This window comes from Pandoraea iniqua, assembly GCF_902459685.1.
GTDB lineage: Bacteria > Pseudomonadota > Gammaproteobacteria > Burkholderiales > Burkholderiaceae > Pandoraea > Pandoraea iniqua.
Genome location: NZ_CABPSF010000002.1, coordinates 1 through 57,671, shown reverse-complemented (window position 1 = coordinate 57,671; position 57,671 = coordinate 1). Strand labels below are relative to the sequence as shown.

At 62.5% G+C, this 57,671-nt stretch carries 43 protein-coding genes, 2 tRNA genes, 3 rRNA genes and 1 pseudogene (1 of these 49 running past the window's edge); 15 read left to right on the top strand and 34 right to left on the bottom strand.

The window, feature by feature from the left end; all coding sequences use genetic code 11:
- Nucleotides 1–94, bottom strand: the beginning of a protein-coding gene (gene pcaG / locus PIN31009_RS06025; protein ID WP_150789677.1) for a protocatechuate 3,4-dioxygenase subunit alpha. 506 nt of this gene lie to the left of the window's left edge; the window shows 94 of its 600 coding nt (coding positions 1–94); it begins with the start codon at nucleotides 92–94; its stop codon lies beyond the left edge, outside the window.
- Between the two features lie 3 nt (nucleotides 95–97).
- A complete protein-coding gene (gene pcaH, locus PIN31009_RS06020) occupies nucleotides 98–808 on the bottom strand; it encodes a protocatechuate 3,4-dioxygenase subunit beta (RefSeq protein WP_058375615.1) in 711 nt (236 codons plus the stop codon).
- A gap of 140 nt (nucleotides 809–948) precedes the next feature.
- On the opposite strand from pcaH, the gene pcaQ reads away from it, so the two are divergent.
- Nucleotides 949–1,896 carry a pca operon transcription factor PcaQ gene (gene pcaQ / locus PIN31009_RS06015; RefSeq protein ID WP_150683494.1) on the top strand — a complete coding sequence of 316 codons (948 nt, stop codon included), beginning with the start codon at nucleotides 949–951 and terminating at the stop codon, nucleotides 1,894–1,896.
- A 10-nt stretch (nucleotides 1,897–1,906) separates the two neighbouring features.
- On the opposite strand, the gene PIN31009_RS06010 is transcribed toward pcaQ, so the two are convergent.
- The 14 genes from PIN31009_RS06010 to PIN31009_RS05945 form a co-directional block, all read right to left on the bottom strand.
- Nucleotides 1,907–2,812 carry an amidohydrolase family protein gene (locus PIN31009_RS06010; protein ID WP_150789676.1) on the bottom strand — a complete coding sequence of 302 codons (906 nt, stop codon included), beginning with the start codon at nucleotides 2,810–2,812 and terminating at the stop codon, nucleotides 1,907–1,909.
- Nucleotides 2,809–4,530, bottom strand: a complete 1,722-nt coding sequence (locus tag PIN31009_RS06005) for an acyl-CoA dehydrogenase family protein (RefSeq protein ID WP_150789675.1) — start codon at nucleotides 4,528–4,530, stop codon at nucleotides 2,809–2,811. The genes PIN31009_RS06010 and PIN31009_RS06005 overlap by 4 nt, the downstream gene beginning before the upstream one ends.
- 1 nt (nucleotide 4,531) lies before the next feature.
- Nucleotides 4,532–6,403 carry a feruloyl-CoA synthase gene (locus PIN31009_RS06000; protein ID WP_425495468.1) on the bottom strand — a complete coding sequence of 624 codons (1,872 nt, stop codon included), beginning with the start codon at nucleotides 6,401–6,403 and terminating at the stop codon, nucleotides 4,532–4,534.
- 134 nt (nucleotides 6,404–6,537) lie between these two features.
- Nucleotides 6,538–7,989 carry an aldehyde dehydrogenase gene (locus PIN31009_RS05995; protein WP_150789673.1) on the bottom strand — a complete coding sequence of 484 codons (1,452 nt, stop codon included), beginning with the start codon at nucleotides 7,987–7,989 and terminating at the stop codon, nucleotides 6,538–6,540.
- 82 nt (nucleotides 7,990–8,071) lie between these two features.
- A complete protein-coding gene (locus PIN31009_RS05990; protein WP_150789672.1) occupies nucleotides 8,072–8,902 on the bottom strand; it encodes a p-hydroxycinnamoyl CoA hydratase/lyase in 831 nt (276 codons plus the stop codon).
- A 161-nt stretch (nucleotides 8,903–9,063) separates the two neighbouring features.
- Entirely contained in the window at nucleotides 9,064–10,200 is a 1,137-nt protein-coding gene (locus PIN31009_RS05985; protein ID WP_150789671.1) for a porin, read from the bottom strand.
- A gap of 35 nt (nucleotides 10,201–10,235) precedes the next feature.
- Nucleotides 10,236–11,495 carry a 3-(3-hydroxy-phenyl)propionate transporter MhpT gene (gene mhpT / locus PIN31009_RS05980; RefSeq protein WP_150789670.1) on the bottom strand — a complete coding sequence of 420 codons (1,260 nt, stop codon included), beginning with the start codon at nucleotides 11,493–11,495 and terminating at the stop codon, nucleotides 10,236–10,238.
- Between the two features lie 347 nt (nucleotides 11,496–11,842).
- Complete coding sequence (locus tag PIN31009_RS05975; protein WP_246185532.1) at nucleotides 11,843–12,430, bottom strand: MarR family winged helix-turn-helix transcriptional regulator; 588 nt, start codon at nucleotides 12,428–12,430, stop codon at nucleotides 11,843–11,845.
- Between the two features lie 190 nt (nucleotides 12,431–12,620).
- Complete coding sequence (locus PIN31009_RS05970) at nucleotides 12,621–12,986, bottom strand: response regulator (RefSeq protein WP_058375623.1); 366 nt, start codon at nucleotides 12,984–12,986, stop codon at nucleotides 12,621–12,623.
- Between the two features lie 57 nt (nucleotides 12,987–13,043).
- Nucleotides 13,044–13,685 (bottom strand): chemotaxis protein CheX, encoded by a 642-nt coding sequence (locus PIN31009_RS05965; RefSeq protein ID WP_087722132.1) that lies wholly within the window; start codon nucleotides 13,683–13,685, stop codon nucleotides 13,044–13,046.
- 34 nt (nucleotides 13,686–13,719) lie between these two features.
- Nucleotides 13,720–14,286 carry a hypothetical protein gene (locus PIN31009_RS05960; protein WP_150683488.1) on the bottom strand — a complete coding sequence of 189 codons (567 nt, stop codon included), beginning with the start codon at nucleotides 14,284–14,286 and terminating at the stop codon, nucleotides 13,720–13,722.
- A gap of 12 nt (nucleotides 14,287–14,298) precedes the next feature.
- Nucleotides 14,299–15,027, bottom strand: coding sequence for a methyl-accepting chemotaxis protein (locus PIN31009_RS05955; RefSeq protein WP_150789669.1), 729 nt, complete (start codon nucleotides 15,025–15,027; stop codon nucleotides 14,299–14,301).
- 75 nt (nucleotides 15,028–15,102) lie between these two features.
- Nucleotides 15,103–17,559, bottom strand: a complete 2,457-nt coding sequence (locus PIN31009_RS05950; protein ID WP_246185531.1) for an MCP four helix bundle domain-containing protein — start codon at nucleotides 17,557–17,559, stop codon at nucleotides 15,103–15,105.
- Nucleotides 17,560–17,843: 284 nt separating this feature from the next.
- On the bottom strand, nucleotides 17,844–18,776 hold the full coding sequence (locus PIN31009_RS05945) for a LysR family transcriptional regulator (RefSeq protein WP_150683486.1): 933 nt from the start codon (nucleotides 18,774–18,776) through the stop codon (nucleotides 17,844–17,846).
- A gap of 122 nt (nucleotides 18,777–18,898) precedes the next feature.
- Here PIN31009_RS05945 and PIN31009_RS05940 point away from each other — a divergent pair, with 122 nt between their 5' ends.
- Together PIN31009_RS05940 and PIN31009_RS05935 are read left to right on the top strand one after the other, a co-directional pair.
- A complete protein-coding gene (locus tag PIN31009_RS05940; RefSeq protein ID WP_150789668.1) occupies nucleotides 18,899–20,164 on the top strand; it encodes a flavin-dependent oxidoreductase in 1,266 nt (421 codons plus the stop codon).
- Nucleotides 20,165–20,298: 134 nt separating this feature from the next.
- On the top strand, nucleotides 20,299–21,666 hold the full coding sequence (locus PIN31009_RS05935; protein ID WP_150789667.1) for an MFS transporter: 1,368 nt from the start codon (nucleotides 20,299–20,301) through the stop codon (nucleotides 21,664–21,666).
- Here the strand turns inward: PIN31009_RS05935 and PIN31009_RS05930 are convergent, their stop codons facing one another.
- The 6 genes from PIN31009_RS05930 to PIN31009_RS05905 all read right to left on the bottom strand — a co-directional run bounded on the left by PIN31009_RS05930 (nucleotide 21,667) and on the right by PIN31009_RS05905 (nucleotide 29,002).
- Nucleotides 21,667–23,304 carry a gamma-glutamyltransferase family protein gene (locus PIN31009_RS05930; protein ID WP_150789666.1) on the bottom strand — a complete coding sequence of 546 codons (1,638 nt, stop codon included), beginning with the start codon at nucleotides 23,302–23,304 and terminating at the stop codon, nucleotides 21,667–21,669.
- A 102-nt stretch (nucleotides 23,305–23,406) separates the two neighbouring features.
- The gene (locus PIN31009_RS05925; protein WP_150789665.1) at nucleotides 23,407–24,336 is read right to left on the bottom strand and encodes an ABC transporter permease; all 930 of its coding nucleotides are present in this window, start codon (nucleotides 24,334–24,336) and stop codon (nucleotides 23,407–23,409) included.
- A 22-nt stretch (nucleotides 24,337–24,358) separates the two neighbouring features.
- Complete coding sequence (locus PIN31009_RS05920; RefSeq protein ID WP_058375632.1) at nucleotides 24,359–25,303, bottom strand: ABC transporter permease; 945 nt, start codon at nucleotides 25,301–25,303, stop codon at nucleotides 24,359–24,361.
- A 16-nt stretch (nucleotides 25,304–25,319) separates the two neighbouring features.
- A complete protein-coding gene (locus tag PIN31009_RS05915; protein ID WP_087722136.1) occupies nucleotides 25,320–26,822 on the bottom strand; it encodes an ABC transporter substrate-binding protein in 1,503 nt (500 codons plus the stop codon).
- A 42-nt stretch (nucleotides 26,823–26,864) separates the two neighbouring features.
- Nucleotides 26,865–27,944 carry an ABC transporter ATP-binding protein gene (locus PIN31009_RS05910; RefSeq protein ID WP_150683481.1) on the bottom strand — a complete coding sequence of 360 codons (1,080 nt, stop codon included), beginning with the start codon at nucleotides 27,942–27,944 and terminating at the stop codon, nucleotides 26,865–26,867.
- Nucleotides 27,941–29,002 carry an ABC transporter ATP-binding protein gene (locus tag PIN31009_RS05905; RefSeq protein WP_425495467.1) on the bottom strand — a complete coding sequence of 354 codons (1,062 nt, stop codon included), beginning with the start codon at nucleotides 29,000–29,002 and terminating at the stop codon, nucleotides 27,941–27,943. The genes PIN31009_RS05910 and PIN31009_RS05905 overlap by 4 nt, the downstream gene beginning before the upstream one ends.
- A gap of 91 nt (nucleotides 29,003–29,093) precedes the next feature.
- Here PIN31009_RS05905 and PIN31009_RS05900 point away from each other — a divergent pair, with 91 nt between their 5' ends.
- Nucleotides 29,094–29,975, top strand: a complete 882-nt coding sequence (locus PIN31009_RS05900; RefSeq protein ID WP_150789664.1) for a LysR substrate-binding domain-containing protein — start codon at nucleotides 29,094–29,096, stop codon at nucleotides 29,973–29,975.
- A gap of 72 nt (nucleotides 29,976–30,047) precedes the next feature.
- On the opposite strand, the gene PIN31009_RS05895 is transcribed toward PIN31009_RS05900, so the two are convergent.
- Entirely contained in the window at nucleotides 30,048–31,382 is a 1,335-nt protein-coding gene (locus tag PIN31009_RS05895) for an MFS transporter (RefSeq protein WP_058375637.1), read from the bottom strand.
- Between the two features lie 159 nt (nucleotides 31,383–31,541).
- Between PIN31009_RS05895 and cyoA the strand changes: the two genes are divergently transcribed.
- Genes cyoA through PIN31009_RS05870 form a run of 5 tightly spaced genes read left to right on the top strand, consistent with a single transcriptional unit; the run spans nucleotide 31,542 to nucleotide 36,604 of the window.
- Nucleotides 31,542–32,654 (top strand): ubiquinol oxidase subunit II, encoded by a 1,113-nt coding sequence (gene cyoA / locus PIN31009_RS05890; RefSeq protein WP_150789663.1) that lies wholly within the window; start codon nucleotides 31,542–31,544, stop codon nucleotides 32,652–32,654.
- 53 nt (nucleotides 32,655–32,707) lie between these two features.
- Nucleotides 32,708–34,711 carry a cytochrome o ubiquinol oxidase subunit I gene (gene cyoB / locus PIN31009_RS05885; RefSeq protein ID WP_150789662.1) on the top strand — a complete coding sequence of 668 codons (2,004 nt, stop codon included), beginning with the start codon at nucleotides 32,708–32,710 and terminating at the stop codon, nucleotides 34,709–34,711.
- Nucleotides 34,704–35,372, top strand: coding sequence for a cytochrome o ubiquinol oxidase subunit III (gene cyoC, locus PIN31009_RS05880; RefSeq protein WP_150683477.1), 669 nt, complete (start codon nucleotides 34,704–34,706; stop codon nucleotides 35,370–35,372). The genes cyoB and cyoC overlap by 8 nt, the downstream gene beginning before the upstream one ends.
- Nucleotides 35,369–35,776 carry a cytochrome o ubiquinol oxidase subunit IV gene (gene cyoD, locus PIN31009_RS05875; RefSeq protein WP_058375640.1) on the top strand — a complete coding sequence of 136 codons (408 nt, stop codon included), beginning with the start codon at nucleotides 35,369–35,371 and terminating at the stop codon, nucleotides 35,774–35,776. The genes cyoC and cyoD overlap by 4 nt, the downstream gene beginning before the upstream one ends.
- 12 nt (nucleotides 35,777–35,788) lie before the next feature.
- The gene (locus tag PIN31009_RS05870; RefSeq protein WP_246185530.1) at nucleotides 35,789–36,604 is read left to right on the top strand and encodes an SURF1 family protein; all 816 of its coding nucleotides are present in this window, start codon (nucleotides 35,789–35,791) and stop codon (nucleotides 36,602–36,604) included.
- On the opposite strand, the gene pdxR is transcribed toward PIN31009_RS05870, so the two are convergent.
- The gene (gene pdxR / locus PIN31009_RS05865) at nucleotides 36,573–38,042 is read right to left on the bottom strand and encodes a MocR-like pyridoxine biosynthesis transcription factor PdxR (RefSeq protein ID WP_150789661.1); all 1,470 of its coding nucleotides are present in this window, start codon (nucleotides 38,040–38,042) and stop codon (nucleotides 36,573–36,575) included. The two genes, PIN31009_RS05870 and pdxR, sit on opposite strands and share 32 nt — an antisense overlap.
- 165 nt (nucleotides 38,043–38,207) lie before the next feature.
- On the opposite strand from pdxR, the gene PIN31009_RS05860 reads away from it, so the two are divergent.
- Nucleotides 38,208–38,867: a M24 family metallopeptidase gene (locus PIN31009_RS05860; protein ID WP_150789660.1), complete on the top strand. Its 660-nt coding sequence runs from the start codon at nucleotides 38,208–38,210 to the stop codon at nucleotides 38,865–38,867.
- Nucleotides 38,868–39,428: 561 nt separating this feature from the next.
- A complete protein-coding gene (ggt, locus tag PIN31009_RS05855) occupies nucleotides 39,429–41,051 on the top strand; it encodes a gamma-glutamyltransferase (protein WP_425495474.1) in 1,623 nt (540 codons plus the stop codon).
- Between the two features lie 111 nt (nucleotides 41,052–41,162).
- Here ggt and PIN31009_RS05850 read toward each other — a convergent pair whose 3' ends face one another.
- From PIN31009_RS05850 to PIN31009_RS05840, 3 genes and pseudogenes are all read right to left on the bottom strand, one after another.
- Nucleotides 41,163–41,807 (bottom strand): methionine ABC transporter permease, encoded by a 645-nt coding sequence (locus PIN31009_RS05850; RefSeq protein ID WP_058379821.1) that lies wholly within the window; start codon nucleotides 41,805–41,807, stop codon nucleotides 41,163–41,165.
- Between the two features lie 73 nt (nucleotides 41,808–41,880).
- A pseudogene (locus PIN31009_RS05845) lies at nucleotides 41,881–42,681 on the bottom strand (methionine ABC transporter ATP-binding protein); the annotation flags it as partial.
- A gap of 18 nt (nucleotides 42,682–42,699) precedes the next feature.
- On the bottom strand, nucleotides 42,700–43,530 hold the full coding sequence (locus PIN31009_RS05840; protein WP_150683472.1) for a MetQ/NlpA family ABC transporter substrate-binding protein: 831 nt from the start codon (nucleotides 43,528–43,530) through the stop codon (nucleotides 42,700–42,702).
- Nucleotides 43,531–43,905: 375 nt separating this feature from the next.
- Between PIN31009_RS05840 and PIN31009_RS05835 the strand changes: the two genes are divergently transcribed.
- On the top strand, nucleotides 43,906–45,129 hold the full coding sequence (locus PIN31009_RS05835; RefSeq protein WP_246185529.1) for a serine hydrolase: 1,224 nt from the start codon (nucleotides 43,906–43,908) through the stop codon (nucleotides 45,127–45,129).
- Between the two features lie 26 nt (nucleotides 45,130–45,155).
- Here the strand turns inward: PIN31009_RS05835 and PIN31009_RS05830 are convergent, their stop codons facing one another.
- Nucleotides 45,156–45,938, bottom strand: a complete 783-nt coding sequence (locus PIN31009_RS05830) for an IclR family transcriptional regulator (protein WP_150683471.1) — start codon at nucleotides 45,936–45,938, stop codon at nucleotides 45,156–45,158.
- 225 nt (nucleotides 45,939–46,163) lie between these two features.
- On the opposite strand from PIN31009_RS05830, the gene PIN31009_RS05825 reads away from it, so the two are divergent.
- Both PIN31009_RS05825 and PIN31009_RS05820 read left to right on the top strand, forming a co-directional pair.
- A complete protein-coding gene (locus PIN31009_RS05825; protein ID WP_150789658.1) occupies nucleotides 46,164–47,615 on the top strand; it encodes an MFS transporter in 1,452 nt (483 codons plus the stop codon).
- Nucleotides 47,616–47,649: 34 nt separating this feature from the next.
- On the top strand, nucleotides 47,650–48,096 hold the full coding sequence (locus PIN31009_RS05820) for a type II 3-dehydroquinate dehydratase (protein ID WP_150789657.1): 447 nt from the start codon (nucleotides 47,650–47,652) through the stop codon (nucleotides 48,094–48,096).
- 74 nt (nucleotides 48,097–48,170) lie between these two features.
- Here PIN31009_RS05820 and PIN31009_RS05815 read toward each other — a convergent pair whose 3' ends face one another.
- Nucleotides 48,171–49,685, bottom strand: a complete 1,515-nt coding sequence (locus PIN31009_RS05815) for an MFS transporter (protein WP_150789656.1) — start codon at nucleotides 49,683–49,685, stop codon at nucleotides 48,171–48,173.
- Between the two features lie 328 nt (nucleotides 49,686–50,013).
- Between PIN31009_RS05815 and PIN31009_RS05810 the strand changes: the two genes are divergently transcribed.
- On the top strand, nucleotides 50,014–52,095 hold the full coding sequence (locus PIN31009_RS05810; protein ID WP_150789655.1) for an OPT family oligopeptide transporter: 2,082 nt from the start codon (nucleotides 50,014–50,016) through the stop codon (nucleotides 52,093–52,095).
- Nucleotides 52,096–52,725: 630 nt separating this feature from the next.
- Here PIN31009_RS05810 and rrf read toward each other — a convergent pair.
- The 5 genes from rrf to PIN31009_RS05785 all read right to left on the bottom strand — a co-directional run.
- Nucleotides 52,726–52,838 (bottom strand): 5S ribosomal RNA (rrf, locus tag PIN31009_RS05805).
- A 140-nt stretch (nucleotides 52,839–52,978) separates the two neighbouring features.
- A 23S ribosomal RNA gene (locus PIN31009_RS05800) occupies nucleotides 52,979–55,857 on the bottom strand.
- Nucleotides 55,858–56,131: 274 nt separating this feature from the next.
- Nucleotides 56,132–56,207, bottom strand: a tRNA-Ala gene (locus PIN31009_RS05795).
- 44 nt (nucleotides 56,208–56,251) lie between these two features.
- Nucleotides 56,252–56,328: transfer RNA gene (locus PIN31009_RS05790), tRNA-Ile, on the bottom strand.
- 64 nt (nucleotides 56,329–56,392) lie between these two features.
- Nucleotides 56,393–57,671, bottom strand: a 16S ribosomal RNA gene (locus tag PIN31009_RS05785); the annotation flags it as partial.

Here is a 57,671-nt window from a genome sequence, read left to right as displayed (position 1 = left end):
CGCTCTTGAAGTCGTACAGGTACTGCTCGGGCGAGAGGCCATAAGCGAAGTACGGGCCGACGGTCTGCGACGGCGTTTGCTTGTAGTCGGACATGGCTCAGGACTCCATCGGCGTTTGGTCGGCACCGCGCAGCACGATGTCGAATTCGTAACCCAGCGCGTAGTCGGGCTCGGTGATGTCCATCGAAAAGCGCGCGATCAGGCGGTTGCGGGCATGCGCCGGCGTGGCCTCGAAAATCGGGTCGTAGGCGAGCAGCGGGTCGCCCGGGAAGTACATTTGCGTCACGAGCCGGGTCGCGAAGTACTGGCCGAACACCGAGAAGTGCAAATGCTGCGGACGCCACGCGTTGTGGTGGTTCTTCCACGGGTACGCACCCGGCTTGATCGTCAGAAACTTGTAACGCCCTTCGGCATCGGTCATCGCGCGGCCGGCACCGAGAAAGTTCGGATCGAGCGGGGCGTCGTGCTGATCGACCTTGTGCACATAACGGCCGCAGGCGTTCGCCTGCCACAGTTCAACGAGGGTATTGGGTACCGGACGGCCGCCTTCGTCGAGCACGCGGCCGGTGACGATGATGCGCTCGCCAAGCGGTTCGCCGTTGCGCACGGCATTGCGCGTCAGGTCGCTGTCCAGCGCCCCGATGATGCCGTTGCCGTAGACCGGCGAGCGCAGGTCTGCGAGATTCTGTTTAACCGGAACCAGCAGTTCCTTGGGGCCTCGCAGCGCGGTGGACTTGTACCCGCTGTCGATGAGTTTGGGATGGGAGTCCCAATCGCGCGGGCGCAGGACGGTTGTCGACTTCGACATGGTCTCACTCCATTTTGTGTTGACGGGCCTGGCTAGGATGAACAAATCCTTCCAGTGTGTTGAGTTCGTTTGCAACACTATATCCATAATCAACGGATATATTTATTGACATTTTCTTAGGCTTTTCATAACTTTTCGGCATGGAAAGACACTTACTCGACGGGCGTATCAAGCTGCGCCATTTGCAATGCCTGCTGGCGGTCGCGCAGCACGGCAGCCTGCAACGGGCGGCCGAAGCGCTGTCCATCACCCAGCCGGCCGTGAGCAAGACCATTGCCGAGCTTGAAGCGCTGCTCGGCGTGCGCCTGTTCGACCGTGGCCGTAATGGCGCACGCCCGACCGCGCAGGCCGAACTCTTCCTGCGCCATGCGGGCGCCAGCGTCAGCGCGCTGCGGCAGGGCATCGATGTCCTGTCGCGCGCCGTCGGTCAGACCGGCGGCGTGATCGAGATCGCCGTACTGCCCACGCTGGCGGCGGCGATGATGCCCGCCGTGCTCGAAACCTTCCGCCGGGAATGGCCGGGCATCGTCGTGCAAGTCCACACCGGTGCTAACCAGCAGTTGCTCACGCAGTTGAAATCGGGACAGGTGGCGCTCGCGTTGGGGCGTCTGTCCGGGCCGGAAGGCATGACCGGCCTCACCTTCGAACACCTCTACGCCACCCCGCTCTGCATCGTGGTGCGCCCCGACCATCCGCTGGTGAAACAGCGCACCGTGTCGATTGCCGATATCGCCCGCTACCACGTCGTGCTGCCGCCGCACGGCACCATCCTGCGTCATACCGCCGACAGTTTCCTGCGCGCCCATGGCGTCGGCGCGCTGGACGACTATTCGGAACTGCTCTCCATGTCGCTCGCCCGCGCCATGACGCTGCGCGACGACGTGGTCTGGATCGCCTCGGAAATCACCGTGCAGGACGATCTGGCCGACGGCGTGCTGTGCGCCCTGCCCTTTGCCACCAAAGGCACCGAGGAGTCCATCGGCATTCTCTGGCGCAACGACACCATGCCCACACCGCCCGAACAGACGCTCATCAGCGCCATGCGCGAAGCCGCGCGCGTGCGCTACGGCGTGCCCGGGCTTCGTTGAGCGCTGGGCTTCACACCACTGCGGGCGATGTGTCCGCACTGGCACCCAGACCCAGCATGCGCACGGCGTTCTCCTTGAGCACCAGCGGTTTGACCTCGTCGCGAAAGCCCGCCGTCTCGAAGTCGCGTAGCCAGCGGTCCGGGGCAATCAACGGAAAGTCCGAGCCGAACAGCATCTTTTCGCGCAGCAGTGAGTTCGCGTACTGCACCAGCTCCGGCGAGAAGTACTTCGGCGACCAGCCCGACAAGTCGATATACACGTTCGGCTTGTGCAGCGCGATCGAGAGCGCCTGCGATTGCCACGGCCATGAGGGGTGCGCGATCACGATGTTCATTTCGGGAAAATCGGTCGCCACGTCGTCGAGATGAATCGGCTCCGAGTACTTGAGCCGCAGCCCGCCGCCGCCCGGCATGCCAGAACCGATGCCCGAATGGCCGCTGTGGAACACGGCGGTCAGTTGGTACTCCGCGATCAGTTCGTACATCGGATACGCCATCCGGTCGTTGGCGAAGAAGCCCTGCATCGTCGGGTGGAACTTGAACCCGCGTACGCCAAACTCCTCCACCAGACGGCGCGCTTCGCGCACGCCCATGCGTCCCTTGTGCGGATCGATGCTCGCGAACGCGATCATGATGTCGGCGTTCTCTTGCGCATAGCCCGCGATTTCCTCGTTCGGAATACGCCGCCGGCCGATGTTGGCCTCGCAATCGACCGTGAACATCACGAAGCCGATGTTGCGCTCGCGGTAATGGGCGATGGTCTCGGGAATCGTCGGCCGGCGGTTCTGCTTGAGCACGGTGCCGAAGTATTTGTCCGCCGCGTCGTCGAATGCTTTGCCAAACAGATCCGGAGGCTGACAGCACGACACTTCGGCGTGAACGTGCGTGTCGATAGCGACGAGTGTGTCGAGATTCATGCTGCGGTCTCCGGTTCGGCGACTTGCGCCGCGATGATGCTCATCGCCCGCCGTGTGTTGGGGAGTTCGAATTTGAGCCAGTAGCGCGCTGCGCTGCGTTTTCCATAGGCATCGTCGCCATCGGCGAGCGCCGCCAGCGCCCAGAGGCCTGCCATCGACAGGCCGTGCACGGCGCGCATCACCTCGCCCGCCACACATAACGCTGCACGGGGCGATGCCTGTGCAAGCGCAATGGCATCCGGCATCAGTGCCCGCCATTCGTCGAAGCAGGCCAGCGCTGCATCGAAGCCACCCAGCGTGCCGTCGGCCGACGCCTCGCACACCCGGGCGCGTGCCCAGTCGAACCATTGCTGCAAGGTCGCGCCGTTGTCACGAACGATCTTGCGCATGAACAGATCGATGGCCTGAATCTCGTTCGTGCCTTCGTAGATCATCGGGATACGTGCGTCGCGCATGATTTGCGAGATGCCCGTTTCTTCCACATAGCCGTAACCGCCGAACACTTGCAACGCCGCGCTAGCACCTTCGAACGCCTGTTCCGTGAGCATCGCCTTGACGATCGGCGTCAGCAGCGCGGCAAGCGCATTGGCATGCTGCCGGGCGTCAGGCGTCCCGGCGTGATGTGCCTCGTCAATCGCGAGTGCTGCGCGATACAACAACAAGCGTGCGCCTTCGACCGCGACGCGTTGCCCTTCAAGCAAACGCCACACTGCCGGATGCGCCGCGATAGGGGCTCCCGCAGCCGCCCCCGGCACACGCGACTGCACGCGCTCGGTGGCGTGTCGCGCAGACATCTCGAACGCGTTCTGTGCCAGACCGAGACCGGAAGCGCCCACATGCAGCCGTGCCGAATTCATCATCGCGAACATCGCTTCGAGTCCCCCGTGAGGAGATCCGACGAGATAGCCCGTCGCGCCCTCGAAAGCCATCGAGCAAGTGGCACTGCCGCGAATGCCCATCTTGTGTTCGATGCCGGTGCAGTGCACGGCATTGCGTTCGCCGTCGGGCAGCCACTTCGGTACGAGAAAGAGCGATAACCCGGCGCTACCTGCCGGGGCGTCAACCGTGCGCGCCAGCACCAGATGCACAATGTTCGGCGTGAAGTCCTGATCGCCGCCGGAGATGAATATCTTCTCGCCGGTCACGCGTACCGTCTGATCGTCAAGCCACTCAGCACGCGTGCGAATCTGCCCCAGATCGCTACCGGCGCCCGGCTCGGTCAGGCACATCGTCGCCAGCCATTCACCGCTCACCAGCGGCGCAAGCCAAGCGTTCTGCAACGCCTCGCTGCCGAAGCGATGCACGCACTCGTACGCACCGTGCAGAATTCCCGGGTACATCGTCCATGCGAGGTTCGCCCCGGCGGTCAGCTCCTGCAACGCCACCTGCGCAACGATCGGCAGACCCTGCCCGCCCACGTCGGGATCACAAGGCAGCGACGGCCAGCCCGCCTCCCGGTACTGGCGATACGCCTCGGCAAACCCTGCCGGGGTGCACACCTCGCCGTCCTGCCACTGGCAACCGTCACGATCGCCAACCGCGTTGAGCGGCGCCAGCACGTCGCGTGCAAAGCGCCCCGCTTCGTTGACCACCTGCATCAGCGTTGCCGTGTCGAACTCGCGAAACGGCGCCAGTTGGGCGAGCGCATCGCTCACGCCGAGCTGCGTCATTACGAACGCAATATCGTCCGTCGCACTACGCACTTCCCGATAGGCCATTTCAGCGTCTCTCGGGGGCCAGAATCGCGCGCACGTCGCCCGCTTGCGCGGCATGCAACGCGTCGACGGTTGCCGCACGATGGTCCTGCACCGCTCGCTGATTGATCGAGCCCTTGTCGGTCACTTCGCCGCGATCGAGCGATGGCGGCGTATCGAGCAGCCAGAGTCGCGCCACGTAGGTCGCACTGCCGCCTGCCTGTAAATTCAGTTGCTGCATCAGACCGGCGAAGAACTCGCGGACCGGGGCGGATGCCACCACCTCGGCCATCGGCGCACTCGCCGGCAGCCCACTCAGCCGTCGGCAGTCGTCGACGCGCGGGAAGACGAGCAGGCCGATGTCGTCGCGATTGATGCCGGTCACCACTGCGTCCTGCACGTACGGTGCGCCTTCGGAAATCACACGCGCCCGCAGCGGCCCGACACTCACGAACGTGCCCGAACTCAGTTTGAAGTCTTCGGTAATACGGCCGTCGAATTGCAGCCCGATCTCCGGATGTGCGATATCCACGAAGGTTGCCGCGTCGCCGGTGCAGTAGTAGCCCTCTTCGTCAAAGACCGGATCCGACGCCTCGTGTCGCCAGTAGCCGCCCATGACATTCGGGCCGCGAAAGCGCACTTCGAGCTTGCCGCCGACAGGTGCGAGTTTCACCTCGCAGCCGGGGGCCGGCAGTCCGATGTACCCGGCGCGCATGATCGGCCCGGTCGTGAACATGCAACTCGGCGAGGTTTCCGTCATCCCCAGACCGGACATGATGCGAATGCGCTCGCCGCAGTGCGTTTCCGTCACACGCTCCAGCCGATCCCATGCCGCCTGTGACAGCCCGGCACCGCCAAAGAAATACAGATTCACTTTCGCGAAGAAGCGCTCGCGCAATTCCGCGTCTTTCTCCAACGCGATGGCGAGATCTTCCCAGCCTTTGGGCACGTTGAAATAGACCGTCGGCGAAATCTCGCGAAGATTGCGCAGCGTTTCTTCGAACTTACCCGCCACGGGTTTGCCGTCGTCGATATACAGCGTGCCGCCGTTGTACAGCGCAATGCCAACGTTGTGACTGCCGCCGTACGTGTGATTCCACGGCAACCAGTCGATCAGCACGGGCGGTGCCTCGCCGAACGTCGGGAACGTTTGCAGCAGCATTTGCTGGTTGCTGCACAGCATGCGCTGTGTCGTCGGCACGGCCTTCGGCTGACGCGTCGAGCCGGAGGTGAAGAGAATCTTGGCGATGGTCTGTCCATCGACCTTCGCATGGGCCGCATCGATATCGCGCGGCACGGTGTCGAGCAACGTACCGAAGGCCAACGTGCCATTCGCGCCATCGCCCGTCACGCGAATCACATCGTCACCGAGGACGGCATCCATCGCACGGTGGTAGGCGCTCGCGTCCGTGGCATAGACAAGCCCCGGTTGCAGCAGACCCAGCGTATGGCGCAATTTTCCGAAATCGGTCGACACGATGGAATACGCGGGCGAAATCGGCGCAAACGGCACGCCTGCGAACATCGCACCGAGCGCCAGTTGAAAGTGTTCGAGATCGTTGCCGGAAAGAATCGCAATCGGACGCGTCTGCGACAGCCCACGATCGAGCAGCGCCTGACCGATGGCCCGCGCCCGCGACAGCATCTCGGCGTACGTGATGCCGACCCACTCGCCGTCAGCGCCACGGCGCGCAATGAGCCACCGCTCGGGGTGCTTTGCCGCACCGCTCACGAGACGGTCGGTCAGCCGCTCGGGAAACTCACCGAGCGCTTCGCGCGAACGCAGATACCAGAACTCGCCGTCGCGCAGCAGCTCCACGCCGGGGTTGCCAATGGCGACGTGACGATAGCGATGCGCAGCAGTATCGGCTGCGGCCGGGATGTTGCCTTGGTTCAAAACACTGTCTCCTGCTTCCGGCCTGCCGCGCGGCGCTCTCGGGCGCATGTCGCGACGGGCACTTCCTAAGTGGCTTTGCAGGCAGAGGCGCGATCCCTGTGAATCGAGCGCCCTGCCGCGAATGCCGTCTGCGATCAGATCGGGTAATGCCGGGGCGTGGTCTGCACGGTGATCCAGCGCAGCTCGGTGAACTCGCCAATCGACGCCTTGCTACCGAACCGGCCGTAGCCGCTCGACTTCACACCACCGAACGGCATTTGCGCTTCGTCGTGCACCGTCGGGCCATTGATGTGGCATATCCCCGATTCGATCCGCTTGGCCAGTTGCAACGCCCGCGACACATCGCGGCTGAAGATCGCCGCCGACAAACCGAACTCGCTGTCGTTGGCTACGCGAATGGCTTCGTCATCACCGTCGACACGTTGAATCGTGACAACGGGGCCGAACGATTCTTCGCGATAGAGGCGCATCGCAGGCGTCACGCCGTCGACGATCGTCGCCTGCATGATGGCGCCGTCGACACGGCATCCCGGCGGCAACCGCGCGCCGTGTTCGCGTGCATCTTCTACCAACGCTGCCACCCGCGAGGCCGCCTGCGCACTGACCATCGCACCCAGCACGCTGTCGGGCGATGTCGGCGAACCCGCGTGAAGCGTCGCGGCCTTGGCCGTCAGTTTTTCAACGAAGGCATCGGCAATGCTGGCGTCGACGATCACGCGTTCCGTCGACATGCAGATTTGCCCTTGATTGAAGAACGCACCGAAGGCAATGCCGTCCACGGCGGCATCGAGGTCGGCGTCGTCGAGCACCAGCACCGGCGCTTTGCCGCCCAACTCCAGCAACGCAGGCTTGAGATGCTCGGCGGCCACGCGCGCGATGATGCGTCCCACATGGGTGGAACCCGTGAAGTTCACCCGGCGCACGGCCGGATGCGCAATCAGCCGCGCGACGATCTCGCCAGCATCGGCCGGCGCATTGGTCACGATGTTGACCACACCGTCACCGAGGCCAGCGTCGTGCAGACACGCCCCAATCAGCGCGTGAACGCCCGGACATTGCTCCGACGCCTTCAGCACCACCGTGTTGCCGCAGGCGAGCGGCATAGCCAGCGCACGTGTCGCGAGAATCACAGGCGCATTCCACGGCGCGATGCCCAGCACCACGCCGACCGGCGAGCGCACCGCGAGCGCGAGACTGCCGGGCACGTCGCTCGGAATCACGCTGCCATCGATCTGCGTGGTCATCGCAGCGGCTTCGCGCAACATGTTCGCGGCGAGCATCACGTTGAAGCCGTACCAGTTCGCCATCGCGCCGGTCTCGGCCGCACCGACGGCAATGAATTCGGCGGCGCGGGCATCCATGCGTTCGGCGGCGGCCAGCAGACGCGCACGGCGCGCCCCCGGCGACAGCGCCGCCCATGCGGGAAACGCGGCCTGCGCGGCATCCACCGCTGCGTCGGCGTCGGCCAACGTCGCGGCCGGGGCGCGCGAGGCGACTTCGCCGGTAACGGGGTCGATGCGCTCGAACGTGGCGCCGTTCTGTGCGTCTCGCCACTGCCCGCCGATCAGCATCCGGACTTCATGCATTGCTTTGTCTCCTCTCGCTTCCACTCATCATCGTGTGCCCATTGCACATCGCACCGCGCACCGCCCAACCGTCCAACTGCCTTCAACGCTTGTAGGCTTGCAGACCCGGCTTGATCGACTTGTCGTCGAGGAACTGCTTCAGGCCCTGCTCGCGGCCATGCTCCGGGTCGCGCAGTTGTGCCTGATCGAGCTTGGCGTACAGGTAGTCTTCGCACTGCTCCCATGTCAGTTCGCGCGAGCGCTTGAAGCCATGCTTGGCCGCGCGCAGCACCACGGGGTTCTTCTCCAGCAGCTTGCCTGCCAGCGCGATGGTTGCCTCGCGCAGTTGGGCGAGCGGCACGCTCTCGTTCACCAGCCCCATATCGGCGGCTTGCGCACCGTTGAAGGTGTCGCCGGTCATGATGTAGTGCAGCGCGCGGCGATGACCCACCGTATCGGCCATGGCCTTGCTCACCAGATTGCCCGGCGGAATGCCCCAGTTGATTTCCGACAGACCGAACACGGCGTCGTCGGCCGCAATGGCCAGATCGCACGCCACGAGCGGCGAGAAGCCACCGCCGAAACACCAGCCGTTGACCATCGCGATGGTCGGCTTGGCGTACATGCGCAGACGGCGCCATTGCCAGTCGGAGGCGTCGCGGCGAATGCGCTCCTGCACGATTTCCGGGCCGCCGTCGATCTCGCGGAAGTACTCCTTCAGGTCCATGCCGGCCGTCCACGCAGCGCCTGCACCGGTGAGCACGACCACGCGCGCATCGCCGTCGAGTTCGAGCGCATCGAGCACCTGAATCATTTCGCTGTTGAGCGTCGGGCTCATCGCGTTGCGCTTCTCCGGACGATTGAAGGTGACCCAGCCAATGCCGCCTTCCACCTTCACGTCGATCGTTTTCCAGCGTCCTTCGTATGCATTCATTTTGCGTAAATTCCAAGTGTCCGGCGTTCTCTCGCCGCGCGCCGGGAGTGGTGCGCGGTGCTGCCTATGGACACATTTAATATCAGGTAGCCTTACATTGCAAGCTCGATGATTTCAGGGGAAACCCTGAGCTTGCAATGCGGGGGTTCAGTGCATATGGCTCAGAACGTATGACGCATGCCGAGCATCACACCGGTTTGACCGACGCCTGCGGGCGGCGTCGTACCGCCACCGCCGCCGCTGACCGAATAGGCCGCCTTGGCGCTGTTGAACAGGTAGGCGGCTTGCGCGTAGACCGCCGTGCGCACCGAGAGCGAATACGTCGCGCGCAGCGTGGTCATGGTGCCGCGCGTGTCGTGGTCGCTGTTGACGATGCGATAGACCTCGCCATCGACCAGCCACGCGGGGGTGAAGTTGTACGCCGCGCCGAGATAGAACAGGTTCGAGTGCGTGTTGACCGACGCGGTCGAAACCGTGCGGCCGAGCCACCCGCCACCGACCTTGAGTGCGCCGTATTTGTAGTACGCGCCCAAGGTGGTGCGCGTGTCTTTGTCGCTGCTGCTGGTGAGCGCGGTCGGCGCGAGCCCATCGAAGAAGTTGGCAGCGGCGTTGGTCCCGCCGCGTTGCTCTTCATATGACGCCGCGACACCGAAGTTGCTCGCGTCGTATTTCAGCATCACCGACCAGTCGCGGCACTGCATCGACTGCCCCGGCACTTGGCCCGCGCAGGTGCCCTGCCCCGGCGAGTTGCCGGTGCCGCCGCTGTCGCGCCCGAATGAATAAGCCACACCGAACGACAGCCCCTGCCAGCCGACCTGATAGGCGATCGAGTTGTCGGTACGGGCGTTCGGAATATAAGCGTCGAACGAGCCCATACCGTAGATGTCCGGGCCCAGCACGTCGGAGCCGAGCAGCGCGTAGTACGTCATCGAGTACTGACGCCCGAGGGACAGCGTGCCGTACGGGCTCTTCACCCCCACGAATGCCTGACGGCCGAACAGGCGGCCGCCCTGCCCCAGATCGCCGCCACGCAGGTTAAAGCCGCTCTCCAACTGGAAGATTGCCGACAGACCGCCGCCAAGATCTTCCGAGCCGCGCAGGCCCCAGCGCGAGGGCAACTCGCCCGTCACCCCCGGCATGCGCCATACGGCGCCGTTGGCGCTCGCGTGCGAGACGTATTCGATACCGGTGTCGACGATGCCGTACATCGTGACATTCGATTGTGCGGCGGCCAAGCCGGGTGCCACGAGCGCGGCAGCGGCAGACAAAATGCCCAGCGAGCGTGCGGAAAGTGCCATGCGAGTCTCCATTGTTATCGATATTTTTTGGGTGATCAGTCGGCTGCGCGGGGACGACGGATAAGCGTGAGTGCGGCGAGCGCTGCGACGATGACGACCGGCACACTGGCGCCGATCACCACGGCCGCACTGCTGCCCACAGCGAGCAACATGCCTGCGGCGAGCGGTCCGACCACCGAGCCGATACGCCCGATCGCTACCGCCGCACCGACACCGGTGCCGCGCATGGCGGTCGGGTAATAAGCCGCTGCGAGTGCATAGAGCACCGACTGGCCGCCGATGATGAACATGCCGGCGAAGAAGGCCGCCGTCGCCAGCACGGCGAAGCCTTGCGCCGCCGCCAACCCGATCAGCGAGGCAATCATGCCGAGATACATGCCACCGATGACGACCGACATGCGCACGCGGTCCATCAGCAGGCCAAGGCACAGCACACCGACGGCGCTGCCGACATTGAAGAGAATCTGCACCCAGCCGATTTCACCGCGGGCGAGACCGCGCGAGCCCATGAGCGACGGCAGCCAGTTGAGCAGGAAATACAGCACGATGAGCGTGCAGAAGTAGCTCAGCCACAACTGCACCGTCGACACGCCACGCCCCTCGGAGAACAGCACCGACATGAACGGCGCAGGCGTAGTGCGCTGACCTTGCGACGTGGCCGCTGCGAATGCCTTCGACTCGGGCAGGAACATGGCGAGCAACGGCAACAGCAGCAACGGCCCGACACCGCCCACGTAGAAGATGTGGCGCCAGTCGGCATCGCTCACGGCGAGCATGCCGATGGTCGCGGCAATACCGCCGCCCAGCGGAATACCGCAGTACATGATGCTCACCGCTGTGCCGCGCAGACGCGGTGCGACGGCCTCCGAGGAAAGCGCGATCAGGTTCGGCATGGCACCGCCGAGGCCGATGCCCGTGAGCACGCGCACGATCACCAGCATCCAGAAGTCGGACACGAACGCGGTGGCAATCGACAACACCCCGAACAGCGCCGCCGAGAGCATCAGCACGCGCTTGCGGCCGATGCTGTCGGCCAGCCGGCCGCCGACCATGGCACCGGGCAACAGCCCGAACGTGCCGGCCGAGAAGGCAATGCCCATCTGCGCGACACTCAGCCCGAACTCCTTGGCCATGCCCCGTGCGGCCACCCCGACCGATTGGAGGTCAAGCCCTTCGAGCAGTGCGACCGCAAAGCACAAGCCCAGCGTGAGCACCACCGTGTTGGCGGTGCTGCCCGCGTGCTCATTCGCAGCAGGCAATATCGCCTGCGCCCCCCTCTCCCGAGTCGATTCCATAATGTCTCCTGTGATCTTCGTGGACTCCGGCTACCGCCCGCCAACCCGCGACACGCGGCGCCCGATGTAGTTACCTGCGAGACTTGCCGTCGCCACATCGGTCACACCGGTCACATAATCAGGAAACCTGATATTAAAGACGCAAGTGCAAAGGGCGTGACGGTGCCGCAGCGGACTCCATTTAATATCAAGCTACCTGACAATACAAGCGCTCAGCGGGTCGGGACAAACCCGAAGCGCACGCCTACGGCGGCGTGCTGGGGTAGGCGCAAAAACGACTGGTGGTCGGGGGAAAACTCGGGGGAAGCTCAGGAGAACAAACAGAAGACGTCGCGGATGACGGCGGCTTAGTCGCGCAGGTTGCGCACGAACATTTCCAGATGACGTTGTACGGCGGCGGCGTCTTCGCGGCTGACGTCCGTGCGCATGCGGGCGTCGATCTCCTTGGCCACTGCTTCACACTGGGCGAGCACCCGGCGGCCTTCGTCGGTCAGTTGCAGGAGCACGATGCGGCCGTGATTCGGGTCGGGTTCGCGCGTGATCCACTGGCGCGACGCCATGACACCCACGACCTCATTGGCCGATTGCGGCGTGATGAACGAGCGTTGCGCGAGTTGCGCGTTGGAGAGTTTGCCGCGCGCGTCGAGCACCGACAGCGCGGTGAACTGCGCGAGCGTGAGACCGAGCGGTGCGAGCGCCTCGGACATGTGGCGGCGCAGCAGGCGATCGAGGCTGGCGATGACGTACGTCAGGCGCAGCTTCGAGCGGCGCGGACGGCCATCGGCAGCATTAGCAGTATTGGCCGTATTGGCCGTCTCGGGCGTCACGTCGGCACCGGCGCCACCGGAGGCCGGCGCGGCCGTCTCGGCCAGATCAGCCAAACCGGACGCAGCGGCCGCAGCGGCCGGCTTTTTTTTCGGGGAAACGACGCTCATGGTGAGTAGCGAGAATACATAGCTTCTCGCGCGATACGGGAAAGACAGCAGTGTAACGCCGACACCACGCGGTGGCGACGGTCTTCCGCCCGAATCATCGCACCGATGAGCGCCGCGAAATCACGGCGCGACTCTGCCTTCGTTTCCGGCGGAGCCGCTTCGCTCAGGGCCTGTTCCCGGCCTGTTCCCCTCAGCTCGCCAGCTTGCGGAACGTCTCCAGCACGGCATCGCCCTTGAACGGTTTGACGATCCAGCCGCGCACGCCGGCCGCCTTGCCGCGCTCTTTCATCGCCGGGCTGCTCTCGGTGGTGAGCATCACCACGTTGACCGAGCTGTTGGCGAGTTCGCCGCGAATCTTCTCGACCATCGTCAGACCGTCCATGTTCGGCATGTTCACGTCGCTGATGACGAGCTTCACGCCCGGGCTGGCCTTGATCTTCGCGAGGCCGTCCTTGCCGTCGACGGCCGTGTCGACATCCAGACCGTTCTTGCGCAGGAAACCCGCGACTTCGTCGCGCACAGTGCTCGAATCGTCGACCACGAGAATCTTCGACATGGTGTTGTCCTTGAAAATTGGTAAGTGAATATGTGTGTGAATGGGTGAGCCCGTGGCTCAGAACATTTCCAGTGCGCCGGTCTCGACCGGCTCGGCCACGGTCTGCGCGGCTTCGCGGAAGGCTTCGGGCGACCAGTTCAGGCTGAAGACAAAGTGCTGATGCAGCGTGACGATCTGCCCGCTCACCGGGTCCGTCAGCTGATAGACGAAGCACAGTTGCGGGTTATCGGTGCCGAACGAGATGTACTTCTGCTTGTGGTTGATCAGCAGCGGCACCTGCACCTGCGTGTGGTCCACGGCCGCCGGGTCGCCCATGAAGCGGCTCTTGAACGCGCCCCAGATGAGGTTCGTCATCTCGCCCAGCATGCCGTTGAGTTCGCGAAACCCGGCCTGCCCTTCGCAGCGGCCCGTGTGTTCGAGCAACTGCATGAACGGCACCTGCTCGGCCTGCATCATCATGTAGCCGCGGCACCACGCGCTTTCCAGCGGAATCAGGCTGAAGACTTCGCCGAAGATGATGCGGTCGCGCACCACGCTCGGCGACTCGCACGTCACAGTGACATCGCCGAACAGGCCGCGAATGGCGCCATCGGTGATATCGATCATCCCGCGCACCAGCGCTTCGGGATATTCGTGTTCGACGTTGTCGTCGAGGATCAGGAAGTGGTTGACCGACTCGCGGGGGGTGGTTCGGTTCATCGTATTGGGTTCCTTGCCAAGACGTGGGGCGAATTCAAAACAGTTCCAGCTCGCCGCCGCTGTCCTGCGTCTCGCTCACTTCGGCGACGAAGTCGAGCGGCGCATGCGCGCAAACGCACAGCGTGGCAGCCAGGCGGACCGAGCCGTCGAGAGTGATCTCCCACGACGCCAGGTGATTCGGCTTGAGTTGAGTCAGATGCGGCACGCAGCGCGCGCTAAGCACATAGGGCGTCGACATGCCCAGATCGGGAAAGTAGTTCAGCAGTTCCTGATTGATCGCGCCGCAGCACAGATTGCTGATTTCGAGAAACGCCTCGCGAAACGGCTTGTCCTGCGCTTCCCCGAGGAAGTAGGCCGCCGTCGCGTCGTCCTCGTCGAAATGCAGAATCAGCAGCATGCGAAAGCCGATCGACGAAATGGTGAGCACCACCACGTTCGCATGCCGTTTGGCGAGATCGACACCGGCATCGTTCGCGGGCTCGGACTGACGCGTTTGCAACGGCACGATTTCGCAAGGCGCGTCGACCGAGCGGGCCAGCCGCGTACGTGCCGCCTTGTGCAGAATGCGCTCGAAACTGTCGCGTGCGTGAGTGCTGATCAAAACGCCACCTGCCTAGTGAAGACGGGAATGCAACTGATGCGCCAGCGACTCGACGCTCGAGAGCGATGCGGCAATCATCTTGCCGCCCGCCTGAATGTCCTGAAACGTCGCCGTGGTCGTCACGTCGTTGCGATGCAGGCTGTCGCGATAGCTCTTCGACAGTTCTTCCGAGCGGGTGGCGAGCGAACGCACTTCGCTCGCAACGATGCCGAACCCTCGCCCGGCCGTGCCTGCGCGTGCGGCTTCAATCGACGCGTTGAGCGAGACGATCAGCACGTGCCGCACGATCGATGCCAACTCGTGATTCTTCGCGTGCATGTCCTGATTCTGGGTCATGAGCGAAATCATCTGCTCGTGCCAACGCTCGAACGTCGCCGCGAGCCCACGCAAACGCGCCGCTTCCCCGGCGATGCGCTGGGCTTCTTCCTGCCATTGCGTCTTGGCGTCGAGCACGGCGGCTTCGGATTTGCGTGCGACTTGCAGATCAGACTCGGCTTGCGTCAACTGCGCTTGCAGCGCCGCCAATGCGGTGGCGTGCGCTTCGGCGGTCTCGTCGCCGCCCGCCTGTGCGGCGCGCTCGCGCTCAAGCGCCTGTTCGAGCGCTTCTTCGTGCGTCTTCTCCAGCGCGCGCCAATGCGCGACGGCCTGCGCCATGCGCCAGCGATGCACGATGAAGCCGATCACGCCCGCACCCGCCACACCGGCGAGGGCGCCCGCCGCGATCCATTCCACTGCTGCCATGCTCTTGATGCCTCCGAAAGCGGCGCGGCGGCCGCAGACCGGTCAGGTCTGCGCCGCCGTGCATTCATACTGGGGTCAGACCTTGCCGGCGTTCGAGAGATTGGACAGGTCGTCGCGAATCTCATGCGTTTCGACCTTCCCGAGCGTATCGATTGACTCGACCGGCGCACTCGGCAAATCGACCGCATCGGCCGCCACGCTGTTCATGTCGAAGCCATCGACCACCAGGTTGTCCGGCAGGCACACCACTGTCTGGAACTGACGGAATTCCGCGCCCTTTCGGTCGTCGGTGAAACGCAACTCGATGCGGCCATGTTCGCGGCGCACGAAGTCCTGCACGGCATCCATGCCCACGCCACGCCCCGACACTTCGGTCACTTGTGCGGCCGTCGAGAAGCCCGGGCGGAAGATGAACTGCGCAATCTGCTCGTCCGTCACATAAGTTTCCGACGTGATCCAGCCGCGCTGCACGGCGATACCGCGAATGCGATGCAGCGCCAGACCGCGACCGTCGTCGGTCAGCGTGACTTGCAGCATGTTGTGATCGAGACCGACTTCGATGTCGATGGTGCCTGCGGCCGGTTTGCCCTTGGCGCGGCGCTCATCACCACTTTCCAGCCCGTGGTCCATCGAGTTGCGCAGCAGGTGCATGAACACGTCGCGCAGAATTCGCACGGCCGGCGAGCGCAGGCGATAGCCGTTGTCGTCGATACGCACAGCCGGGGCCGGTTTGCCGAGTTCGCTGGCCAGCGACGGCAGCGAATCGAGTACCCCGCCCAATGCCTCGCCCACGCCTTCGGTGCCCAGCAGACGCAGCGTCTGGTGCACAGCGTCGCGCATCGCAACCAGTTGATGCAGATCGTTCGGGTCGGCCGCTTCGAGCATGCGCAGGCTGGCGCGGATATGCCCGCGATCCACCACCATCGACTGCTCGTCGGCGGTGCGGCCCGGGCCCTTGCGGCCCAGACTCATTTCGTTGATATGGGCGTACGTGTCGACCGCGTTGCGCACGCGTTCGAGTTCGCGCATCAGGTGGTCCTGATCCCACGGCAAGCCCGCTTCCGGCTGACGCAGCTCGTGGTACTGCTGCTCGGTCTCGTGCACGACGTTGGTCAGGTATTGCAGGTTGTACGTGCGCGCGTTGCCCTTGATCGTGTGCATGTTGCGGAACAGTTCCGCAATGGCTGCACTGTCGGCCTGCGAGTGCTTGCGGATGATGCGCTCGTTCTCGCGAATGAAGTCGGTCGAGCTTTCGATGAAGTGGTGGAACTTCTCCTGACTCACCGCCAGAATCTCGCCGATCATTTCGAGGCGCTGCTTCTGCTGGTTGGCTTCGGCGGCCAGTTCACGCAGTTCGGTCACGTCACGCACGCACAGCATCAGGCGCAGGATCGTGTCGGTCTCGTCGGTAATGGCGGACCACGTCAGGTCGAGTTGCTTCACGCGGCCATCGGGCATGCGCTTGCCGATTTCGCCCACGAGCAGGTGTTCGTTGAAGGCGAAGTTGATGGCGTCCTGACCGATACAAGCATCGACGGCGGCTTCGACTTGCGACAGCGCGTCGGAACCGAGATCGCTGTCGCCGAACACCAGCTCCATCACGCCACGGCCCGCGATGTCCTGCGTCTCGAAGATCGCTTCGAGATAAGCCGAGTATTCGGCGTGCACCTTTGAGCCGTCGACCACCGTCAGAATGCCCTGCTGCATGTTCTGCAACATCGCCTGAATATCGGCCGTCTTCTGCTTGAGTTGCGCCGAGCGCTCCTGAATCTTCTCGATCATGCCGTTGAACGCGACGATCGAATGGCCGATTTCGTCCATCCGGCCGACCGGAACGCGGCGGGTGAAGTCCTGACTGCTGGCAATCTCGCTCATCATGCCTTGCATGCGCGAGAGCGGGCGGGTGATCTGACGGTAGAGCAGCGCGCCGATGGCGGTCAGCAACAGGATCGCGAGGCCCGTGACGATGGCGATGGCCGTCGTCGTGGTCGAGAGCGTGTTGTTGAGCGTGGCGATCGCGGAATCCTTCTCGCGGTTCTTTTCCACGCGCAGCGTGTTGACCACGCCTTCGAGTTCGTCGCGATACTGCGCGACGTTCGCAAACAGGAACGCCTGCGCCATCTCGGCCTTGCCGGCCTGTTTGAGCTTGGCGGTGTCGGTGATCGCGTTGAAGTAGTTGTCGACGCTCTCGCGGGCCTGTGTCACCAGCCCCTTCTGTGCGTCGCTGGCGGCGCCGTCGGCTTGACGGGCGAGCGATTGATCGATGTCGGCGCGCAGCTTTTTGAGATTGTCGAGCGCCTGTTCGACGACGGTCTCGTCAGGCGCATAGACCAGCGTCATCGTGGCGATCTGGACTGCCTTGACTTGCGAGACGAGATCGGCAGAAGCGAGCGCGCTCGGTACCACACCTTCGGTTACCTGCCGCACTTTCTGAGCGCTGGCACGCGTCTGGTACACCGCGTAGCCACCAATGATCGAGAGCGCGACAAACGTCAGGATCACCAATAGCGTTATTCGATGACGGATGGTCATTGCGTCATTTCCCCGGGTCGCACCGGCGCCCGGTGCCCCGCGTGATTGACGCAGTAGATCGGCCGCCGAATTAGTTTGTAAATTCCTCGTGCGACGTGATTATCAGGGGCGAACTGTGACGATTCGATGAATCAACGGAAGCTTCACGTATCACCCGATCGGCAATGGCGTGTAGGAATCCAAGATGGGTAAGCACTAACTTTCCGAGGGGGTGAGCGCTTGCTATATAGACGCATCGTCCTCACCACGTCCCCCTCGCGAAGATGCCATCACGACGACTTCGCTTAACGTGCGCCTTCATCGGCCATTGCATCGATACGGCGCAACGAGCCTGCGGCCAACTCGGTGAACTGACGCCACAGTTCCGGCTTGGCGCGACCGCGTTTGACGATACGGTGAAAGCCGAGCGCCACTTCGGGAGAAGTGAGCACATCCCAACGCACCGCACGCGCGCGGCAGGCCGGTAAGGTGAACGTCGGCACGATGGCGGCACCGAGCCCGGCTTCAGCCATGCCGATCAATGTCTCGAAGCGGCGAAACACCGCACGCGGCTCGTCGGCGCGACCGATGCGTGCGAGATGCGTCTCCACGAGTTGCTGAATCGGATTGTCGGGTGGCAAGCTGATCAGCTTCTCGTCGCGTAGATCGTCCCAAGTGATGCCGTCCTTTGCCGTCTTGCGCGACAACGCTCGCTTGCCCGCCGCCGTCACGCGCATCAGGCGAAACGATTGCAGCAGCGTGCGCTCGATGCCGTGCGACGCTTTCGTGAAGAAACCGAAGCCCAGATCGGCCTCGCCCTGCTCGACAAGCGCATGCACTTGCGCGAGTTCGGCTTCCACCAGCCGCAGATCCACATCGGGATGCGCGCTCGCAAAGGCGCCGAACCATTCCGGCATCAGGTGCGACGACACGAGGGGCGTGGCGGCAATGCGCAACGTCTTGCGTGCCACCTGACCAAACGCAGCGATCTCTCCGGCCACCGCATCGAGTTGACCGACCGCCGCGCTCGCCACCGGCAACAACGCGTGACCGGCCTGCGTGAGCGTGACGCTGCGAGTCGTCCGGTCGAACAAACGGCTGCCCAACTGCGTTTCGATCTCGCGCATCATCACCGACAGCCCGGCCTGCGTGATGTGCAACCGCTCCGCCGCACGGGTGAAGTTGCCCAGCGTGGCGACCAGCACGAACGCTTTCAATTGACGCAGCGAGATGTTCATCCGTCACTCATAACTATCGAATATGAATTCATATGATAGTCAAAATTCCCTAATGACTGGCAGCGCGCTTTAATGGTGTCCATTCCAACCTCACCGCGCATTGCCGCGCAGGAGACACCTCCATGTCCTCATCCGTCGATGTAGCCATCGTCGGCGCCGGTATCGGCGGCCTGACGCTCGCCCTCACCCTTCACGAAGCGGGCATCGCCTGCCGCATCTACGAAGCCGTGGCCGAGATTCGTCCGCTGGGCGTCGGCGTGAACATCCTGCCGCACGCGGCGCGCGTGCTCGATGAGCTTGGCCTGACCAACTCACTGCGGGACGTCGCAGTCACCACGCGCGAATCGGCATTCTTCAATCGATTCGGTCAATTCGTGTATCGCGAGCCCGCCGGTGAATATGCCGGCTACGCATGGCCGCAGTTCTCGATCCATCGCGGCGATCTGCAAGGCATTCTGCTTGCCGCCGTGCGCGAGCGCCTTGGCGCCGACGCGGTGGTCGAAGGGCATCGCTGCACCGGCTTCGAACAGAACGACGACAACGTCACCGTCCGGTTCGCATCGCCCGATGGCGACGCCCTGCCGCCGGTCAGCGCGCGTCTGCTCGTGGCCGCTGACGGCATTCACTCGGTCGTGCGCAAGCAGTGCTATCCCACCGAGGGCGCACCGCGCTATTCGGGCGTGAACATGTGGCGCGGCAGTGTGGTGCTGCCGCCGTTCCTATCGGGCGCGACGATGGTGCGTGCCGGTTGGCTGTCTGTCGGCAAAATGGTGATCTATCCGATTCGTAACAACGTCGACGGTCAAGGCAATCAATTGGTGAACTGGGTCGCCGAAATCGAATCGCCGCAGCCGGCGCGCCGCGACTGGAATGGCGTGGGGCGGCGGGAGGATTTCTTCCCGGCGTTTGCCGACTGGCATTTCGACTGGCTCGATGTGGCCGGGATGATCGAGGCCACCGAGACCATTCTCGAATATCCGATGGTCGATCAAGACCCGCTGCCGCGTTGGACCTTCGGGCGCGTCACGCTGCTCGGCGACGCGGCGCACCCGATGGTGCCGCGCGGCTCGAATGGCGCCGGGCAGGCCATTCTCGACGCGCCGTGTCTGGCCGCGCAGCTTCGCGAGCACGGCCTGACCACGGCGGCACTCGACGCTTATGAACGCATTCGCGGCAAGGCCACCGCCGATGTCGTGCTGATGAACCGCACGGCGCCACCGGACGCCATTCTGCAAACGGTGCACGACCTGAGCGGCGACAAGCCGTTCGCGCGGATCGAGGATGTCATCAGCAACGCCGATCTCGCCGAGATTTCGAATCGCTACAAGAATGTGGCCGGACTCAATCGGGAGACCCTCAATGCCAAACAGGCGGCGGCCGCCCGCTGACGCCTAACCGGCGCCCCCGGACACCCATCGACAACGACCTGCGTGCGCGCCCGACGGCCCGCACGCTTTTGCATTTGCATTTGCCACACTTTCGACAGAGCCTCGCCAACGAGGCCATTCGTGGAGACAAACGTATGCCTACGCCCCGCATCGACCTGCGAGCGCTCATCGACGAGCGGCCGTTCGGTCGCTATCAGTTGCTCGTCACCGCGCTGTGTGCGCTGATTGTCTTTCTCGATGGTTTCGACACGCAGGCCATCGGTTATGTCGCCCCCGCCATCGTGCACGCGTTGGGTATCGAACGCGCCGCACTCAGTCCAGTCTTCTCGGCGAGTCTCGTCGGCCTCACGCTCGGCGCACTGATCGGCGGCCCCTTATCTGACCGGCTGGGACGCAGGCCCGTACTGATCGCGGGCATGCTCATCTTCGGCGTCATGTCGCTGGCAACGGCGCTCGCGCAATCGGTCACGGCATTGCTCATCTTGCGGCTCGTGACAGGCATCGGATTGGGCTGTGTAATGCCCAACGCCATCGCCCTCACCGGCGAGTTCGCGCCGGAGCGTGTGCGCTCGACGGCAATCATGGTGATGTTTTGCGGCTTCTCGCTGGGTGCCGCGCTAGGCGGGCTCGCGGCCGCCGGGTTGATTCGCGACTTCGGCTGGCAATCGGTGTTTGTCGTTGGCGGCTTGTTGCCGTTGGCCGCCACCGTGCTTGCGTGGCGATGTCTGCCCGAATCGCCTCGCTTTCTGATCGCCCGCGCGAAAGACCCGGCCCGCCTGCGAGCGGTACTACGCAAGCTCGCGCCCGATCTCCCGGCCGATGCGCAGATCGACGGCGGCGTGGACGTTCATGCGTCAGGTCATGCCGGTGTGCGCGCGCTATTTGCCGACAAGCGAGTGCGTATCACCCTGCTGCTGTGGGTGATCTTCTTCATGAGCCTGATGGATCTGTACTTCCTGTCGAGTTGGCTGCCCACCGTGATTCACGATGCGGGCATCCCCCTCGATACGGCCGCCCTCATCACGTCGATGCTGCAAATCGGCGGCACGCTGGGCACGCTCACGCTGGGACGCGTCTTCGACCGCGTGCCGCCCTTCAAGGCGCTCAGTGCGGTGTATCTGTGTGCGGCGGTGTGCATCGTGCTGGTGGGGCTCGCAGGCACCTCGGTGGCCGTGCTGGCGGCAACGATCTTCGGTGCAGGCTTTTGCGTGGTCGGCGGGCAGATCGGTGCGAATGCGCTGGCCGCGCGCACGTACCCGACGACGATTCGGGGTACGGGGGTCGGCTGGGCACTCGGTATCGGCCGCATCGGCTCCATCGTCGGGCCGATGGTCGGCGGCGTGTTGCTGGCGTTGCAATGGGACCCGCAGCACCTCTTCATGATGGCTGCCGTCCCGGCGCTGATTGCCAGCGTTGCGGCACTGGCGATCAGCGTGGGCGTACGGCGCTCGGGGGGTGAGGAAGCTCACCAGCCCGATGCCGCTACAACAGAGACTGCCTGATCAGAAACCGGCGGCGAGGCCGTCGCGACGGCTGTCGCTGGCGGCCACGTAGCCGCGCTCCGGATCGTTGCGATCCAGACGCCAGATGTACTGACCTGAACCAAAGTCCATATACGGATCGTCGATGGACTTCAGCTTGTGGCCCAGTGCGAGCAGCCCGGCCACCGTCTCACGGTCGAGCGTGGATTCCACGTCGATTGTGAAGTCGCGGTTGACCTTCCAGCGCGGTGCGTCGCACGCCGCCTGCGGCTGCTGGCCGTAGTCGAGCATGCGCACGATCGACTGCAAGTGGCCTTGCGGCTGCATATCGCCACCCATCACGCCGAAGCTCATCACGGCCTCGTGCTGGCCGTTGACCTTTTGCGTGAGGAACGCCGGAATGATCGTGTGGAACGGGCGCTTGCCGCCTTCGACCACGTTGGCCGACTTCGGGTCCATCGAGAAGCCGCAGCCACGGTTTTGCAGCGCGATGCCCAGGTCGGGCACGACCACGCCGGAACCGAAGCCCATGTAGTTCGACTGGATGAAACTGACCATCATGCCGCTCTCGTCGGCGGTCGACATATAGATCGTGCCGCCGGCCTTGGGCATGCCGAAGTCGAACTGCGTGGCACGGTCCGGATCGATGAGCTTCGCGCGCGCCGTCAGGTACGCGTCGTCGAGCATCTGTTCCGGCGTGACTTCCATCGAGCGCGGGTCGGCCACGTACTTGTACAGATCGGCAAACGCGAGCTTCATCGCCTCGATCTGCAAGTGCTGCGAGTGCACGCGGTCGACAGCAAGACGCGAGACGTCGAACTTCTCGAGAATGCCCAGTGCCATCAGCGCGGCAATGCCCTGCCCGTTCGGCGGAATCTCGTGCACGGTGTAGCCGCGATAGTCCTTCTCGATCGGCTTGACCCAGTCGGCGCGGTAGTTGCGCAGATCGTCGGTCGTCATCGACCCGCCGTGCTCGCTCGACCAGCCGACGATGCGCTCGGCGATCTCGCCTTCGTAGTAAGCGCGCGGGCCTTGTTCGGCCAGCATGCGCAGCGTGCGCGCGTGGCCCGGGAAACGCATCATTTCGCTGGTCGTCGGTGCACGGCCATGCGTCATGAACGTCTGCGCGTAGCCCGGCTGGTCTTTCAGTTCCGGTACGGCGGCGGCCCATTTGCGCGCAACGATGTTGGCGACCGCGTGCCCCCGCTCGGCGATCTCGATGGCCGGTGCCATCAGATCGGCGAACGGCAGCTTGCCGAACTTCGCGTGCAGCGCTTCCCAGCCTGCGATCACGCCGGGCACGGTGACGGTGTCTACGCCGCGCGTCGGTTGCTTCGCGATACCGTGCTGCTCACCGTATTTCTTGCGGAAGTAGTCGACGTTCCACGCTTCCGGTGCCACACCCGAAGCGTTCAGGCCGTGCAGCTCCTTGCCGTCCCAGATGAGCGCGAAGCAGTCGCCGCCCAGACCGTTCGAGACCGGCTCGACGATGGTCATGCAGGCCGCAGCGGCAATGGCGGCGTCGACGGCGTTACCGCCCTGCCACAGAATGCGCAGGCCGGCTTGCGCGGCGAGCGGGTGCGACGTCGACACGATGTTGCGGGCGAACACCGGCAGGCGCGGTGTCGGATAAGGGTTCTGCCAGTTGAATTGCGTCATGACGCTTTCACTTACCTTTGTCTCGAATGGGTGGAGTTGGCTGCCGGGGAGGCCCGCGCTGCAACGTTAAGACGCTCACGTTACGCGCGGGGGACACCCTCGTTACTGTTCGCGCGGATCGAGCGCATCGCGCAAACCGTCTCCCAGCAGGTTGAATCCGAGTACCGTCAAAAAGATGGCGATACCGGGGAAAATCGACATCCAAGGCGCTTGTTCGACGAAGTCCTTGGCGGTATTGAGCATCGAGCCCCACGAGGGCATCGGCGGCAATTGGCCCAGCCCCAGAAACGACAGACTCGCTTCGGCAATGATGGCCGTCGCCACCGTCAGGCTCGCCTGCACGATGATCGGGGGCAGCACGTTCGGCAGGATGTAGCGCACGATGATGCGCGTATCCGACAGGCCGATGGCGCGCGCGCCTTCGACATATTCTTCCGCCTTGACCGTGAGCGCTTGCCCTCGTGCCAACCGCACGAAACGCGGCATGGCAGAGACACCAATGGCGATCATCGCGTTGGTCAGGCTCGCCCCGAGAAACGCCGCCATGGCGATGGCGAGAATAAGGAACGGGATCGAGAGCAGCGCATCGGCCAGACGCGACACGATGGCATCGACCCAGCGGCCGAAGTAACCGGCCAGCAGCCCCAGCGGCACACCGATGATCACCGCAATGCCTACCGACACGACACCCGCCGCGAGCGACGCACGCGCGCCGTAAATCATGCGCGCGAGAATGTCGCGCCCGAGTTCGTCAGTCCCGAACCAATGCAGCGCGCTGGGTGCCTGACGCACGGTCATGAAGCTGGTGGCGATCGGATCGTAAGGGGAGATCAACGGCGCGAGCAACGCGACGAGCACGGCGAACGCGACGATGATCGCCCCGGCAACCGCCGCACGGTTGCGCGCGAATTTACGCAGCCCGCGATGACGGCGGCGCGGCAGACGCTCGGCGCTCGCTGCTGCCGATGCAGAGGCAGCGACAGGTGCGGGCGGCGTGGACGGTGTGGAAGGAGTCGTGGGCAAGGCGGCCATGTTCAGTCAGAGAGAATAAGCCTCAGGCCCGGCGCAGGCGCGGGTTGAGCAATACATACAGCACGTCGGCCACCAGATTCAGCGCGATGAAACTCACAGCGGTGACGAGCACGACGCCCTGCACCACCGCGTAATCGCGGTTGAACACCGCGTCGACCACCAGCTTGCCGAAGCCCGGGATCGTGAAGACCTGTTCGGTCAGTACCGCGCCGGCGAGCAGTTCGCCGAAGAGCAGCGCCAGTACCGTGACGATCGGAATCAGCGCATTACGAAACGCATGCTTGAGCACCACGGTGCCGCGCAACAACCCCTTGGCGCGCGCGGTACGAATGTAGTCGGTGCGCAGCACGCTGAGCATGGCACTGCGCGTATGACGCATCAGTTGCGCGCCCAGCGCCGCCCCCAATACGAAGGCCGGCATGATCATCGTCTTGAAGCTCATCCACAGGTCTTCGCCCGGCGGCACGTAGCCCGACGACGGCAGCAACTGCCAGCGCACCGACACCAGAAAGATCAGCAAGATGCCCAGCCAGAAGTTGGGAATCGACATGCCCGACAGCGCCAGCACATTGGCACCGTAGTCCACCGCTTTGCCGCGATTCGCCGCCGACAGAATGCCCAGTGGAATACCGATACCGATGGCGATGAGCAGGCCGAGCGACGCTAGTTGCAGCGTCACCGGCAGCTTCTGCGCGATGAGGGTCGTCACCGGTTCGCCGGTGCGCAGCGAATTGCCGAGGTTGCCATGCAGCACGTCCCCCATCCACAGTGCGTACTGCGTGGGCAGCGGCTTGTCGAGGTGATACTTCTCGCGCAGCGCCGCGATGACCTGCGGGTTCTGGTCCTCGCCAGCCATCGCGAGCACGGGATCGCCGGGCAGCATTTTTTGCAGCCCGAAGATCAGCATCGACACGATAAACAGTGTCGGAATAGCGACGAGCGCGCGATGGAGGACGAGACGCAGCATGGCTTACCTCGCTCCCTCAGCCCTTGAGGCTCACGCCGCGCAGACGGATCAGACCGTCGGGATACGGCACGAAGCCCTGCACCTTCTTCGTGAGCACATACGGCCACGGCTGCACGTACAGGTACAGAATCGGGTTGTCGTCGGCGAGGATCTTGTTGGCAGCGTCGTACAGCGGCTTGCGCTCGGCCACGCTGGACTTCACGCGGGCGTCGTTAAGCAGCTTGTCGACGTCGGCATTGCAATACTGGCCATAGTTCAGGTTGCCCTTGCAGGTCACAAACTGATGCAGGTTGCCGTCCGGGTCCACGCGGCCCGACCAGCCGTTGTAGAGCACATCGAAGTCGCCACGGTGCGCGGCGTCGAGTGCTGCGGCGTAGTCCATCGGACGCAGCTTCAGCGTAATGCCCGCCTCGGCGAGCATCGCCTGCAGCATCTGCGCCATCTGGTTCGACACGGTGTTGTTGCCGAAGCTTAGCGTCACGTCCACCTTCTCGAAGCCTGCCGACTTGAGCAGTGCTTTCGCCTTCGCCACGTCGCGCTTGGTCGACTTGATCGCCGTGTCGTAGTACTGGCCGCTCTTGGGCAGCGCCTGATTGGCAGGCGTGAAGATGCCGCCGCCGATCACCTGATTGATGGCGTCGCGATCGATGGCCAGATCGAAGGCTTCACGCACGCGCTTGTCGCGCAGGGCCTTGGGCGCATTGGCCGCCACGTTGAACGTCAGGCCGTAATAGCCCAGACCGTCGATGGTCAGGAAATTCAGATTGGCATCGCGCTTGACCGACTTCACGTCGGACGGCGAGAGACGCTCGAGCATGTCGAGCGAGCCGGAGCGCACGTTCGCGAGACGCACGGTCGTGTCGGGAATCGGCAGGAAGGTGACCTTCTGGATCGGGTATTTGTCGGCATCCCAGAAGCCCGCGAATTTCTCCAGCACGACGCGGTCGTTCTGCACGCGCTGCACGAACTTGTACGGACCAGAGCACACCGGGCGGGCCTGCACGGCGGCGTCGTCAGCCAGTGTCTTGGGGGCCAGCATCATGCCGGCGCGATCGGACAACGTGGCGAGCAGCGCAGAGTCCGGTGCCTTGAGCACGATGTTGACGGTCGAATCGTCCACCACGTCGACGTGATCGATGGACGACAACTCGCTCTTGCGATTGCTCGCCGGCATGCTGCGCGCGCGGTCGAGGTTGGCCTTCACGGCCTTGGCGTTGAACGGCTCGTCGTCGTGGAACTTCGCGCCCTGACGCAGCTTGAACGTCCACGTCTTGCCGTCGGCGCTCACGCTCCACGACGTGGCCAGCATCGGCACGAACTTCAGATCCGGCGAGATATCGACCAGCGAGCTGCACAGCGAGCGCAACACCATGCGGTCGACGACCTGCGAACTGCGCGCCGGGTCGAGCGAACCGATATCTTCCTGCAAACCAATGCGAATGGCCGACTGGGCCATCGCCGACGCGGCGCCCGTGGTCAGTGCGGCAGCCAGAGCGAAATCGAGCAGAACGTTGCGCATGCGTGAGGTCTCTCGTGAGTGTTTATCGGAATCGTGTGGGTGTTAGCTGGCGACAGCCGCGTCGGCCTGCGCCTGCCGTGCGCGATACAGCGCCAGACGCGCCGTCAGCTTTTCGCTTGGCGGCGTGACGAGTGTGGGGCTCGCGCCCGCATTCTGGATGTCCCGCCAGAAGTGACACGCGACCTGACGGCCGTCGGGTAATACCTCGTCGATCGGGCGTTGCTCGCGGCACACCTCGCGCGCATGCGGACAGCGCGGGTGAAAACGGCAACCGGGCGGCGGTGCGGTCGGGCTCGGCAATTCGCCGCCCAGCGGGGCGCGGCTGCGGCGCACGTGCGGGCTGCTTGCCGGAATCGCCTGCAACAGCGCCTGCGTGTACGGATGCAGCGGGTTGTCGAACAGCGCATCGGCGCTGGCCAGTTCCACAATCTCGCCCAGATACATCACGGCGACCCGGTCGCTCATGTGACGAATGACGGCCAGATCGTGCGCGACCATGATGAGCGTGAGCCCCAGATCGTGCTTCAGACGTTCGAGCAGATTGATGACCTGCGCCTGCACGGACACGTCGAGCGCAGAGACGGGTTCGTCGCCGATGATCACGCGCGGCTCCCCCGCAAGCGCCCGGGCGATGCCGATGCGCTGACGCTGGCCGCCGGAGAATTCGTGCGGAAAGCGCTGCGCATAGTCCGGTTGCAGACCGACGGTGCGCAGCAGGTCGGCCACCCGGTCGTCGCGTGCGCGGCCATGGGCGAGGCCGTGCAGCGCAATCGGCTCGGCAATCAGGCTGCCCACGGTCATGCTCGGGTTGAGCGAGGCGAACGGGTCTTGAAAGATGATCTGCAATTCACGCCGCAGACGCCGCATCGCACCGGCGCCTAGCTTCATGATGTCTTCGCCCTGATAGCGCACTTCCCCGCGCGTGGCATCGAGCAAGCGCAGCAACAGTCGACCAAGCGTGGATTTTCCGCAGCCCGACTCGCCGACGATGGCGAACGTTTCGCCCGCCTGCACCGAGAACGAGACGCCATTCACGGCGTACACCGTGGGCGCGCGCGAAAAACCGACGCGGTGACCGCCGAAGTGTTTGGTCAGATCGCGAGCTTCGAGCAACGCTGTCATGCGGCCACCTCTTCCATCGGGGTTGCGGGCGGCGTGAGCGCGTCGACCGGTGCCAGCCAGCACGCGACGCGATGCGTGCCCGACAGTGTGCGCTCGACCGGCGCCTGTTGCGTGCAGCGCACTTCGGCAAACGGACAGCGCGGCGCAAAGCGGCACCCGGCCGGCATGCGCTCGGGCGACGGCACCGAGCCGCGAATGGTCGCGAGCGTGCCTTCGCGCTTGCCGATGGACGGAATCGCGCCCATCAGGCCAATCGTATAAGGATGCTGCGGATCGTCGAAGATCTCGTCGACACTGCCGTATTCCACGATGCGTCCCGCGTACATCACGGCGACGTGATCGGCCACTTCTGCCACCACGCCGAGATCGTGCGTGATCAGCACCACGGCGGTCCCGGTCTCGCGTTGCAGCGTCTGAATCAGGGTGAGTACCTGCGCCTGAATGGTGACGTCGAGCGCGGTGGTCGGTTCGTCGGCGATGAGCAGCGCCGGACGGTTGGCGAGCGCCATCGCGATCATCACGCGCTGGCGCATGCCGCCGGAGAGTTCGTGCGGATAGTTGTCGAGCCGTGTCTCGGGCGCCGGAATGCGCACCAGTTTCAGCATCGCGAGCGCTTCGGCACGCGCCGCCTTGCGGTCGAGACCGCGATGACGGCGAATACCCTCTTCGATTTGATGGCCGATGGTGAACGCCGGGTTCAGCGACGTCATCGGTTCCTGAAAGATCATCGCAAGCCGGTTGCCGCGCATGTCGGCGAACTCGCGCTCGGGCAACGCCAGCAGATCGTGCCCTTCGAACATGGCGCGGCCCGCGACCAGATTGGCCGGCGGGCTCGGCAGCAGACCCATGAGCGCGAGCGACGTCACGCTCTTGCCGCAGCCCGACTCGCCGACGATGCACAGCGTCTTGCCGGGGTGAACCGCGAACGACACGCCGTCGATCAGATTCGGCGCATCGGCAGCGCGGGAGAACTTCAGTGACAGGCCGGTCACATCGAGCACCGGCGCGGGTTCTGCGGGCAGGGTCATGGGTGCGTTGTTATGGGCGGGCTCGGTCATGAGCGGATTGCATGACACGATTATGTCCCCCACGGATCAATAGAAAATATTAATATTTCTTTTCGATACGTAAATTATTTTTACTTCCCAAATGCTCACACTGCGCATGATGAAAACGTTCCGGCTGGTGGCACAAACCGGCTCGTTTGCCGCCGCTGCCGAGCGTGCCGCACTCACGCAGGCGGCCGTGAGTCTGCAAATGCGCGGACTCGAAGACGCCGTTGGTCAGCGCCTGTTCGACCGCCGCGGGCGGCAGATCACGCTCACACGGCAAGGGCGCGAGCTGTTTCCGCGCATCGAACGGATTCTGGCGCTCACCGCCGACCTGACGGCCTCGCCCCTCGACGCGATGCAAGGGCCAGTGACCATCGGTGCCGTCGTGTCGGTCATCGGGGCGCTCTCGCTGGTCGTGGCCGAGCTGAAGACGGCGCATCCCGGGCTCGATGTTCGGCTCACGTCGGCACGTTCGGATGAGCTGACCGATCTCGTCGAACAGGGCGAAGTCGATATTGCCGCCGTGGTCGCCCGCGCCGACGATGCACGTCCCGACGGTCTGGTGTGGACGCCGCTCTATACCGAGCCGATGGTGATGGTCGTCAATCGGGAGGTCTGGGACGCGACGCCGGACGCCAATCCGCAGTCCGTTCTCGATGAACACGCGTTCCTGCGCTTCGACCGGCGCGTGCGTACGGGGCTGGTGGTGGAGCAGGCGTTGCGCGCAGCGAAACTGACCGTCACGGAATATCTCGAATTGAACTCGATCGAGACCATCGTCGCGCTCGTGCGCAAGAACGTCGGCGTATCGGTGCTGCCGCTGCTGCATCGCGGCGACTGGCAGGCCGACCCGCTGCTGCGCATCGTGCCGATTGCCGAGCCGCCGCTGTTGCGCACGGTCGGCATGATTCATCGCGAGCACGACTCGCGCACTCGCGACATCACGGCGGCGATTGTCGGCATGCTGCATGACGTGTGAGGCGTGAAATGTGTGGCGTGGAAATGAAACGGCGCGGTCTACGCCGCGCCGTGGTGATGAACAGAGAAACAATCAGTCGCGCGTTTCCAGCGCTTTGTTGATGCGCAGCGCCAGCAACGTACACACCGTGCCGGAGAGCAGATAGACGCTCACGGCAACCAGCCCGAATTCCGCTGACAACCCCAGCGCGACGAGTGGAGCGAATGCCGCGCCGAACAGCCACGCAAAGTCGGTGGTGAGCGCCGCCCCCGTGTAACGGAAGCGCTGTTCGAAATTCGACGTCACCGTCCCCGCCGCCTGTCCATACGATAGACCGAGCAACCCGAAGCCCACCAGAATGAAGATGTCCTGCCGGGTCGAACCGCCGCCCATCAGATAGGGTGCGAAGAGCGCGAAGATGCCGATAAAAATCGCGAAGAGACCGAGTGTCGTGCGTCGCCCGAGCCGGTCGGCGATGCGCCCCGAAATCACCGTGCAAATAATGGCGATGACAGCACCGCACAGTTGCACGATCAACACACTGTCGAGATCTTGCGTGTTTTGCAGAGAAATCCACGACAACGGGAACACCGTCACCAAGTGGAACAGCGCATAGCTGGCAAGCGCCGCAAACGCGCCAAGGAAGATGTTGTAACCCTGCGAGCGCACCATCTCACGCGTGCTGATCGGCTCCAGTTGCCCTTCTTCGAGCATCTCGGTGTACTCGTTCGTGACCACCAGACGCAGGCGCGCAAACAGCGCCACCACGTTCACCGCGAAGGCCACATAGAACGGATAACGCCAGCCCCACGTGAGAAAGTCGTCGCTCTCGAGACTCCAGTGCAGGAACAGGAACAAGCCGCCCGCGATGAGAAAGCCGATCGGCGCGCCCAACTGCCCCATCATCGAATACCAGCCGCGACGGTGCGGCGGCGCGTTCATGGCGAGCAGCGACGGCAGACCATCCCACGAGCCGCCGAAGCCGATGCCCTGCACCAAGCGGAAGAACGCGAGCAGCCAGATCGCACGGTCGCCCAGCACCGCATAGCCCGGCAGAAACGCCATGCCGGCCGTCGCTGTGCCGAGTACGAACAGCGCTGCCGTGAGCTTGACGCTACGGCCCCAGCGCCGCTGCACGTTCATGAATAGCGTCGTGCCGAACGGGCGCGAAATAAACGCGAACGAGAAGATCGTGAACGAGTACAGCAGGCCGTGCAGGCCGTCGGCAAACGGGAAGAAAACGTGCGGAAAGACGAGGACGGCAGAAATGCCGAACACGAAGAAATCGAAGTACTCGGAGGCGCGTCCGACGACAACGCCTACCGCGATTTCCTCAGGGGCAATGCGAGACTTGTTGCCGTGATCGTGCGCAGTCGAAGCACTCGGCGAACCGGGTGGGGTCGGCGATTGATGAGCACTGCTTGACATTATCGGACCCCCTTGCGGATCGGGATGACGATGACACTCGTGCCCGAAAAGCATCGCAGGTTACTCGAATCGACGCTATCGGGTTTACCCTAGTATCTTGCATCGGGGTGTGAAGTCCATGATGGGTCCGGTCCACGGCTACGGTTCATCGATCGCAGCATGACTTCCCCCAAGTTCCTTCGCGGGGTACTTTTGCTCCCCGCCGCCGCTTTGCTGTCCGGCTGCAATACCGTTTTGATGTCGCCTGCGGGCGATCTCGCGGTGAGGCAGCGGGACATCATTATCGTTTCCACCATCCTGATGCTGCTGATCATCATTCCGGTGATCGCGCTCACGCTGCTCTTTGCCTGGCGATACCGGGCATCGAACAAAGACGCCGTCTACACGCCCGAATGGGATCACTCGACACTGCTCGAGCTGCTGATCTGGGCGGCACCCCTGCTCATCATCATCGCGCTCGGCGCCCTCACTTGGGTGAGCACGCACAAGCTCGATCCGTATCGGCCACTGGAACGGATCGACGCCAAACGCGAGATTCCGCCTGACACGCGCCCGTTGACGGTGCAAGTGGTGGCGATGGACTGGAAATGGCTGTTCTTCTACCCCGATCAGGGCATCGCCACCGTCAATGAACTGGCGGCGCCGGTCGACCGCCCGATTCGCTTCGAAATCACGTCGACGACGATGATGAATTCGTTCTTCGTGCCCGCCCTCGCCGGTCAGGTCTACGCCATGCCGGGCATGGAAACGAAGCTGCACGCGGTCATCAACAAGCCCGGCGTCTACGACGGCTTCTCGGCGAACTACAGCGGCGCGGGCTTCTCGGGTATGCGCTTCAAGTTCCACGGCATGACGGCGGAGGAATTCGACGCGTGGGTGCAACAGGTCAAGGCGAAGGGCCAGAATCTCTCGCGCGACAAGTACGAAGCCCTCACGCAACCCAGCGAATGGGTGCCGGTGCAGTACTACGGCGACGTCGCGCCCAATCTCTACGATGCGATTCTGAACCGCTGTGTCCAGTCAGGGCAGCCTTGCCTGAAGGACATGATGGATCAGCCCAATCACAAGCACGCGGCCAATGAATCGCGTGACGGCAAAGTCGGCAAAGTCGGCACGGCGTCGTGGAAGATGCGCGGCGGCAAGACCGATGCGCTGCTCGCCGACGCCATGTGCACCGCCGACAACACTTCCCAGTTTGCAACCCGTCTGAGCGGCGGTCCGCTCGCCGACGCCACGCTACGGCGTGCCCCCGGCGAAGGGCTCACACAGTGAGGCGCCGCGCGCCCAACCCTCGACAATGACGCGCCCCGCGCGCGAATGATCCTATGCTCGAGCACCTGGACATCGTCAAACTGATCTTCGGCCGACTGACGCTGGAGGCCATCCCCTACCACGAGCCCATTCTTCTCGCGACGTTTGCGGGGGTCGCCGTCGGCGGCATCGTGGTACTGGGTGCGATCACATACTTCAAACTCTGGGGCTACCTCTGGCGAGAGTGGTTCACGAGCATCGATCACAAGAAGATCGGCATCATGTATGTGATTCTCGGCATCATCATGCTGCTGCGCGGCTTTGCCGACGCGGCGATGATGCGGCTGCAACAGTCGGTGTCGTTCGGCGACAACATGGGGTATCTGCCGCCGCACCACTACGATCAGATCTTCACCGCGCACGGCGTGATCATGATCTTCTTCGTGGCGATGCCGCTCGTCACCGGCCTGATGAACTTTGTTGTGCCGCTGCAAATCGGCGCGCGCGACGTGGCGTTTCCGTTCCTCAACAACTTCAGCTTCTGGATGACCACGAGCGGTGCGGTGCTCGTGATGATGTCGCTGTTCGTCGGTGAATTCGCCCGCACGGGCTGGCTGGCGTACCCGCCGCTGTCGGGCATTCTGCAAAGCCCCGACGTCGGTGTCGATTACTACATATGGGCGTTGCAGATCGCCGGGATAGGCACGTTGCTATCCGGGATCAACCTGCTGGTGACCATCGTGAAGATGCGCGCGCCGGGTATGTCCATGATGCGCATGCCGGTGTTCACGTGGACCTCGCTGTGCACCAACGTGCTGATCGTGGCTGCGTTCCCGGTGCTGACCGCCGTGCTCGCCCTGCTCGCGCTGGACCGCTACGCCGGCACCAACTTCTTCACGAACGATCTCGGCGGCAACGCCATGATGTACGTGAACCTGATCTGGATCTGGGGCCACCCCGAGGTCTACATTCTCGTGCTGCCGGTGTTCGGCGTGTTCTCCGAAGTGGTGTCCACCTACTCCGGCAAGCGTCTGTTCGGTTACGCGTCGATGGTGTACGCCACGGTCGTGATTACCGTGCTGTCGTATCTCGTGTGGCTGCACCACTTCTTCACGATGGGCTCGGGCGCGAGTGTGAATTCGTTCTTCGGTATCACGACGATGATCATCTCGATACCGACCGGCGCGAAGATGTTCAACTGGCTGTTCACGATGTACCGCGGGCGCATCCGCTTCGAAGTGCCGATGCTCTGGACCCTCGGCTTCATGGTGACGTTCGTGATCGGCGGCATGACCGGTGTGCTGCTGGCTGTGCCGCCCGCCGACTTCTCGCTGCACAACGGCCTGTTCCTGATCGCCCACTTCCACAACGTGATCATCGGTGGCGTGATCTTCGGCATCATGGCCGCCATCACCTACTGGTTCCCGAAAGCGTTCGGCTACAAGCTCGATCCGTTCTGGGGCAAGTGTTCGTTCTGGTTCTGGTTCATCGGCTTCTACGTCGCGTTCATGCCGCTGTATCTGCTCGGCCTCATGGGCGTGACGCGCCGCATGAGCCACTTCGACGATATGTCGTTGCAGATCTGGTTCCAAGTGGCGGCCGTCGGCGCGCTGCTCATCGCGCTGGGGATCGGCTGCTTCCTCATCCAGTTGGTGGTCAGCTACCGTCGCCGGGACGAGTTGCGCGACGACACCGGCGACCCATGGAATGGCCGCACGCTGGAATGGTCGACCTCGTCGCCGCCGCCGGTCTACAACTTCGCGTTCACGCCGATCGTTCACGACAACGACGCGTGGTGGCAGATGAAGCAGCACGGCTTCAAGCGACCGGAGTCCGGCTTCCTTCCGATTCACATGCCGAAGAACACCGGGGCAGGCATCATCCTCGCCGGGCTCGCGACGATATGCGGCTTCGGGTTGATCTGGCATATGTGGCTGATTGTGATCGTGTCGTTCATCGCGCTGCTGGCGACGGCGATCGGCCACACGTTCAACTATCACCGCGAGTATTACGTCCCGGCCGATCAGGTCGAACACACGGAGGCAGCGCGCACGCAGCTGCTCGCCCAGCATGTCTGATACGACCGCACCCTTCCCCGTCGGCGGCGCGCCCGCCGCAGCGCACACGCCCGCGCCACCGCGCGAGGGCGAACTGCGCTTCATGATGTCGAGCGATTACCATCCGCCCAACGGCACACTGCTCGGCTTCTGGCTTTATCTGATGAGCGACTGCCTCGTGTTCGCCTGCCTGTTCGCGGCGTACGGGGTGCTCGGCCGCAATTACGCGGGCGGCCCCACCGGTGCGGAGTTGTTCGAGCTGCCGCTGGTCGCGGTGAATACCACGTTCCTGCTGCTCTCGTCGATCACCTACGGCTTTTCGATGCTGGAAATGCAGAAGCGCCGCCAGAGCGCGGTGCTTGGCTGGCTGGCGGTCACCGGGGTGCTCGGCGCGGCCTTCCTCTCGCTCGAACTCTACGAATTCGCCAACCTGATTCATGAGGGTGCCGGGCCGTGGCGCAGTGCGTTCCTGTCGTCGTTCTTCACGCTGGTGAGCACGCACGGGCTGCACGTCACGTTCGGGATCATCTGGCTCATCACGCTGATGGTGCAGGTCGGCAAGCATGGCCTGACGGCGCCCAACCGGCGCCGCCTGATGTGCCTGTCGATGTTCTGGCACTTTCTGGACGTCGTGTGGATCGGCGTCTTCACGTTTGTCTATCTCATGGGAGTGCTGCCGTGAGTTCGCACGATTCGACGCTGCACGGTGCCGAAGGGCACGATCATGGTGACGACCACGGCCACGAGGACGAAGGGCCACACAGCACGTTCCGTGGCTATGCGACCGGCTTCATCCTGTCGGTGGTGCTCACCGCGATTCCGTTCTGGTTCGTGATGGGCGGGGTGTTCGAGAAGTCGAGCACCACCGCGATCATGATTCTGTTTTTGGGCGCCATTCAGATCGTGGTGCACATGATCTACTTCCTGCACATGAACGGGAAGTCGGAGGGCGGCTGGAACCTGCTCTCGCTCATCTTCACGATCGTGCTGGTCGTGATCGCGCTCTCGGGTTCGCTCTGGGTGATGTATCACCTGAACCAAAACATGATGCCGGGTATGATGCAGGATACGAAAAACCTCCCTTGAACGGCATTACCCTTGAGCAGCAGTCAACTTCGTGATTCGGGGGACGCCCGCCGGCGTCCCTCCCCCCTCCGGCTGGTCTTTCTCGGCGTCATCACGCTGGTCCTGATCTCCGTGTTCGTATCCCTCGGTACGTGGCAGTTGCATCGCCGCGCGTGGAAGCTCGAATTGATCGAGCGTGTGAATACCCGCGTGCATGCGCCACCCGTCGCCGCGCCCACTCGCGCGCAATGGCCGGCTATCACTGCGGCCGACGACGAATACCGCCACATCTCGCTCACCGGCACCTATGCGTTCGACAAAGACACGCTGGTGCAGGCCGTCACCGATCTCGGGGGCGGCTACTGGGTGCTCACGCCGCTGCGCACCGCGGATGGCAGCGAGGTGATCGTCAATCGCGGTTTCGTGCCGCCGGGCTGGAAGGAAGCGGTGCCGCCCGCGCCGTCTGGCGACGTGACGGTCACCGGGCTGCTGCGCATGACGGAAGCCGGTGGCGGCTTTCTGCGCAAGAACTCGCCCTCGGAAAACCTCTGGTATTCGCGCGATGTCGCGGCCATCGCCGCCGCACGCGGGCTGTCGGACGTGGCACCGTATTTCGTGGATGCCGACGGCCCCGTCGGTGCCGCGCGCGCGGTGCCCAATGGCGACGGCGAGGCCACGACGGGCAACATCACCAATACGCAAGCGCGCGACTACCCGGTCGGCGGGCTCACCGTGGTGCAGTTCCCCAACAACCATATGAGCTACATGCTCACGTGGTACGCGCTGGCCATCATGTCGGCCGTCGCCGGATGGTTTGTCATCCGGCTGGAACTGCGTACGCGTCGATAACCCTCGCCACCTGCTTCGCCACTTCGATGACCCGCGCGTCGTCGAAGGCGGCGTAGCCCAGCACCAGTCCGGGCGCCATGCGCTGTGCCCGGGCAAATTCCCCCAGCCCCTCGACAAATACGCCCTGTGCACGCAGCGCGTCGACTATCTGCGTCTCGTCGATCTGCTGCGGCAGCCACAGCACGAAATGAAACCCGGCATGTTCGCCCGAGACATGGCACGGCGTGCGCAGATTGGCGCGCAACGTATCGAGCATCAGATTGCGACGCCGTAGATACACGCTGCGTGACGCGCGCAAATGGCGGGCAAAATCGCCAGCGTCGATATAACGCGCGAGCGCCATCTGTTCGATCAGACTGTTGGCGCGGCCCGACGCCGAGCGCAACGCAGCAATACGCGGCAGCAACGCCGGAGGCGCGAGCAGAAAGCCAATGCGCAGCGACGGGAACAGCGACTTGTTGAAGCTGCTGCAATGGATCACGCGTCCCTGCGTATCGATCGCCTTGAGCGCAGGCAGCGGCGCACTGCCGTAGCTGAACTCGCTGTCGTAGTCGTCCTCGATGATCCACACGTCGCGCGCCTCGGCCCATGCCAGCATCTGCATGCGCCGGTTGATCGACATCGTCGTGCCCAGCGGGGCCTGATGCGCAGGCGTCACGTAGGCGATGCCCGGGCGGCCGACGCGATCCGCCGCGTCCGCACAAAACCCCTCGTCGTCGACAGGCACGCCCACGCAACGCTCCGGCGGTGCGCCGATCAGCGACGCGAGGTTCTTGTAGCCGGGATCTTCGAGGTAGTAGGTCGTGTCGGCGTCGGCCAGCACGTCGGTGACCAGATCGATGGCGTGGCGGATGCCCGTGGTCATCACGATGTGATCGGCGTCGCAGGTGATGCCGCGCGTGACGCGCAAGTAGCGGGCGATGCTCTCCCGCAAGGGTCCGTAGCCGCGCGGATCGGTATCGGCCAGTTCCGCCGAGGTCACCGTGCGCAGCGCGAAATTCATATGCCGGCGCCACGCGGGCAACGAAAACAATGCCACGTCGACCGAGCGCCCCGTCTTGAGCGACAGCGACGCCGCTGTCTCGAACTGCGGTAATGGGGATGTCGGTGATATTGGAGATGGCGAGAGTTCGGCGCCTTCACGCGCTGCGGTCGCTGCCGGCTCGCTCAGATCCGCCACCACTTCTGTTCCCGCGCCCACGCGGCTGGCCACGTAGCCTTCCAGCGTGAGTTGCTCGAACGCCAGCTCGACGATGCCGCGCGACACGCCCCAGCGCTCCGCGAGCGTGCGCGTAGACGGCAGCCGGTCGCCGCGTCGTAACTCCCCTGCCACGATGCGCTCGCGCACGCAGCGGTACACCCACGCCTGCCGCGTTTCCTTCTCGCGCCGTTCGGTGAGCGGCAGTTCAAGCGATTCGCTGATATGACGTCGGCGCATGGGAATGAGAGGCTGCGTGAATTCAAAGTGGCCCAATCAAACGACGGGGAAATGGCGCTTCGAATTATACAAGTTAGCCATTATCCTTAACGCCATGACGCTCGCACCCGGCCTTTCACGGCAGCGAGCGCTCCCCACAAGTCTTGAATATCGCGGAGAAATGAGATGGAGTTGGCAGAAAGAGAAGCCGTCGGGGCAAAGTTCAGCGCCGCCGCCATGCAGCGTGCCCAAGCCCTTACGTGGGACGCCACCGAGAAGATCGCGGCCCTGATCCAGCCGGGCATGCGCGAATCGGAGGCCATCGCCGCCAGCAAGGCGTTGCTTGGCCAGCTCGGCATGGACCGTATCTGGCACCCGGTGCTGATCCGCTTCGGCAAGAACACGCTGCGCACCTTCAGCGAGCGCAGCGACGACGATCCGGTGCTTGGCGACGACGACATCTACTTCATCGACATCGGCGTGGTGTTCGGTGCGCATGAGGGCGATTGCGGCTTTACGCGCACCACCGGCAGCGACCCGGAAATGCAGCGCTGCGCGGATGACGCCAAGCGCCTGTTCGAGATCGTGCAGGACCACTGGCGCACGCAAGGCGTGAGCGGTCAGGCGCTCTACGAGTTCGCCCAGTCGCAGGCCAAAGCGCTCGGCTGGGTGCTCAACCTCGACATCAAGGGCCATCGCGTGAGCGACTTCCCGCACGCCATCTATAAGGCCGGCAGGCTCGCCGATCTGGCCGACACGCCCAGCGGCGGCCTGTGGATTCTCGAAATTCAGATCGCCCATCCGACGCGCCCCTTCGGCGCGTTCTACGAAGACCTGCTGGTCTGATTCCGGTTTGATTCCAATCGTCGCCACGCCCCGGTTTTTTTGCCGTCAAACCGGCGTGGCGACGATGCAACAGCCCTTCGGCGATTTCACACGCCGGCCCCATCGTTTCGGCGGCCAAACACTCGCACTCATCTGACCCCATATCGAACTCAACGCTTACCGGCGAAGGGTTTGACGCACTCCGCACATTTGTCCAGTGCCACGCCAATGCGCGTAGTGGCCCGTCGCCCGGACTTTTGACGCATCTTTCCCCAATTACTCAATTTGCGTTACCGTCTTGTTTGCCGACGGAATTTTTCCGCACGACGGCAACAAGGCAGCGGAGACATCGCCCCCCCCGACGGTGCCAGCCTCAGGCACCCGTCAGTTCGAGCGAGCTGCCCGTCCGTGCGAAACGTCGCGCGCGCAATCCAGCAGTTTCCTTATGTCGCTCAATCGCTCAAGAACAGAAAGACGATGAAAAATCAAACCTTCTCCAAAGCGTTACTGGCCACAGCCCTGAGCTGTGCGCTGTTCAACGTTCACGCGGCGTCGCAGGCGCCGGTGGGCGCCGAGAACGGCATGGTCGTGACCGCGCAGCACATCGCATCGAAGGTCGGCGTCGAAGTGCTCAAGTCCGGCGGCAACGCGATCGATGCCGCAGTGGCCGTGGGCTATGCGCTGGCCGTGGTGTATCCGGCAGCCGGCAACATCGGCGGCGGCGGCTTCATGACGATTCAACTCGCCGACGGCCGCAAGACCTTCCTCGACTTCCGCGAGAAGGCCCCGCTGGCTGCCACCGCCAACATGTACCTCGATAAGGACGGCAACGTCATCAAGGGCGCCTCCACCACTGGCTATCTGGCCGTGGGTGTGCCGGGCACCGTATCGGGCATGGAGTACGCACGTGAGAAGTACGGCACGAAGACGCGTCAGCAACTGATCTCGCCGGCCATCACGCTGGCCGACAAGGGCTTCGTGCTCGAGCAGGGCGACGTGGACATGCTGTGGACGTCGACCAAGGACTTCGAGAAAGACCGCGCCAACTCGGGCGCCATCTTCATGAACAAGGGTCAGCCGTTCCAGCCGGGCGAGCGTCTGGTGCAGAAGGATCTCGCGCGCACGCTGCGCCTGATCAGCGCCAAGGGCACCGACGGCTTCTACAAGGGTGAAGTCGCCGACAAGCTCGTGGCCTCGATGAAGGCGGGCGGTGGCATCATCACGCAGGCCGATCTCGACCAGTACAAGACGCGCGAACTGGCCCCGGTGGAATGCGATTACCGCGGCTATCACGTGGTCTCGGCCCCGCCCCCGAGCTCGGGCGGCGTGGTGATCTGCGAGATCATGAATATTCTCGAAGGCTATCCGATGAAGGAACTGGGCTATCACTCGGCCCAGGGCGTGCACTACACCATCGAAGCCATGCGTCACGCCTACGTCGACCGCAACAGCTATCTGGGCGACCCGGACTTCGTGAAGAACCCGCTCGCGCATCTGCTCGACAAGGACTACGCCGCGAAGATTCGTGCCGCGATCAACCCGCAGAAGGCCGGTATCTCGCAAGAGATCAAGCCGGGTGTGCCGCCGCATGAAGGCAGCAACACGACGCACTACTCGATCGTCGACAAGGATGGCAATGCCGTGTCCGTCACCTACACGCTCAACGACTGGTTCGGCGCGAAGGTCATGGCCAACGGCACGGGCGTGCTGCTCAACGACGAGATGGACGACTTCACCTCCAAGGTGGGTGTGCCCAACATGTACGGCCTGATTCAGGGCGAAGCGAACGCCATCGGCCCGGGCCGTCGCCCGCTGTCGTCGATGAGCCCGACCATCGTCACCAAGGATGGCAAGACGGTGATGGTCGTCGGTACGCCGGGCGGCAGCCGCATCATTACGGCCACGCTGCTCACGATGCTCAACATGATCGACTACGGCATGAACCTGCAAGAAGCGGTGGATGCGCCGCGCTTCCACCAGCAGTGGATGCCGGAATCGACCAACATCGAAGCGTTTGCCCTGAGCCCGGATACGCAGAAGATTCTCGAGAGCTGGGGCCAGAAGTTTGCCGGCCCGCAACCCGCGAATCACATCGCTGCGATTCTGGTCGGTGCGCCGTCGCTGGGCGGCAAGCCGATCGGCAAGAACCGCTTCTACGGTGCCAACGATCCGCGCCGCAATACGGGTCTCGCGCTCGGGTATTGATGGCTTGATAACCTGATCGCTGCATGACAATGGGGCCGCCTGATTCACTCAGGCGGCCCCATTTTTTTGATGACGCACTTGATGACGCACGCGCGTCGCATGGTGATCGGTCTATCGCCGATGATCGACGCGGCGCGCGAGGCGTTCGCCCGCAAATTGCACGAAGGTCACCAGCGCCACGAGAATGATGATCACGTTGAACATCACGCTCGTCTCATAGCGTTCGTAGCCGTAGCGCACTGCCAGATCGCCCAGACCACCCGCCCCCACGGCACCGGCCATCGCCGACGCGCCCACCATCGCGATCACCGTTACCGTCGCCCCGCCCAGAATGGCCGGCAACGCTTCGGGCAACAGCACGTGGCGCACGATGTGCCAACGGCGGCACCCCATCGCGCGGGCCGCCTCGATCAGCCCCGGATCGATTTCGCGCAGCCCCACTTGCGTAACGCGCGCAAAAAACGGAATCAGGTGCACGGCCAGCGGCACCACCGCCGCCCAAGTGCCCATGGTCGTGCCGACGAGCCAACGCGTGACCGGCAACAATGCGACGAGAAGAATGATGAACGGCACGGCGCGAAACAGGTTCACGACCACCGACAGGGCGCGATTGAAACGCGGACGCGGGGCCAGCCCACCCGGTGCGGTGAGCACCAGCACCACGGCAATCAGCATGCCGGCGGCAAAAACGATGGCGCACGCGCTGGTGACCATCAACAAGGTCTCGCCCAGCGCGCGCAGATATTTGTCGATCATGATGTGATATTTCGGTTGGCGTTCAGACGGCGCGCTGACGTGTCGCCGCTGCGGCGTTGCGGCCCTGCCATGCGTGTTGCAGCGGGCGTAGCAGTGCGCGGGTGGCCTCGGCCAACGGGTTCTCGAACACTTCCTCAACCGGGCCCAGTTCGGCAATGCGGCCCTGATCGAGTACCAGCACGCGGTCGCAAGCCTGATGAATCACACCCATGTCGTGCGTGATCAGCACCACCGTCAGGCCAAACTCGCGTTGTACGTCGCGCAGGAGGGTGAGGATGGCGTCGGTCGTTTCCGGGTCGAGTGCCGACGTCGCTTCGTCGCACAGCAGGATTTCCGGCCGGTGCACGAGCGCCCGCGCAATACCCACGCGTTGTTTCTGCCCGCCCGAGAGCATCGCGGGGTAGGCGTCCGACTTCCCGGTCAGCCCGACCAGCGACAACAATTCATTCACGCGCGGTGCAATCGCGGCTTTCGGCACGCCAGCCACACGCAGCGGCAACGCCACGTTCTCGAACACCGTCTTTGCCGAGAGCAAATTGAAGTGCTGGAAGATCATGCCCACACGCTGGCGCAAGCCGACGAGGGCATCTTCGTCGAGCGTCGCCACATCGACACCGTCGACTTTGACGTGCCCTTCGCTCGGGATTTCCAGTGCGTTGATCGTGCGCAGCAGCGTGGATTTGCCCGCCCCGCTGCGGCCGATGATGCCGAAGCTCTCGCCGCGCTGCACGGCAAACGACACGTCGTGCAGTGCGGCGCTCGACGCGCCCGGGTACACCTTGCCCAGTGCGTCGAAGGTGATGTGGGCAATCTCGCGCGTCGCAGCCGTGGGCAAACGCGTGACGGGGGCGGCGGCAGTCTGTCGTAACGTCATCGCGTATTTTTCCTTGGTTCAGAAGGCCGGGACGACCGAGCCCTGATACTTGGTCTCGATGAACTTGCGCACTTCTTCCGACTGATACGCCTTGATCAACGGGGCGACCCAAGGCGCGTTCTTGTCTTTCTCACGCACGGCAATGATGTTCACGTACGGATTGTTCTCGCGCTTTTCCACCGCAATGCCGTCGCGCGTGGCGATCAGGCCAGCTTGATACGCGAAGCTGTTGACGATGGCCGAAGCATCGACGTCGGGCAGCGAGCGCGCGAGCACCACGGAAGCGCTTTCGATGAAGTCGAGCTTGCGCGGGTTGGCGGTGACATCGGCCAGCGTCGCCGTGCCGGTGTACGGGTCGAAGCCGTCGCGCAGCTTGATCAGGCCGTGGTCACGTAGGATGACGAGCGCACGCGTCTGGTTGCTCGGGTCGTTCGGCAGACCGATCTTGGCGCCCACCGGCAGCGATTCGAGCGACTTGTACTTCTTCGAATAGAAGGCGATGGGCGAGATCAGCGTGTCGCCCACGGCCACGATCTTGTAGCCGCGCTGCTTGACCTGATCGCGCAGGAACGGGATGTGCTGGAACGAGTTGGCGTCGAGGTCGCCGCTGTTGAGCGCTTCGTTGGGGCTGGCCGTGCCGGTAACGACAACCGTCTCGACGTTCAGGCCGCGCGACTTTGCCACCTTCGTGACCACTTCCCAGATCTCTTCGTCAACGCCGCCGCGCACGCCCACCTTGAGCGGTTTGTCGGCGGCCATCGCGTTCGTCACGCCGAGGGTGCCCATCGTGCCGATGGATAGCGCCAGTGAGAGACTGCCGAGCAAGCGAATGAGTTGGCGGCGTTGCATTGTGATTTCCCCTGACGTGATTGCGTTGTGATCGCGTTGTGATCGCGTTGTGATTGCGTTGTATTGATGTGCCCGATTCAGGCGAAGAGACAGTCTAGGAAGTGGGCGCGGGGAGCGTCCAATAACCAATTTCGGAAAGCTAATTCATCCGGGCACGCGGAGCTTTCGTGCGCGAATTGGCAATCACTTGTAACTTTTTGTAATACGCCGCGCGAAAGAACAGGAACTCCAGCGCCTCGCATCGTCCAACAGGGATTCCCCAAGTGTTGCACCCGCCTCTCGTGGGCGGCTCTCGTGCGCCGTTCTGCGCTGCACGAGGTGGCCGCTTTTGTGTGCAACTGCCATTCGCCCCTTCTTTTCCGGAACCGCCCGAAGATGTCTGCCCTGTGGGATCCAACGTTGCCCCTGCTGTTCAGCCCCACCCTGCCCCGCCTGTATCGCATGTCCCCGCGTGTGGTGGCGCTCGCTCGCCTGATGCTGTTCGGCATCGTCCTGCTCATTGCGGGGCTGCCCGTCAGCGATGCGCTCGGCGCGACCGCGCATCAGACCAGCGCAGGAAAACGCCGGCAGGAGGCAACGAAGAAGAAAAAATCGGCGGCGAAGGTGGCGGCGAAGAAGCCTGTCAGGAAGTCGGCGGCGAGCGCTCGGACTAAAGCGTCGCGCAAAGCGACGCAGCCGCCACGCGCTGCGAAGGCCGCCAAGCGTGGCGCGCCAGTGGCAAAGCGGCGTGCAGCAGCGGCATTACCACCGAAAGCGGCGGCAGCCGCGGCATCCGCGCAGACGTCGTCTGGCAAGCAGGTCAGCACCGATGCAGAGCCACGTCTGCTGGCGCGCTGCGGTTTTACACCGGCCTCGCGTAAGCGGCTGTTCTCGCGGGCGGTTTATATCGTTGACGAGAAAACGCATACGCCGCTCTACGCCCGTAATGCCGATCGCATAATGCCCATCGCTTCGGTTTCCAAACTGATGACGGCCGTCGTCTGGCTCGACAATCAACCGTCGATGCGACAGCCGCTCACCGTCACGCGCGACGACCTCGATACGCTGAAATTCACGCATTCACGGCTGGCCGTGGGCTCGACGCTGACGCGTCGCGACATGCTGCATATCTCGCTGATGGCGTCGGAAAACCGCGCGGCGGCGGCGATGAGCCGCGATTATCCGGGCGGACGCCCCGCGTTTATTGCGGCGATGAATGCCAAGGCGAGGACGCTCAACATGCCCAATACGCGCTTCGAGAATTCGACGGGGCTTTCACCGCGCAATGTGTCCACCGCGCGCGAATTGGCGCGACTGGTGCGTGCCTCGAATGGCTATCCGCTCATTCGCCAGTATTCGATCGATCATCAGCAACTCGTGCGCACGGGCAAGGGACAGTTGCAGTACGTGAATACCAATCGGCTGGTGCGCTACGGCAAGGTGCATGCGAGCGTGCAGAAAACCGGCTTCATCAATGAGTCCGGTCACAACATGGTGATGCGCGTGATGGTGCATAAGCGCCGCCCCGTCATCGTCACGATGCTGGGCAGCGACACGCCGGAAGGCTCACGTCTGGACGGCGTGCGCATCGCGCATTGGTTGTCGTGCTCGTTGCAGTGAGTGCGTGACCGTGCGGTTGAAAGCGATCAACTGATCCGCTCGAACAGCGGTGAGGCGTGGCTCGCGGCGGCCAGTTCGGATGCTGCCGCCTGCAACGCCGGGCCGAGGCGAGCCATTCGCGCCTCGTCGAGCCGAATCAGCGGGCCGGCAATACTGATGACGCCCAATGCCGGATAACCCCGGCGCAAAATCGGGGCCGCCATGGCGGTCATGCCGGGCGCGAACACTTCGTTGATGGTGGCGTAGCCGCGCTGCCGGGCGGCATTGAGGAACGTGAGCAGTCCCTGCACCGTCGTCGGCGCATTGGGGCCATAGTCCTTCGGCTGTCCGAACCCCTGACGGCTCACCAGCGCCATCGCGCGCTCGTCGCTCATCGTCATCATCCACGCGTGACCGGTGGCCGAGCACGACAGCACGGTGTCCATCCCCATATCCGGGTCGTACTTCAGCCCCTTCATCGCCCCCTGCGCTTTCGCGACCCACGTGAGGCGGTCGCCGTCGACGATGGCCAGACGCACCAACTCACCCGACGTTTCGGCGAGTCGATCGAGAATCGCCTGCGCCATGTCGATGATCCCCGATGTGCTCAGGAAGCTTAGCCCCAGCCCCACCAGCTTGGTCGTCAGCACATAGTCGCCATGCTCGCGCAACTGGCGCACGTAGCCGAAACCCTTCAGGTCGGTGAGTAACCGGTGGCAGGCGCTGCGCGGGATATCGAGTTCATCGGCGATGAACGCCAACGGCGTGCCGCCCACTTGCTGGGCCAGCAGTTCCAGAATCGCGAGGGTGCGCTCCATCACGCCGTTCATACCGTCTCCGTTGTTTGATCACTGTTCGATTTTTCCGCATTGTGACATGTGATTCCAGTCTGGAATAGTGTTCCAACAGGCTCATTACTATCTCGCTTGCCAGCCCGGGACACGCCCGGGCGGCCCCCGTTTTCGACTCACGGTGCTGGCAGATGCCGATTTCCCCGGCGCGCCGCAACTGCGACGATGGGGCATGACGACAGATCAAATAGTCAGGAGACAGGCATGACACACGTAGCGACCTCTGCGTCGGACGCGTCGATGCAGACACGGGCGGTCACCGCCGCCACCATCGGCACCGCGCTCGAATGGTTCGACTTCACTTTGTACGGTGCATTGGCGGCGACCTTGCTGCCGAAGCTGTTCTTCCCCGCGATGGAGCCGACATCGGCCCTGCTCGCCTCGCTGGCGACGTTCGGCGTCGGACTGGCGGCGCGCCCGCTAGGCGCAGTTATTTGCGGCTCGCTCGGCGACAAGTTCGGGCGGCGCAATCTGATGCTCGCCACGGTATCGGTCATGGGCGTGGCGTCGGTGCTCATGGGCTTGCTGCCCACATACGCGCAAATCGGCGTGTGGGCGCCGATTCTGCTGGTGGTGCTGCGCATCGTGCAGGGCTTCGCGCTGGGTGGCGAGTCGACGGGCGGGCAACTGATGGCCATCGAACACGCGAGTCCGGACAGGCGCGGCCGATATTCCGGGCTGCTGGGCATCTGCTCGCCTGTCAGCCAGATTCTCGCCAACGCGGCGCTATTCGGGCTATCGGCATCGCTGTCGACCGAGGCGTTCGAGTCTTGGGGATGGCGTGTGCCGTTCGTGATGAGTGTCTTGCTGGTGATCGTCGGCGTGTACATCCGGCTAAAGGTGCATGAGACCCCGGCGTTTGCCGCGATGAAACAGGCGACGCAGGTCGTGAAGGTGAGCAATCCGCTGCGCGATGCGGTGCGCCTGCATTACAAGCCGCTGATTCGCTGGACGCTGTTCTTTTGCGGCCCTGCGGCGATCTTCTATCTGATCGTGGTGTTCTCGCTGAGCTACATCACCAAGACGCTGGGCGTGCCGAAGCAGACGGCGTTCATGCTGCTCATGGGCGCGAATATCTTCGCCATTTTCGGTGCATTGATCGGCGGCGCGCTCAGCGACCGGATCGGCCGCAAGAAGGCACTGGCGATTGGCTCGTGCGCCACGCTGCTGATCTCGCTCGTGTATTTCTCCGTACTCGAGACGCGCAGCTTCGTGCCGATGCTGCTGATCATGGGGCTGTTTCTCGGCTTCACGCAGTACCAGAGTGGGATTCAGCCGGTGGCCTTTGCCGAGGCGTTTCCGACGAACGTCCGTTACTCGGGCTCGGCGCTCGCTTATACCGGTGCCAATTTGCTCACGGGCGGACCGATGCCGATGGTCGCGGTCTGGCTGCTCTCGATCAGCAACGGATCGCCTTGGGCCGTGGTGGCGTTGTGCGCCGTGCTCAATGTGATTTCGCTCGCCGCCATTCTCATCGGACCAGAGACACGCGGCATCGACATGCACCGCACCGACTCGACGCATGCGCTCACGGGCGATGCTGCGGAGGTTGAACACTTGGCGACGCTCGGTAGCGGTAGCGGCAATGGCAGCGCGGCCAACGTCTCGCGCGTGACGCCAGTCGACGGTGCGCATGGCATGCGCAACAGCCACTGATTATTTGTCTTTCACGGGAAACGCATTCACCACCATGTCCGATCTTGTCTACATCCTCAACGGACCGAACCTCAACATGCTCGGCAAGCGCGAGCCGCACCTCTACGGGCACACCACGCTCGCCGAGATCGAAACGACCGTGCGGTCAGTGGCAGCACAGCTTGAACTGCGTTGCGAGTTCCGGCAGACGAACAGCGAAGCCACGATGATCGACTGGTTGCAGGAAGCGTTCGAAGCCGGCGCGGGCGTCATCCTCAACCCGGCCGGCTTCTCGTTCCGGTCCATTCCCGTGCTTGACGCTGCGAAGCTGATCGAGCGTCCGTTGATCGAGGTGCATATCACCAACATCCACAAGCGCGACAAGATTTACCGGCACTCGTTGATTTCGACCGTGGCGACGGGAGTGATCTGCGGTCTCGGCGTGCAGTGCTACCCGCTGGCACTGCACGCGATGGCCGGGATGTTGAGGGCAGCGCGCTAGACGTTGGCGTCCCCCTTTCAGCGCATCTGCGTTAACGGCCGGTGGCGTTGCACCGGCGTTGCACCGGCGTTGCATTAACGCGCCCGGGCGTGCCAGCGTCCCCACGCGGCGGTAGCGATCAGCAAGATGGCTGCCGCCGCGATCACGGCATTGAAGCCTTGATCGAAGGCGGTATTCGCCAGACGCGTAAGCGACTCGGCGAGTGCCGCCGGCAATTGTTCGGCGACGAGCTGCGCTTCGTCGAGGCTGTCGCGCACGATGCTCGGTAACGCGTCGGTCTGCGGCACTTGCATGCCACGGGCGTACACGAACGACAGCAGACTGCCCATGAACGTCACGCCCAACGCACCACCCAGTTCGTACGAGACTTCCTCAACCGAGGCCGCCATCCCGGCGCGTTCCGGCGGCGCACTCTGCATGATCGTGCTCGACGCGGCCGTCATCGTCGCGCCGACGCCAAAGCCGAGAATGGCCAGCGTGACGATCGACGGCATCAGCCCCATGTCGCGCACGAACAGATAGCCCGCCATCCCGATCCCCGAGATCAGCAACGCGATCGGCAGCATGCGAGCGCCACCGAGACGCGGCAGCAGTTGACCGGCAATCGGCCCGGCGACGAAGGCGGCGAGCGGCAACGGCACGATGGCCCAACCGGCCTCGAGCGGCGAGTAGCCGAGCACCAGTTGCAGACGCTGACTGAACACCAGTTCCATCCCGATCAGCGATGCCGACGCGACCAGCGCCGCGACGACGGCACTTGCGAATGCCGGATTGCGGAACAGTGTGAAGTCGAGCAACGGATGAGCACTGTGCTGTTGGCGGCGCACGAACGCCGCGAGGAAAACGCCACCCACGACAAGCGCCACGCCCACCGTCCACCAATCGGGCGAAGGCTTACCGGCCGACTTGATCGCATAGGTCAGGCCGACCAGCCCGACCATAAAGAGCACAGAGCCGAACCAGTCCCACGGCTGCGTCGACGTCGCCCCACCCTTCGGAATCAGCCAGTACGCCAGCGGCAACGCGAGCAACACGATGGGCACGTTGATCAGGAAGACCGAGCCCCACCAGAAGTGTTCGAGCAACGCACCGCCCACGACCGGGCCGAATGCGGCACCGCCGGATGCGACCGATGCCCAGATGCCGATAGCCAACGCACGTTCGCGCGAATCGGCAAACGTGAGGCGAATGAGCGAGAGCGTGGCCGGCATCATCATCGCGGCCCCCACGCCAAGCAGTGCGCGAGCGGCGATCAGCAGGTTGGCGTCGGGCGAGAAAGCCGCCGCCAATGAGGCGATACCGAAGACGGCCAACCCGGCGATGAACAGACGCTTATGACCGAGGCGGTCACCGAGCGTGCCCATGCCGAGCAACAGGCCGGAGACGACAAGCGCGTATGCGTTGACGATCCACAGCTTGGCGGACGCCGTCGCTGCAAGATCGTGGGTCAGACGCGGCAGTGCCGTGTAGAGCACCGTCATGTCGATCACGATGAGCAGCAGCGCCACCGAAACGATCGCGAGCACCAGCCAGCGACGACGGTCGCTGGTTTGAGGCACCGGATGCGAAGAGGTATGCAGACTGGACATCGAAGAACTCCTTTATGCACGGGTCCGTTTGTACTCGCCTTGGTGGACCCGGGCTTTGTTATCACCCAAGGGAAAACCCGGATCATCCATCATTAAACGAATTAGGAAAAGTTAGATTCCATCCGAAAAGTAGATGGATATGCCCCACATTTAGCCAATTCTTGTGGCAAATAGGGTTTTGCATTGGACTGGCCGCTGCATTTGGGATTTAGAAGTGGGATTCAAGCGGACGCACTATCACGGCCGTCAAGACTGGCGGCATGACAGCCGGACGCATACAATCTGCGCCACATTCCCATCGGGCGAAAATCCCCCCTAATTCGTACACATGGCTTCTCAACCGACTCGTATTCCCGACGCAGTTTCGCTACCCGAATTAACGGTACGCGGCATGATTCTCGGCGCGCTGATCACTGTGGTGTTCACCGCCTCCAATGTTTATCTCGGCTTGAAAGTCGGCCTCACCTTTTCATCGTCTATTCCGGCGGCCGTGATCTCGATGGCCGTGCTGCGCGCACTGCGTGGCGGCAATATCCTCGAGAACAATATGGTGCAGACGCAGGCGTCTGCGGCCGGCACGCTCTCATCGATCATTTTCGTTTTGCCGGGCCTGCTGATGATTGGCCATTGGCAAGGCTTTCCATTTGGTTTGACGCTCGCCATTTGCGCGTCGGGCGGCATTCTCGGTGTGCTCTTTACCATTCCGTTGCGACGCGCGATGGTGGTGGACAGCGATCTGCCTTATCCGGAAGGTGTGGCGGCGGCTGAAATTCTTCGTGTCGGCAGTGAAGGCGACGATGCGTCGGCCTCGAATTCCGCTAACGGTCAGTCGGACCGTCAATCGAATGCGGCGGGTGGCAGTGGCGTGCGCGAGATTGCGTTTGGCGGTGTGGTGTCCGCGTTGTTCGCATTCGCCACCAATGGTCTGAAGATTTTTGGGGAAAGCATTACCGCGTGGATTCCTGCGGGCACGGCGGTGTTTCGCCTGACCAGTGGCTTTTCGCTGGCCTTGATCGGGGCGGGCTACCTGATCGGGATTATCTCGGGTCTGGCGATTCTGCTCGGCATCATATTGAGCTGGGGCATTGCGGTGCCGGTGCTGACGTCGATTACGCCCAATACCGATGGGCAAGCGATGGCCGCGTTTGCCAACGGGCTCTGGCAGCACAAGGTGCGGTTCATTGGTGCGGGCACCATCGGCGTCGCTGCCGTGTGGACGCTTATTACGCTCGCCAAGCCGATGGTCGAGGGCGTTAAGACGTCGTTCGCGGCGTTGGGGCAGTCTCGGGCTCGCGGCACCGGCGTGAAGCTCGGCCGGACGGAGCAGGATCTTTCGCCGCGCTGGGTCATTGGCTTGACGCTGGTTTGCGTGGCCGTCTGGGTGGTGACGTTCGGTGTGTTCCTTGCGGACGCACCGTTGTCGGTCGGCGGCATTGCGACGCTGGTGGCTTGCAGTGTGGTGTTCGCGGTGGTCTTCGGCTTTTTGGTTGCTGCGGCTTGCGGTTACATGGCGGGCTTGGTGGGGTCTTCGGCGAGTCCGATTTCCGGCATCGGTATCGTCGCGGTGGTGCTGGTCTCGTTGTTGATTCTCAGCGTGAGTCAGGCGAGCGGCCTGCTCGATACGACGGCCGGCGGCAAGCTGGCGATTGCGCTGGCGCTCTTCACGACCGCGGCTGTTATCGCGATTGCCACGATTTCGAACGACAACTTGCAAGATCTGAAGACGGGCTGGCTCGTGGGTGCGACGCCGTGGCGTCAGCAGGTGGCGTTGCTGGTGGGTTGCGTGGTCGGCGCGGCGGTGATTCCGCCGGTGTTGAATCTGCTCTACAACGCGTACGGCTTTACGGATGCGTTGCCGCGCGCCGGGATGGATCCGTCGCAGGCCTTGTCGGCGCCGCAGGCCATTCTGATGACGGCGATCGCCAAGGGCATCTTCACGCATCAGCTCGACTGGTCGATGCTCGGCATTGGCGCGGTGGTGGGACTGGTGATGATTGCCATCGATGCGATGTTGGCAAAGCGAGGTGGCGTTGCGCGGTTGCCGGTGATTGCCGTGGGGATTGGTATTTACCTGCCGCCGACGATTGGTTCGGCGTTGGTGATTGGTTCGCTATTGGGTTGGATTTCGCACCGGGTGATGAAGGCGCGTGCAAAAGCACATGGCAAAGACTTCGGACCTTATGCGGAAGCCGCTGAGCGACGCGGTGTGTTGTTGGCGTCGGGGCTGATTGTCGGCGAAAGCCTAGTGGGTGTCGCGATGGCGATGGTGGTTGGCTTCACTGGCTCAGATGCACCCTTGGCAATCGTAGGCAGCGGGTTTGCCGGGACAGCCGATTGGATCGCATTCGCAGCGTTTATCGCCGTATGCGTCGTGCTGGTTCGTCGCGTATTGGCTGCCGTACCGCGTTAAATAGCGGTAGTTCGCGATCGTTGTTATTTGTGATGTCTTTTGTTTGCGGTAATTGTTAGCGCTAGGTCGGATGTCGAAAACTTCGATATCCGACCGACGCCGGCTCGGACGCAACGTCAGTTGTAGCGCTTGGTTCCGGTGTGATGGGGTCCCATTCTCGCCGTCACCGTAGGTCAGAGCCCTTCCCCGCCCCCCTCTATTTCCCCAGCTTCATCTCCTAACGCGGCACGACACTGCGAACACCGGGAGTGAACGCGTTTTCGCATTCATCAACGCAACACCTCTTCAGGGCGATTTCCAGCCCCGACACCCATTCCGCATTCCAATCCACGCGAAGGGACTGAGCGCGAAACTAGGCGCAATCAACGTGCTGGTCGACGGCAATGAATGAACACGTCTTACTTGGGGCAGAGCAATAGCAGGGGACAGACTGCCGGCCTCGCCAACTTGAAGCCAAGCACGTGTCGCAAAGGGGAATATCAGAAGGGATCTAAACGCTATGCGCGTCGATTCCGCTAGCCGCCTGCGGAAACAAAGATCGACCGATGGTGTTGAGTGCAACACTCTCGAATCCGATCCCGCAAAGCAAAAACCCCTTGCTACGCGTTGTAGCAAGGGGTCTTTAGGGGAGCCTGACGATTACCTACTTTCACACGGGTATCCGCACTATCATCGGCGTGGAGTCGTTTCACGGTCCTGTTCGGGATGGGAAGGGGTGGTTCCAACTCGCTATGGTCATCAGGCATAACTTGTATGTTCTGCTGCACTGAGTGCAACAAAACCAATTCAGAAGAAGCGTAGTACTACATGTAGTTGGGTTGTGAGCGTATCAGCCTCGTTATGGGCACACGCAACTCACACCAGCACAAAACACACTGGTTATAGGATCAAGCCTTACGGGCAATTAGTATCAGTTAGCTTAACGCATTACTGCGCTTCCACACCTGACCTATCAACGTCCTGGTCTTGAACGACCCTTCAAAGGAATCGAGTTCCTAGGGAAGTCTCATCTTAAGGCGAGTTTCCCGCTTAGATGCTTTCAGCGGTTATCTCTTCCGAACATAGCTACCCGGCGATGCCACTGGCGTGACAACCGGTACACCAGAGGTTCGTCCACTCCGGTCCTCTCGTACTAGGAGCAGCCCCCTTCAAACTTCCAACGCCCACGGCAGATAGGGACCAAACTGTCTCACGACGTTTTAAACCCAGCTCACGTACCTCTTTAAATGGCGAACAGCCATACCCTTGGGACCGGCTACAGCCCCAGGATGAGATGAGCCGACATCGAGGTGCCAAACACCGCCGTCGATATGAACTCTTGGGCGGTATCAGCCTGTTATCCCCAGAGTACCTTTTATCCGTTGAGCGATGGCCCTTCCATACAGAACCACCGGATCACTATGACCTGCTTTCGCACCTGCTCGACTTGTCAGTCTCGCAGTTAAGCACGCTTTTGCCATTGCACTATCAGCACGATTTCCGACCGTACCTAGCGTACCTTCGTACTCCTCCGTTACACTTTGGGAGGAGACCGCCCCAGTCAAACTGCCTACCATGCACTGTCCCCGATCCGGATTACGGACCTAGGTTAGAACCTCAAACAAACCAGGGTGGTATTTCAAGGATGGCTCCACAGAAACTAGCGTTCCTGCTTCAAAGCCTCCCACCTATCCTACACAGACCGGTTCAAAGTCCAATGCAAAGCTACAGTAAAGGTTCATGGGGTCTTTCCGTCTAGCCGCGGGTAGATTGCATCATCACAAACACTTCAACTTCGCTGAGTCTCGGGAGGAGACAGTGTGGCCATCGTTACGCCATTCGTGCAGGTCGGAACTTACCCGACAAGGAATTTCGCTACCTTAGGACCGTTATAGTTACGGCCGCCGTTTACCGGGACTTCAATCAAGAGCTTGCACCCCATCATTTAATCTTCCGGCACCGGGCAGGCGTCACACCCTATACGTCCACTTTCGTGTTTGCAGAGTGCTGTGTTTTTATTAAACAGTCGCAGCCACCAGTTTATTGCAACCCTTTCACCCTCCTGGCGCAGGCCAGTCAAGCTACAAGGGCGTACCTTATCCCGAAGTTACGGTACCAATTTGCCGAGTTCCTTCTCCCGAGTTCTCTCAAGCGCCTTAGAATACTCATCTCGCCCACCTGTGTCGGTTTGCGGTACGGTCTCGTATGACTGAAGCTTAGAGGCTTTTCTTGGAACCACTTCCAATTGCTTCGTGAACAAGTTCACTCGCCCCATATCCTTGAATTCCGCGCCCGGATTTGCCTAAGCGCCTTCTCCAATACAGGGACCGGGACTTCCAACACCCGGACAACCTTCCGCGATCCGTCCCCCCATCGCATCATACGACGGTGCAGGAATATTAACCTGCTTCCCATCAGCTACGCATCTCTGCCTCGCCTTAGGGGCCGACTCACCCTACGCCGATGAACGTTGCGTAGGAAACCTTGGGCTTACGGCGAGGGGGCCTTTCACCCCCTTTATCGCTACTCATGTCAGCATTCGCACTTCTGATACCTCCAGCATCCTTCACAAGACACCTTCACAGGCTTACAGAACGCTCTCCTACCATGCGAGCAAGCTCGCATCCGCAGCTTCGGTATATTGCTTAGCCCCGTTACATCTTCCGCGCAGGACGACTCGATCAGTGAGCTATTACGCTTTCTTTAAAGGGTGGCTGCTTCTAAGCCAACCTCCTGACTGTTTTAGCCTTCCCACTTCGTTTCCCACTTAGCAATATTTAGGGACCTTAGCTGGCGGTCTGGGTTGTTTCCCTCTTGACACCGGACGTTAGCACCCGATGTCTGTCTCCCGTGATTGCACTCTTCGGTATTCGGAGTTTGCTATGGCGAAGTAATCCGCAATGGACCCTTCAACCATGACAGTGCTCTACCCCCGAAGGTGATACACGAGGCACTACCTAAATAGTTTTCGGAGAGAACCAGCTATTTCCAAGTTTGTTTAGCCTTTCACCCCTATCCACAGCTCATCCCCTAATTTTTCAACATTAGTGGGTTCGGACCTCCAGTACGTGTTACCGCACCTTCATCCTGGCCATGGATAGATCACTTGGTTTCGGGTCTACACCCAGCGACTGAACGCCCTATTCGGACTCGCTTTCGCTACGCCTTCCCTATTCGGTTAAGCTTGCCACTGAATGTAAGTCGCTGACCCATTATACAAAAGGTACGCCGTCACCCCTTACGAGGCTCCGACTGTTTGTATGCATGCGGTTTCAGGATCTATTTCACTCCCCTCCCGGGGTTCTTTTCGCCTTTCCCTCACGGTACTGGTTCACTATCGGTCGATTACGAGTATTTAGCCTTGGAGGATGGTCCCCCCATCTTCAGACAGGATTTCACGTGTCCCGCCCTACTTTTCTCAAGCTTAGTTCCACACCAGGGTTTTCTCATACGGGGCTATCACCCACTATGGCCGGACTTTCCATTCCGTTTTGATAACACCGGTGCTAAATCTTGAAGGCTGGTCCCATTTCGCTCGCCACTACTTTGGGAATCTCGGTTGATTTCTTTTCCTGCAGCTACTTAGATGTTTCAGTTCGCCGCGTTCGCTTCACTAGACCTATGTATTCAGTCTAGGATGACCCATTCGGGCCGGGTTTCCCCATTCGGACATTTGTGGATCAAAGCTTATTTGCCAGCTCCCCACAACTTTTCGCAGGCTATCGCGTCCTTCATCGCCTGTAATCGCCAAGGCATCCACCACATGCACTTATTCGCTTGACCCTATAACGAGAATGTCTCGTTATAGGTTGAGTTTTAGCGTTGTGCCGTATTCCAAGTCATCTTTCGATCACTTAAATACTAGTTGATACAATCACAACCCGTACAATTTCCACGCGCCATCTCTAACGCGCTTCCGTTGTACTACTACTTCTTCTAAATTGTTAAAGAACAAATAACTGCATGACATTGCTGTCATTCAAAAACATTCACATTCGTTGGGATTTACCGCAGACGTAAAAGCTTTTGACTGACATCGATGTGCGATCTAAGGAATTGGTGGAGGCAGACGGGATCGAACCGACGACCCCCTGCTTGCAAAGCAGGTGCTCTCCCAGCTGAGCTATGCCCCCATTTCAAGCCAGTTTCCACCGACTTGGTCAGGCGGTGGTTAGCTTGGTGGGTCTGGAAGGACTTGAACCTTCGACCCCCGCCTTATCAAGACGGTGCTCTAACCACCTGAGCTACAGACCCGACTTAGATCTACGCAGTCAACAACCGATAAGCGTGAACACTCAACTTCCAGTGCATGCTCTAGAAAGGAGGTGATCCAGCCGCAGGTTCCCCTACGGCTACCTTGTTACGACTTCACCCCAGTCATGAATCCTGCCGTGGTAAGCGCCCTCCTTACGGTTAGGCTACCTACTTCTGGCAAAACCCACTCCCATGGTGTGACGGGCGGTGTGTACAAGACCCGGGAACGTATTCACCGCGACATGCTGATCCGCGATTACTAGCGATTCCAACTTCACGCAGTCGAGTTGCAGACTGCGATCCGGACTACGATCGGTTTTCTGGGGTTAGCTCCATCTCGCGATTTGGCAGCCCTCTGTACCGACCATTGTATGACGTGTGAAGCCCTACCCATAAGGGCCATGAGGACTTGACGTCATCCCCACCTTCCTCCGGTTTGTCACCGGCAGTCTCCTTAGAGTGCTCTTGCGTAGCAACTAAGGACAAGGGTTGCGCTCGTTGCGGGACTTAACCCAACATCTCACGACACGAGCTGACGACAGCCATGCAGCACCTGTGTTACGGCTCTCTTTCGAGCACCCCCACCTTTCAGCAGGATTCCGTACATGTCAAGGGTAGGTAAGGTTTTTCGCGTTGCATCGAATTAATCCACATCATCCACCGCTTGTGCGGGTCCCCGTCAATTCCTTTGAGTTTTAATCTTGCGACCGTACTCCCCAGGCGGTCAACTTCACGCGTTAGCTTCGTTACTAAGGAAATGAATCCCCAACAACTAGTTGACATCGTTTAGGGCGTGGACTACCAGGGTATCTAATCCTGTTTGCTCCCCACGCTTTCGTGCATGAGCGTCAGTATTGGCCCAGGGGGCTGCCTTCGCCATCGGTATTCCTCCACATCTCTACGCATTTCACTGCTACACGTGGAATTCTACCCCCCTCTGCCATACTCTAGCCTTGCAGTCACGAATGCAGTTCCCAGGTTAAGCCCGGGGATTTCACATCCGTCTTACAAAACCGCCTGCGCACGCTTTACGCCCAGTAATTCCGATTAACGCTTGCACCCTACGTATTACCGCGGCTGCTGGCACGTAGTTAGCCGGTGCTTATTCTTCCGGTACCGTCATCCCCCCGAGGTATTATCCCAAGGGATTTCTTTCCGGACAAAAGTGCTTTACAACCCGAAGGCCTTCTTCACACACGCGGCATTGCTGGATCAGGCTTTCGCCCATTGTCCAAAATTCCCCACTGCTGCCTCCCGTAGGAGTCTGGGCCGTGTCTCAGTCCCAGTGTGGCTGGTCGTCCTCTCAGACCAGCTACAGATCGTCGCCTTGGTGAGCTTTTACC

What these genes read in the sequence shown, in the direction of transcription:
- pcaH (WP_058375615.1), bottom strand. Translation starts at nt 808, where the DNA reads ATGTCGAAGTCGACAACCGTCCTGCGCCCGCGCGATTGGGACTCCCAT.
- pcaQ (WP_150683494.1), top strand. Translation starts at nt 949, where the DNA reads ATGGAAAGACACTTACTCGACGGGCGTATCAAGCTGCGCCATTTGCAA.
- PIN31009_RS06010 (WP_150789676.1), bottom strand. Translation starts at nt 2,812, where the DNA reads ATGAATCTCGACACACTCGTCGCTATCGACACGCACGTTCACGCCGAA.
- PIN31009_RS06005 (WP_150789675.1), bottom strand. Translation starts at nt 4,530, where the DNA reads ATGGCCTATCGGGAAGTGCGTAGTGCGACGGACGATATTGCGTTCGTA.
- PIN31009_RS05995 (WP_150789673.1), bottom strand. Translation starts at nt 7,989, where the DNA reads ATGCATGAAGTCCGGATGCTGATCGGCGGGCAGTGGCGAGACGCACAG.
- PIN31009_RS05990 (WP_150789672.1), bottom strand. Translation starts at nt 8,902, where the DNA reads ATGAATGCATACGAAGGACGCTGGAAAACGATCGACGTGAAGGTGGAA.
- PIN31009_RS05985 (WP_150789671.1), bottom strand. Translation starts at nt 10,200, where the DNA reads ATGGCACTTTCCGCACGCTCGCTGGGCATTTTGTCTGCCGCTGCCGCG.
- mhpT (WP_150789670.1), bottom strand. Translation starts at nt 11,495, where the DNA reads ATGGAATCGACTCGGGAGAGGGGGGCGCAGGCGATATTGCCTGCTGCG.
- PIN31009_RS05975 (WP_246185532.1), bottom strand. Translation starts at nt 12,430, where the DNA reads ATGAGCGTCGTTTCCCCGAAAAAAAAGCCGGCCGCTGCGGCCGCTGCG.
- PIN31009_RS05970 (WP_058375623.1), bottom strand. Translation starts at nt 12,986, where the DNA reads ATGTCGAAGATTCTCGTGGTCGACGATTCGAGCACTGTGCGCGACGAA.
- PIN31009_RS05965 (WP_087722132.1), bottom strand. Translation starts at nt 13,685, where the DNA reads ATGAACCGAACCACCCCCCGCGAGTCGGTCAACCACTTCCTGATCCTC.
- PIN31009_RS05955 (WP_150789669.1), bottom strand. Translation starts at nt 15,027, where the DNA reads ATGGCAGCAGTGGAATGGATCGCGGCGGGCGCCCTCGCCGGTGTGGCG.
- PIN31009_RS05950 (WP_246185531.1), bottom strand. Translation starts at nt 17,559, where the DNA reads ATGACCATCCGTCATCGAATAACGCTATTGGTGATCCTGACGTTTGTC.
- PIN31009_RS05945 (WP_150683486.1), bottom strand. Translation starts at nt 18,776, where the DNA reads ATGAACATCTCGCTGCGTCAATTGAAAGCGTTCGTGCTGGTCGCCACG.
- PIN31009_RS05940 (WP_150789668.1), top strand. Translation starts at nt 18,899, where the DNA reads ATGTCCTCATCCGTCGATGTAGCCATCGTCGGCGCCGGTATCGGCGGC.
- PIN31009_RS05935 (WP_150789667.1), top strand. Translation starts at nt 20,299, where the DNA reads ATGCCTACGCCCCGCATCGACCTGCGAGCGCTCATCGACGAGCGGCCG.
- PIN31009_RS05930 (WP_150789666.1), bottom strand. Translation starts at nt 23,304, where the DNA reads ATGACGCAATTCAACTGGCAGAACCCTTATCCGACACCGCGCCTGCCG.
- PIN31009_RS05925 (WP_150789665.1), bottom strand. Translation starts at nt 24,336, where the DNA reads ATGGCCGCCTTGCCCACGACTCCTTCCACACCGTCCACGCCGCCCGCA.
- PIN31009_RS05920 (WP_058375632.1), bottom strand. Translation starts at nt 25,303, where the DNA reads ATGCTGCGTCTCGTCCTCCATCGCGCGCTCGTCGCTATTCCGACACTG.
- PIN31009_RS05915 (WP_087722136.1), bottom strand. Translation starts at nt 26,822, where the DNA reads ATGCGCAACGTTCTGCTCGATTTCGCTCTGGCTGCCGCACTGACCACG.
- PIN31009_RS05910 (WP_150683481.1), bottom strand. Translation starts at nt 27,944, where the DNA reads ATGACAGCGTTGCTCGAAGCTCGCGATCTGACCAAACACTTCGGCGGT.
- PIN31009_RS05905 (WP_425495467.1), bottom strand. Translation starts at nt 29,002, where the DNA reads ATGACCGAGCCCGCCCATAACAACGCACCCATGACCCTGCCCGCAGAA.
- PIN31009_RS05900 (WP_150789664.1), top strand. Translation starts at nt 29,094, where the DNA reads ATGCTCACACTGCGCATGATGAAAACGTTCCGGCTGGTGGCACAAACC.
- PIN31009_RS05895 (WP_058375637.1), bottom strand. Translation starts at nt 31,382, where the DNA reads ATGTCAAGCAGTGCTCATCAATCGCCGACCCCACCCGGTTCGCCGAGT.
- cyoA (WP_150789663.1), top strand. Translation starts at nt 31,542, where the DNA reads ATGACTTCCCCCAAGTTCCTTCGCGGGGTACTTTTGCTCCCCGCCGCC.
- cyoB (WP_150789662.1), top strand. Translation starts at nt 32,708, where the DNA reads ATGCTCGAGCACCTGGACATCGTCAAACTGATCTTCGGCCGACTGACG.
- cyoC (WP_150683477.1), top strand. Translation starts at nt 34,704, where the DNA reads ATGTCTGATACGACCGCACCCTTCCCCGTCGGCGGCGCGCCCGCCGCA.
- pdxR (WP_150789661.1), bottom strand. Translation starts at nt 38,042, where the DNA reads ATGCGCCGACGTCATATCAGCGAATCGCTTGAACTGCCGCTCACCGAA.
- PIN31009_RS05860 (WP_150789660.1), top strand. Translation starts at nt 38,208, where the DNA reads ATGGAGTTGGCAGAAAGAGAAGCCGTCGGGGCAAAGTTCAGCGCCGCC.
- ggt (WP_425495474.1), top strand. Translation starts at nt 39,429, where the DNA reads ATGGTCGTGACCGCGCAGCACATCGCATCGAAGGTCGGCGTCGAAGTG.
- PIN31009_RS05850 (WP_058379821.1), bottom strand. Translation starts at nt 41,807, where the DNA reads ATGATCGACAAATATCTGCGCGCGCTGGGCGAGACCTTGTTGATGGTC.
- PIN31009_RS05840 (WP_150683472.1), bottom strand. Translation starts at nt 43,530, where the DNA reads ATGCAACGCCGCCAACTCATTCGCTTGCTCGGCAGTCTCTCACTGGCG.
- PIN31009_RS05835 (WP_246185529.1), top strand. Translation starts at nt 43,906, where the DNA reads ATGTCTGCCCTGTGGGATCCAACGTTGCCCCTGCTGTTCAGCCCCACC.
- PIN31009_RS05830 (WP_150683471.1), bottom strand. Translation starts at nt 45,938, where the DNA reads ATGAACGGCGTGATGGAGCGCACCCTCGCGATTCTGGAACTGCTGGCC.
- PIN31009_RS05825 (WP_150789658.1), top strand. Translation starts at nt 46,164, where the DNA reads ATGACACACGTAGCGACCTCTGCGTCGGACGCGTCGATGCAGACACGG.
- PIN31009_RS05820 (WP_150789657.1), top strand. Translation starts at nt 47,650, where the DNA reads ATGTCCGATCTTGTCTACATCCTCAACGGACCGAACCTCAACATGCTC.
- PIN31009_RS05815 (WP_150789656.1), bottom strand. Translation starts at nt 49,685, where the DNA reads ATGTCCAGTCTGCATACCTCTTCGCATCCGGTGCCTCAAACCAGCGAC.
- PIN31009_RS05810 (WP_150789655.1), top strand. Translation starts at nt 50,014, where the DNA reads ATGGCTTCTCAACCGACTCGTATTCCCGACGCAGTTTCGCTACCCGAA.